The sequence below is a fragment of the Micromonospora sp. CPCC 205554 genome (genome assembly GCF_036902745.1).
Lineage (GTDB): Bacteria > Actinomycetota > Actinomycetes > Mycobacteriales > Micromonosporaceae > Micromonospora > Micromonospora tulbaghiae.
In genome coordinates, this window is record NZ_JBAKHP010000025.1 from 57672 (window position 1) to 99323 (window position 41652).

Genomic DNA, 41652 nt, shown 5'->3' on the forward strand with positions numbered 1-41652 from the left:
TTCATCGCGGTGAGCGTCCTGGCCGGGCTCAAGAGCGTGCCGACGGAGCTGCAGGAGGCGGCCCGGGTCGACGGCGCCGGGCCGTGGAAGGTGTTCTGGAAGGTCACGTTCCCGGTGCTGCGGCCGGTCTTCGGCATCCTCGTGGTGCTCTCCACGATCTGGGACTTCAAGGTCTTCACCCAGCAGTTCGTGCTGGCCGGCGGCACCCAGGACCGGTCGACGTTCATGCTGTCGATCTACTCGTACGCGGAGGCGTTCTCGCCGCCGCCCAAGTACGGCCTCGGCTCGGCCATCGCCGTCATCCTCACCGTGATCCTGCTCGTGGTGACCGCCCTGTACGTCCGCATGGTGCTGAAGCAGGAGGACGAATGACGAAGAAGATCGCCCTCAACGGCGCGGGCCTGCTGGTCGCGCTCTTCGCCGCCTTCCCGGTCTACTGGATGGTGGCGACCTCACTGAAGCCCAATCGGGAGATCTTCTCGTCCACCCCCCGGCCGGTGCCGGCGGAGCCGACGCTGGAGCACTACCGGGAGATCCTCACCGGCAACCTGATCCCGGGCGTGACCTTCGCCGACTTCTTCCTCAACAGCGCGCTCGTCGCACTGGCGACGGTGCTGCTGAGCGGGCTGGTCGCCCTGCTCGCCGCGACCGCTGTGGCCCGGTTCCGGTTCAAGCTGCGCACCACGTTCCTGATCATGCTGCTGGTGGTGCAGATGATCCCGCTGGAGGCGCTGGTCATCCCGCTGTTCCTGATGATCCAGCGGCTCGGCCTCTACAACACGCTGCCCAGCCTGATCCTCACGTACCTCGGCTTCTCGCTGCCGTTCGCGGTCTGGATGCTGCGCGGCTTCGTCGCCGCGGTGCCCAAGGAACTGGAGGAGGCCGCCGCCATCGACGGCGCCAGCCGGGCCCAGACGTTCCGCAAGGTGCTGTTCCCGCTCGTCGCGCCCGGCCTGGTCGCCACCAGCATCTTCTCGTTCATCACCGCGTGGAACGAGCTGATCTTCGCGCTGACCTTCATCAACGACCAGCAGAAGTACACGCTGCCGGTCGCGATGACGTTCTTCTTCGGCCGGGACGACACCGCCTGGGGCTCGGTCATGGCCGCGTCCACGCTGTTCACCCTGCCGGTGATCGTCTTCTTCCTGCTGGTGCAGCGCCGGATGGTCTCCGGCCTGGTGGCGGGAGCGGTGAAGGGCTGAGGGAGGCGGCCGGTCAGGCCGCGGCGAACACCTCGGCGCGCACCTCGGTGGTCGGATCGCCCTTCACCCGGGCCCAGGAGCCCTGCTCGGCGGTCCACTCCAGGTTGCCGAAGCGGACCTTCTTCACGCCGTGGTCGTCGGCGTGCGAGACCAGCCAGTGCGCGTACCGCCAGCCGTTGCGGTCGTCACCGGCCGGCACGGTGAGCGCGGTCAGGTCGGTCGCCGTGGCCAGCCGGGGCAGGCCCCAGTCCAGCGACAGGCTCTCCAGCACGGCGCTGGCGGCGGCCGGGCCGCGCATCGTCGGCGGCGAGGAGACGGTGCAGGCCACCGCGCCGGTCGCGTGGCCGAGCAACGCGCGGGTGAGGACCTCCGACTCGTCCGCCCACTTCTGGTACGCCTCGGGGAACGCCGACCGCTGCACCCGCTGGGCCGCGTCGGTGATCCGCATCCGCTCCCAGCCCTTGACCTTCTTCAGCGCGGCGTAGAACTTGTTCGCCGCGTACCGCGGATCCTGGATCTCCTCCGGGGTGCCCCAGCCCTGGCTCGGGCGCTGCTGGAACAGGCCGAGCGAGTCGCGGTCGCCGTGGGCGATGTTGCGCAGGTGCGACTCCTGGTACGCGGTCGCCAGCGCCACCACCACCGCCCGTTCGGGCATCCGGCGCTGCATCCCGATGGCCGCGATGGTTGCCGCGTTCGCCATCTGGTCGGCGCCGAGCACCACCTCGCCGTCCGCCTTCACGGTGCAGGTCCGGCTGGCCAGCGGCAGCCGCAGGTGCTCGCCGAACTGCTTGGTCACGACGTAGACCGCGAGCAGTGCCAGCACGCACACCGCCACCCCAGATGCCACGACCGCCGCTCGCGTCCGCACCCGCACCCCCTGTCCCGACAGTCCGACAAGCGTACGTCCCGCCCGCCACGGCGGCTCTCGGCCGACCGGCGGGCCCCACGTCGGCCGGAGTGGCCGACGCGGGGCCGCCGCGAACCTCAGTCTCCGGCGGGCACCCAGGCGGCGGGACGCTTCTCCCGGAACGCCGTCACGCCCTCGCGCCCCTCGTCGGAGAGGAAGTACCCGGTGGACAGCGCGGCCAACTCGGCGATCTCGGCCCGCAGGTCCGGCCCGGCGGGCCGGCGCAGCAGCTCCTTCGCCCCGGCCAGCGCCCCCGGGGCGCCCCTGACCAGCGAGGCGCAGTAGCGCTCGACGGCGGCGTCCAGCTCGCCGGCCGGCACCGCGGCGGTGACCAGGCCGATCTCGGCGGCGCGGCGGCCGTCGAACGTGTCGCCGGTCAGGTACAGCTCGGCGGCGGCCCGCTGGCCCAGCCGGGGCAGCACGGTCGCCGAGATCACCGCCGGGATCACCCCGATCCGCACCTCGGTGAACGCGAACGTCGCCTCCTGTGCGCAGACCGCCAGGTCGGCGGCGGCGATCAGGCCCAGCCCACCGGCCCGGGCCGGGCCGGCCACCTTCGCCACCACCGGCTTCGGGCACTCCCGCACCGCGACGAGCACGTCACCGAGCATCCCGGCGGGCACCGTCCCGCTGGCGTACGCGGCGGCCGTCTCCTTCAGGTCGGCGCCGGAGCAGAAGACCGGGCCGGTGTGGTCGAGCACGATCGCGCGTACCGCGTCGTCGGCGACCGCGCCGGCCAGCCCGGCCAGCAGCTCGGTCATCAGGGGCGTGGAGAGCGCGTTGCGATTGTGCGGGCTGTCCAGGGTGAGGGTGGTCACCCCACGGGCCGTGGCGACTCGCACAAGAGCGTCCGGAGAGGTCATGCCGGGCACACTAGTGGCCATGCCCGGCGTCCTTCCAGAAGGCGAACCCGTCCCGCGCGACGGATCGCTGCCCGCCACCGCCACTCGCGCCGTCGGCGCGCGCGGCTTCGGCGTGTACGTCCACGTGCCGTTCTGCGCCAGCCGGTGCGGCTACTGCGACTTCAACACGTACACCGCGTCGGAGCTGGGCGGCGGGGCGAGCCGGGAGACGTACGCCGACTCCGTGCTGGCCGAGCTGGAGCTGGCCGCCCGGGTGCTGGGCGACTCGCCGCCGCCCCGGGTCGACACCGTCTTCGTCGGCGGCGGCACGCCCACCCTGCTGCCCGCCGACGACCTGGCCCGGATCCTCGACGGCATCGACCGCGTCTGGGGGCTGGCCGCCGACGCCGAGGTGACCACCGAGGCCAACCCCGAGTCGGTGAGCCCGGAGTCGCTCAAGACGCTGCGGGCGGCCGGGTACACCCGGATCTCGCTGGGCATGCAGTCCGCCGCACCGAGGGTGCTCGCGGTGCTCGACCGGCGGCACAGCGCGGGCCGGGCCACCGCCGCCGCGCTGGAGGCGCGCGACGCCGGGTTCGAGCACGTGAACCTGGACCTGATCTACGGCACGCCGGGCGAGACGGCCGAGGACTTCGCCGCCTCGCTGGCCCAGGTGGTCGACGCGGGCGTGGACCACGTCAGCGCGTACGCCCTGATCGTGGAGGACGGCACCCGGCTGGCCGCGCGGATGCGCCGCGGCGAGCTGCCGTACCCCTCCGACGACGTGGCGGCGGACCGCTACCTGGCCGCGGAGGCCGCGCTCGGCGAGGCCGGATTCTCCTGGTACGAGGTGTCGAACTGGGCCCGCTCGGCGGCGGCCCGGTGCCGGCACAACCTGCTCTACTGGGCCGGCGCGGACTGGTGGGGCCTGGGCCCGGGGGCGCACAGCCACGTCGGCGGCGTGCGCTGGTGGAACGTCAAGCACCCGAGCGCGTACGCGGCGCGGCTGGCCGAGGGCGCCTCGCCCGCGCAGGCCCGGGAACAGCTCACGCCGGACGAGCAGCACATGGAGGACGTGATGCTGCGGGTGCGGCTCGCCTCCGGGCTGCCGCTGGACGTGCTGGACGCCGCCGGCCGGGCGGGCGCCGAGCGGGCCCGGGACGCCGGGCTGCTCGACGCCGGGGCGTACGCGCGAGGGCTGGTGGTGCTGACGCTGCGCGGCCGGCTGCTGGCCGACGCGGTGGTACGCGACCTGCTGCCGTGACCGGGCCCGGCCGGCCGCCCCCTCGGCCGGCCGGAGGCGTCACTTGGTGAAGCTGTAGCTCATCGGGTAGCGGTAGAGCACGCCGTCGTTGGCCTTGACCCCGCCGATGATCCCGAAGATCAGCGGCACCAGCCAGACCAGCATCGGGACGAAGAACAGGATCCCGCAGGTGATGATCGTGATCACCCAGGCGAGCACGCCGGCGATGGCCCAGGTGATCTGGAAGTTCAGCGCCGCGACGGAGTGGGCGCGGACGGTCGGTGACTGCTGGCCGCGAGTCATCAGCGCGATCAGCGGGGCGACCCAGCCGAGCAGGCCGCCGCCGACGATGACACCGGCGGCGCCACCGAAGTGCGCGACGAGCGCCCAGGTCTTCTCGTCGTTGTTGGCGTACGCGGCGGGCCCGTAGCCGCCACCGGCGGGGTAGCCGGCGCCGTAGCCCGGCGTGCCGCCCGGCGGGGGGTCACCACCGGGGGGCGGGTAGCCGCCCGGCGGAGGTTGACCGCCCGGAGGCGGGTAGCCACCCGGGGGCGGATAGTCACCGGGCGGGGGATAGCCGCCCGTGCCGGGCGCGCCGGACAGTGGAGCGGTGGGCGGTTCACCGGCCGGCGAGCCGTAGGGCGCCGACGGGTCGGGCTGGGGGCCGGAGTCCCCTGCCCCGGGAGGGCGAGGAGGTTCAGTCATGGTCGCCACGGTAGGTCCACCGGTCAACTCGCACCAGAGCGACACAGACCGACGATGACCGGCTGTTCGGCCCTGGTGGGCCGCGTTGTGTGGCGGGCCGCACCGCAGGTCCGTCAGGCGATCATCGCGTCGGCGGGGGTGCCGACGTAGACTGGCACTCGCTACAGTCGAGTGCCAGCCGCCCGGCGGATGCCGCGCGCCGGCCCGACCGAGGTGCGTCAGGAGGTGGGGAATGGGTCTCGACGACCGCAAACTCGCCGTGCTGCGCGCGATCGTCGAGGACTACGTCGCCACGCAGGAGCCGGTCGGCAGCAAGGCCCTGGTCGAGCGGCACCAGCTCGGCGTCTCGCCGGCCACCGTGCGCAACGACATGGCGGTGCTGGAGGAGGAGGGCTACATCCGGCAGCCGCACACCAGCGCCGGCCGGGTGCCCACCGACCGCGGCTACCGCCTCTTCGTGGACCGGCTCTCCCGGGTCAAGCCGCTCAGCCCGGCCGAGCGCCGGGCGATCGAGCGCTTCCTGGTCGGCGCCGTCGACCTGGACGACGTGGTGCACCGCACCGTCCGGCTGCTCGCCCAGCTCACCCGGCAGGTCGCCGTGGTGCAGTACCCGAGCCTGGCCCGCTCCAAGGTGCGCCACCTGGAGCTGGTGCCGATCTCCACCACCCGGCTGATGGTCGTCATGATCGCCGACACCGGCCGGGTCGAGCAGCGGCTGGTCGAGCTGCCCGCCCCGGTGCCCGCCGACGACGTGACCGACCTGCGCCGGCTGGTGAACGAGAAGCTCGTCGGCAGCCAGCTCGCCGAGACGCCGCCGCTGGTGCAGGCGCTCGTCGACGAGTCGGCGCCGCATCTGCGCCCGGCCATGACCACGCTCTCCACCGTGCTGTTGGAGACGCTCGTGGAACGGCACGAGGAGCGCCTCGCGCTGGCCGGCCAGGCCAACCTCACCCGGGGTGGCCTGCTCGACTTCCAGGGTTCGCTGCGGCCCATCCTGGAGGCGCTCGAAGAAGAGGTCGTGCTGCTCAAGCTGATCGGCGAGACCGAGCCGAGCACCACCCGGGTGCTCATCGGCGACGAGAACGAATTCGACAACCTGCGGGCCGCCTCGGTGGTCAGCACCGGCTACGGACCGGGCAGCACGATCGTCGGCGGACTCGGCGTGCTCGGGCCGACCCGGATGGACTACCCCGGCAATATCGCCATGGTGAGGGCCGTGGCACGCTACGTGGGCGAACTGCTGGCCCAGAACTGACCAGTCAGGGCCGACGGCCGGTTCCGGCCGACGACCGGAGCGACGCGAGACGAACATGAGGACACCTAACGCAGTGGCCAGGGACTACTACGGCATTCTCGGCGTGAGCCGGGACGCCTCCGACGACGAGATCAAGCGCGCCTACCGCAAGCTGGCGCGGCAGTTCCACCCGGACGTCAATCCGGACCCGGAGGCCCAGGAGAAGTTCAAGGACATCAACGCCGCGTACGAGGTCCTCTCGGACGACCGGAAGCGGCAGATCGTCGACCTGGGCGGCGACCCGCTCGCCCCGGGCGGCGGTGGCATGGGCGGCCCGGGCGGGCCCGGCGGCGCCGGTCCGTTCGTCGGCTTCCAGGACATCATGGACGCGTTCTTCGGCGGCGCCGCGGGCGGCAGCCGGGGACCGCGCCCGCGTACCCGCCCCGGTGCGGACGCGATCCTTCGCCTGGAACTGGACCTCAACGAGACCGCGTTCGGCGTCGAGGCGCCGATCACCGTCGACACCGCAGTGCTCTGCACCACCTGCTCCGGCGCCGGCACCGCCGCCGGCACGCACCTGGCCACCTGTGAGGCGTGCGGCGGCCGGGGCGAGGTGCAGTCGGTGCAGCGGACCTTCCTCGGCCAGGTGGTCTCCGCCCGGCCGTGCACCGTCTGCCAGGGCTACGGCACCACCATCCCGCACCCCTGCCCGACCTGCGCCGGTGACGGCCGGGTGCGCACCCGCCGCTCGCTGACGGTGAAGATCCCGGCCGGGGTCGAGGACGGCATGCGGATCCGCCTGGCCCAGCAGGGCGAGGTCGGTCCCGGCGGCGGCACCGCCGGTGACCTCTACGTCGAGATCCACGAGCGGCCGCACGACGTCTACTCCCGCAAGGGCGACGACCTGCACTGCCGGGTGACGGTGCCGATGACCGCCGCCGCGCTCGGCACCCGGCTGACCATCAAGACGCTCGACAGCGAGGAAACCGTCGACGTCAAGCCCGGCACCCAGCCCGGCAGCACGCTGCGGCTGCGCGCCCGGGGCGTACCGCACCTGCGCGGCACCGGCCGGGGTGACCTCTACGTGCACCTGGACGTGCGTACCCCGACCAAGCTCGACGCCGACCAGGAGCGGATGCTGCGCGACTTCGCCAAGACCCGTGGCGAGGAGGTCGCCGAGCTGACCAAGCAGGGCGGCTTCTTCTCCCGGATGCGCGACGCCTTCAACGGGCACGCCTGAGGTGTCGGCGCCGCTGTTCCTGGTCGAGGCGCTGCCCACCGGTGACATGCTGACGCTGGACGGCCCGGAGGGTCACCACGCGGCCACCGTGCAGCGGCTGCGCGTCGGCGAGGAGCTGGTGCTCGCCGACGGTCGGGGCGGCACCGCCGCCGCGGTGGTCACCGCCGTCGGCCGCGGCAGGCTCGACCTGCGGGTCACCAGCCGGGGGTACGCGGACGCGCCGGTGCCCCGGCTGGTCGTGGTGCAGGGCATCGCCAAGGGCGACCGGGGTGAACTCGCCGTGCAGGCGATGACCGAGGTCGGGGTGAACGAGATCGTGCCCTGGGCGGCGTCCCGCTCGGTGGCGCAGTGGCGCGGCGAGCGGGGCGAACGGGCCCGGCAGAAGTGGGTGGCCACCGCCCGGGAGGCGGCCAAGCAGGCGCGCCGCCCGTGGCTGCCGGTGATGGCCGGCTCCCCGGACGAGTCCACCACGACGGTGGCCCGCCGGATCGCCGGTGCGGCCGGCGCGTATGTGCTGCACGAGGGCGCACATGACCGGCTGACCACCGTCGACCTGCCGGCGGCGGGCGAGATCGTCCTGGTGGTCGGCCCGGAGGGCGGCATCGCCGACCACGAGCTGGCCGCGTTCGCCGACGCGGGAGCGCGTACGGTCCGCCTGGGCCCGTCCGTCCTGCGCACCTCCACAGCAGGCGTGGCAGCCCTCACGGTCCTGGCCACCCGCCTGACCCACTGGTAACCCCGCCCGCCCCGCCCCGCGCGCTGATCTTGCAGTTACGGCCCTCGCTATGTCCCTTCAGTGGGATTTGCCGGGGCCAGAACTGCAAGATCGCGAGGGCGGGGAGGGTCAGGTGCGGAGGTAGGAGGCGCCGTTGAGGTCGACGATGGTGCCGGACGCCCACTCGGCCTCGGGGCTGGCCAGCCAGTGCACCGCCGACGCGATCTCCTCCGGCCGGGCCACCCGGTGGAACGGGGACTGGGCGCGTACCGCCTCGCCCCGCTCGCTCTTCAGGTGCTCGTTGGTCATGTCGGTCTCGACGAAGCCGGGCGCCACGCAGGCGACCCCGATGCCGTACGGCGCCAGCGCCACCGCGAGCGACTGGGCCATCGCGTTCATCCCGGCCTTGCTGGCCCCGTACGCCGGGTTGGCCGGCTCGCCCCGGAACGCGCCCCGGGACGACACGTTCACGATCCGGCCCCCGCGTTCGCGCATGTGCTGCGCGGCGCACCAGGCCGCGTTGGCGGCGCCGACCAGGTTGGTGTCGAGCACCTCCCGCCACCGCGCCCGCCACTGCTCGTAACTGCTCTCGAAGACCGGGTGCGGGGGATCGGCCGGCCCGAACACGCCCGCGTTGTTCACCAGCACGTCGAGACCACCGAGCCGCTGGGCCGCCTCGTCCACCATGACGCGTACCGCGTCGGCGTCGGCCAGGTCGGCGCGGACCACCACATGCCCGTCGCCGGGCAGTTCGGCGCGCAGCCGCTCCGCCAGCCCGGCCGAGTCCCGGTGGTGGATCGCCACCCGGTCCCCACCGGCGGCGAACGCCCGCGCCACCGCCCGCCCGATGCCCCGCGAGGCCCCCGTCACCAGCACCGCCCGTCCCGACATGGCGGCCATCCTGCCGCATCGGGCCGGTCCGCCCGGCGGTGCCCCCGCCGCGCTGCGGGCGGCCGTCCTTACACTGCTGCGATGGACTGCCTCTTCTGCCGGATCGTCGCCGGGGAGATTCCGGCCACCATCGTCCGCGAGACCGCCACCACCCTGGCCTTCCGGGACATCGACCCGAAGGCGCCCACCCACGTGCTGGTGATCCCGAAGGAGCACTACGCGGACGTGGCCACGCTGGCCCAGGGCGCGCCCGAGCTGGCCGGCGAGGTGCTCCAGACCGCCGCCGTGGTGGCCGAGGAGGAGGGCCTGACCGTGGACGGGTTCCGGCTGATGTTCAACACCGGCCCGTACGGCGGCCAGGAGGTCTTCCACGTGCACGCCCACCTGCTCGGCGGCGCGCCGCTCGGCCCGATGCTCTGCCGATGACCGACGTCTCCGACCGGCTCGGCCGGATGGTGCGCCAGGCCCAGGCCACCGGGCGGATCCCGGCGGTGTCGGCCGCCCTGCACCGGGCCGACCGGCCGCTCTGGACCTGCACCGTTGGCGACACCGGCAACGACAACCCGCTGGGGCCGGAGACGGTGTTCCGGATCGGTTCGGTCACCAAGACCTTCACCGCGGCGCTCGTCATGCAGTGCCGCGACGACGGCCTGCTCGACCTCGACGACCCGATCGGGCGGCACCTCGACCTGCCCGCGCACGGCGACGCGACCGTACGCCGGCTGCTGTCGCACACCGCCGGCCTGCAACGCGAGCCGCACGGCGACGTGTGGGACAGCCTGCGCGCCCCGGCCGTCGACGAGATGCTGGCCGACCTGGCCCGGGTCGAGCGGGTGCTGCCCACGGGCCGGCGCTTCCACTATTCCAACCTCGGCCTGGCGCTGCTCGGCGAGGCGGTCGCCCGGCTGCGCGGCGGCACCTGGGCCGAGGTGCTGGCCGACCGGGTGCTCACCCCGCTCGGACTGACCTCCACCCACCCGCACCCGACCGAGCGCGCCGCGACCGGGTTCCTGGTCGACGCGTACTCCGACGAGGCCCACCCGGAACCGCCCGCCGACTTCGGCGCGGTGGCCCCCGCCGCGCAGCTCTGGAGCACCGCGACGGACATGGCGCGCTGGGCCGCGTTCCTGGCCGACCCGGCGGCGGTGGACCCGGACGGCGCGGTGCTCGCCGCGACGACGGTCGAGGAGATGCGCTGGCCGCTCACCCCCACCGACGAGTCGGTCTGGGCGGCCGGCTTCGGGCTGGGGCTGATCCTGGTTCCGCAGCCGGAGCGGGTGACCCACGTGGGCCACGACGGTGCGATGCCCGGTTTCCTCGCCGCCGTCTACGGGCGGCGCGGCGGTCAGGGCACCGCCGGGGCGATGGGCTGCGCGGTGCTCGGCTCGTCCGGCACCGGCGTGGAGGTGTTCGACCTGTCCCACCGGCTGCTCGCCGCCGCCGCCGAGCACGACCCGGCGGAGGTCGAGCCGTGGCGTCCCGGCCCGCCTGCCCCGGACCACCTGCGCGGCGTGCTGGGCCGCTGGTGGGGCGAGGGCTTCGAGTACGTCTTCTCCTGGCACGACGGGACGCTGCGGGCGCGTGGCGCGGACGACCCGGCCGGGAAGCCGCCCGCCGTGTTCGCGCCGCTGCCGGACCGGCCGGACGTGTTCCGCACCGTCTCCGGCCGCGAGGCGGGGGAGCTGCTGCGGCTGACCCGCGACGAGCGCGGCGTGGTGGTCCGGATGCACTGGGCGACCTACCGCTTCACCCGTACCCAGGAGACCTTCGACGGGTACGACTTCCGCGTCGGCGACTGACCGCCGGGCACCGGAAATGGGCGCGGTGCGTACGGTGCCGACCCGATACGATGGAGGTAACCGTACGCCGCGCCACCAGGGCCCGGCGCCCGAGAAGCGGAGAGCAGGTGGCGCAGGGCCCGACGGGCCCGACCTATGACCGGCACCCCACCTCCCGGCACGCCGCGTGTGCAGACCAGGATCACGGTCCCCGACCAGAAGATCATGGTGAACCTGCTCGGCGCGGGCGACGAGATCCTGCGGCTCGTCGAGCGCTCGATCGACAGCGACGTCCACGTCCGCGGCAACGAGATCACCATCACCGGCGCCCCCGCCGACAACGCCCTCGCCGAGCGCCTCTTCAGTGAGCTGCTCGAACTGATCGAGAAAGGCGAGACCCTGACCACAGACGCGGTACGGCGTACCGTCGGCATGCTCGAGCAGGGCGGCGCCGAGCGGCCCGCCGAGGTCCTGACGCTCAACATCCTCTCCCGGCGCGGCCGCACCATCCGTCCCAAGACGCTGGGGCAGAAGAAGTACGTCGACGCGATCGACGCCCACACCATCGTCTTCGGCATCGGCCCGGCCGGTACCGGCAAGACCTATCTGGCCATGGCGAAGGCCGTGCAGGCGCTCCAGGCCAAGCAGGTCAACCGGATCATCCTGACCCGGCCGGCGGTCGAGGCGGGGGAGCGGCTGGGCTTCCTGCCCGGCACCCTGAACGAGAAGATCGACCCCTACCTGCGCCCGCTCTACGACGCGCTGCACGACATGCTCGACCCGGAGACCATCCCGAAGCTGATGGCCGCCGGCACGATCGAGGTCGCGCCGCTGGCGTACATGCGCGGACGGGCCCAGCCGTACGACGCCCGGGTGCTGACTCCGGAGGGCTTCCGGCCGTTCGGCTCGCTCCAGGTCGGTGACCTGGTCATCGGCTCGAACGGGACGCCCACGCCGGTGATCGGCATCTATCCCCAGGGCCAGAAGCAGGTCTATCGGGTCACCACCCAGGACGGCGCGTCCACGCTCTGCTGCGGCGAGCACCTGTGGACCGTAGCCACGCCGGACGACAAGCGTCGCGGCCGGTGGCGCACGATCGAGACGCAGGAGATGATCGGCAAGGAGTGGCGAGGTCACACCCGTCGCTACGAACTCCCGCTCGTCGCGCCGGTGCAGATGGAGCCGCGGGCGGTTCCGCTCGACCCGTACGCCCTCGGGCTGCTGCTCGGCGACGGCGCGATCTCGTGCCGCACCACGCCGGCCTTCTGCACCGCCGACCCGGAGCTGGCGACCGCGCTGGAGGAGGCGCTCGTCGACATCCAGCTAATCCGCAAGGGTGACTACGACTACGTCCTCCGGCACGTCAACGGGCACCGCGGCGGCGTGATCGTGGCGAACCCGGTGACGGTGGCCGTCCGTGAACTGGGGCTGGCCGGGGCCACCTCGGGCACGAAGTTCGTCCCCGAGGTCTACAAGAACAACAGCGTCGGCGTCCGGCTGGCGGTCCTGCAAGGGCTGCTGGACACCGACGGTGGGCCGGTCACCCAGGCCGGGCGCACGTGCCGTGTGCAGTACTCGACCACTTCCCCCCGGTTGTGCGACGACGTGGTCCACCTGGTCGAGTCGCTCGGAGGGGTGGCCACGGCGCGGGTTCGTCAGGCCGAGGGACGCAAGCCCGGTCTGGCGAAGGGTCGGCCCGTTCCGTACCGGTCCGACACCTACGTCGTGGAGATCCGGCTACCCGCCGGTGTCGCGCCGTTCCGCCTGTCGCGTAAGCGCCGGCTCTACGACGAGCACGGCGGTGGCCGGCCGATGCGGTTCATCGACTCGATCATCCCGGCCGGGGTGCGGGAGACGATGTGCATCCAGGTCGCGGCGGAGGACTCGCTCTACGTCACCGACGACTTCCTGGTCACCCACAACACCCTCAACGACGCGTTCATCATCCTGGACGAGGCGCAGAACACCACGCCAGAGCAGATGAAGATGTTCCTCACCCGGCTCGGCTTCGGCTCCAAGATCGTCGTCACCGGTGACGTCACCCAGGTGGACCTTCCCGGCGGGACGACCAGCGGCCTGCGGGTGGTCCGGGAGATCCTGAACAACGTCGAGGACGTGCACTTCGCCCAGCTCTCCAGCTCCGACGTGGTGCGCCACAAGCTGGTGGGCGAGATCGTCGACGCGTACGCCCGCTGGGACGCCGAGCGGGAGAACCAGCAGGCGCAGAGCGTGCACGCCGTACCGGGGCGGACCGCCCAGGGCGGCCGGGCCGGCCGGCGCCGCTGACCTGCCGGCGGAAGCCGTCACATCATCAGAGGAAGACAGTTGTCCATCGAGATCGCCAACGAGTCGGGTGTCGACGTCGACACCGACGCCGTACTCGCCGTCGCGCGGCACGCGCTCGACGAGATGGGGGTCAACCCCCTCGCCGAGCTGTCCGTGCTGCTCGTCGACATCGAATACATGTCGGAGCTGAACCACCGCTGGATGGGCGGCGACGGTCCGACCGACGTGCTCGCCTTCCCCATGGACGAGGGCAGCGTCGACCACGGCCCCGGCGAGAGCACTCCGGCCGGCGGTGAGCCGGCCCTGCTCGGCGACATCGTGCTCTGCCCGGAGGTGGCGGCCAAGCAGGCCGCCGCGGCCGGGCACTCGGCTGCCGACGAGCTGCACCTGCTCACCGTGCACGGCGTGCTGCACCTGCTGGGCTACGACCACGCCGAGCCCGAGGAGGAGCGGGAGATGTTCGGCCTCCAGGCCCGGCTGCTGGCCAGCTGGCGGTCGACCCGGTCGCGGTGATGGACACCTTGGCGGCGGTCCGCGCCCCCGCCGGTCTGCCCGATCTCCAACTCCTGGTCTTCGCCGCCGGGCTGGTGGTGCTCGCCGGCCTGATCGCGATGACCGAGGCGGCGCTGGCGGCGGTCTCCCCGGCCCGCGCCGCCGAGCTGACCCGGGACGGCGCACGCGGCGGGCGTGCCCTCCAGGCGGTCGCCGGTGACGTGGTCCGCCATCTGAACCTGCTGCTCCTGCTGCGTCTGCTGGCCGAGCTGACCGCCACCACGCTCGTCGCGCTGGTGGCTGTCGACACGTTCGGCGCGGGCTGGCGGGCGGCGCTGGTGACCGCCGGCGCGATGACGGTGGTGAGCTTCGTCGTGGTCGGCGTCGGTCCGCGTACGCTCGGCCGCCAGCACGCGTACGCGGTCGGCCGCGCGGTCGCGCCGCTGGTGCGCTGGCTGGGCCGCGCGCTCAACCCGCTGGCGTCGCTGCTGATCCTGATCGGCAACGCGGTCACCCCCGGCAAGGGCTTCCGCGAGGGGCCGTTCGCGACCCAGGTGGAGCTGCGGGAGCTGGTCGACCTGGCCGAGCAGCGCGGCGTGGTGGAGCACGGCGAACGCCAGATGATCCACTCGGTTTTCGCGCTCGGCGACACCATCGCCCGCGAGGTGATGGTGCCGCGTACCGAGATGGTGTGGATCGAGGAACGCAAGACGCTCGCGCAGGCGCTGGCGTTGTTCCTGCGCTCCGGCTTCTCCCGCATCCCGGTGATCGGCGAGAACGTCGACGACGTGCTCGGAGTGCTCTACCTCAAGGATCTGATCCGGCGGGTCCAGGGCGACCAGGGCGCCCGGCAGATGCCGGTGGCCGAGCTGATGCGCCCGGCCACGTTCGTGCCGGAGTCCAAGCCGGTGGACGACCTGCTCTCCGAGATGCAGGCGGCCCGCAACCACCTGGTCATCGTGGTCGACGAGTACGGCGGCACCGGCGGGCTGGTCACCATCGAGGACATCCTGGAGGAGATCGTCGGGGAGATCACCGACGAGTACGATGTCGAGCGCCCGCCGGTCGAGCACCTGCCGGACGGTGCCGTGCGGGTGACCGCGCGGCTGCCGGTGGAGAATCTGGGCGAGCTGTTCGACACCGAGCTGCCCACCGACGAGGTGGAGACGGTCGGCGGCCTGCTCGCCCAGGCGCTCGGCCGGGTGCCCATCCCGGGCGCCGAGGCCGAGGTGGCCGGGCTGCGGCTGGTGGCCGAGGGCACCACCGGCCGGCGCAACCGGATCGACACGGTTCTGGTGAGCCGGGTCGACCGGGGTGACGCGCCGGAGGGCACCAACCGAAGCGAGCCGCCCGACTCGCGTGGCGACAACAACCGTTCCGAGGAGAGGCAACCCGCCGATGCCTGAGTCACCCGCCGTACCGGCTGCCCTGCCCACCCCCGCCGATCCGGCGGAGCTGAGCGCCGAGGACGCCAAGCTCGTCGTCCTGGCCCGGGGCGCGCGGAGCCGGGTGGCGGCCGTGGAGGGCGCCGCGGTCCGCGACCAGGACGGCCGGACGTACGCGGCGGCCAGCGTGGCGCTGCCGTCGCTGACCCTGACCGCGCTCCAGCTCGCGGTGGCCTCGGCGGTGGCGGCGGGCGCGAGCCGGCTGGAGGCCGCCGTGGTGGTGACCGAGGCGTCGACGCTGGACGGGGCCGGGCACGCCGCGGTGCGTGACCTGTCCGCCGACGCGCCGGTCCACGTGGCCGCGCCGGACGGCACCGTCCTCGGCACGGTGGTCGAGTGACCACCCCCGAGGCGCGTCCCTACCGGGCCGGTTTCGCCTGTTTCGTCGGACGGCCGAACGCCGGCAAGTCGACGCTCACCAACGCGATCGTCGGCACCAAGATCGCGATCACCTCGAACAAGCCGCAGACCACCCGGCACATCATCCGGGCGGTGCTGCACCGGCCGGACTCGCAGCTCGTCCTGGTCGACACCCCGGGCCTGCACCGTCCCCGTACGCTGCTCGGCGAGCGCCTCAACGACCTGGTCCGGGAGACCTGGAGCGAGGTCGACGTGATCGGCCTGTGCGTTCCGGCGAACGAGCCGATCGGCCGGGGCGACCGCTTCATCACCGGCGAGCTGGCCAGTCTCAAGGCCACAGTGCTGGCGGTGGTCACCAAGACCGACCTGGTCGACAAGAAGCGGCTGGCCGAGCAGTTGCTCGCGGTGAGCGAGCTGGGCGAGTTCGCCGACGTGGTACCGGTCAGCGCGGTCTCCGGCCACCAGGTCGACACGCTCGTCGACGTGATGACCGGCTACCTGCCGTCCTCGCCGCAGCTCTACCCGGACGACATGCTCACCGACGACCCGGAGCAGGTGCTCGTGGCGGAGCTGGTCCGCGAGGCGGCGCTGGAAGGCGTACGCGACGAGCTGCCGCACTCCATCGCGGTGGTCGTCGAGGAGATGATCCCGGAGGGCAACCTCACCAAGATCTACGCCGACGTGTACGTGGAGCGCCCGAGCCAGAAGGCCATCGTCATCGGCCACCGGGGCAGCCGCCTCAAGCACGTGGGCACCACCGCCCGGCGGCAGATCGAGGAGTTGCTCGGCACCCGGGTCTACCTCGACCTGCACGTACGGGTGGCGAAGGACTGGCAGCGCGACCCGAAGCAGTTGCGCAAGCTCGGCTTCTGACGCCAGGGCCGGGGCGGCCCGGCGGCGGGTGATCAGGATCAGTCAGACCTATGGGACATCTCACTTTCCATAGGTGTTCGTGCTGTTTCACAGCCTCCGGGAGCAGGGTAGGGACCATTGTCTCTGCCCCCGGACCCGCCGTGAGCTGATGCGAAACCGCTATCTGGACCTGCTCCGCTTCCTGGCCATCCTGCGCGTCGTCACCTACCACGTCACCGGCTACGCCACGCTCACGCTGGTGTTCCCGGCCATGTCGGTGATGTTCGCCCTGGCCGGGTCGCTGATGGCGGCTTCACTGGACCGCAGCGGTGTGCGCGCGGCCGGCCGCCGGCTGCGCCGCCTCCTGCCGTCGCTGTGGGTGGTCGCTGCGATCTTCGTACCGGCCATGCTGCTCACCGGGCTGCCGTTCAGCCCGAAGGTGCTGCTCTGGCTGTTCCCGATCAGCGACCCGCCGGCCAACTACTGGGGTGGGCTGGCGCTGAGCCCGATCTGGTACCTGCGGGACTACCTGTGGTTCGTGCTGGCCTCGCCGCTGGTGCTCTGGCTGTTCCGCCGGGCGCCGCTGCCCACCCTCGCCGCCCCGTACCTGCTGCTGGTCGCGATCGAGGCCGGCGTCCTGGCGAACCCGCCGACGGTGCTGCGCGAGTTCGGCCTCTACTTCGGCGCCTGGCTGCTCGGCTTCGCCCACCACGACGGGCTGCTGCGCCGGATGCGCAACCGGGTGCTGCTGCCGGTGGCCGCTGGGGTCGGCGCCGCCGGGCTGGCCTGGATCGTCACGCACCCGGGCCCGCGTGGGTACGACATCAACGACATCCCGCTCGGCAACGCGCTCTGGTCGGCCGCGTTCATCCTGGTGGCGATCGGCCGGGCGCCGGCCGGCGTGACCTGGGTCGACCGCGTGCCGGCGCTCGGCCGGGCGGTCACGGTGGTGAACCGGCGCGCGCTGACGATCTACCTCTGGCACATGCCGTTCGTGGTGCTCCTCACCCCGCTGGTCGGCCTGGTCGGCTGGTCGCCACGCGACCCGGTGGGCCTGTGGCTGCGGGTGGGGCTGGTCTTCGCGCTCGTCGGCGTGGTGACGCTCATGGTCGGCTGGGTCGAGGACGTGGCCGCCCGGCGTACCCCCGAACTGATCCCCGGCAAGCCGCGGCGGACAGTGGCCGACCGGGCGGCGGCCGCCCCGGCCAGCCCGGCCCCCGCCGGGGCGGAGGACGCGCTGGTCAGCGTCGGCGCCCGGGTGCCGGCCCCGCGCCGCCCGGCCGGGGCCCCCGTGCGCCCCGGCCCGGGCGGCAGCCCTCCGGCGTCCCGGCGGGACGCGTCCGGCTGAGCCACCACCGGGTACGGCCCCGGTCCCGCGACGTCCGCGACCGCCCGGCCGGACGCCGCTGGCTCAGCGGGTGCTGACCGTGACGTTGCCGCTGGTGGCGGACGCTTCGAGCTGCACCGAGGCGGTCGGGTCGTGGGTGACGCGCACGTCGGTGTCGCCGGACGTCGCGGTGGCGCGCACCCGGTAGCGGCCGGCCGGCACGGCCAGGTCGACGTCTCCGCTCGTGGCGTGCACCCGGGCCGGAGCCGGCTGGTCCAGCTCGACGACGATGTTGCCGGAGGTGGTCTCCGCGTCGATCGCGGAGGCGAGGCGGCGGGCCTCGATGTCGCCGGAGCGGGCCCGCAGTCGCACCGGGCCGGCCGCCTGGACGACCCGGATGTTGCCGGACGTGGTGGACGCGCGGACCTCGCCGGTGGCGCCCCGGACGGTCAGGTCGCCGGAGCTGAGCGTGAACTCCACCGCGCCGACGTCGCTGAGGTCGACGTTGCCCGAGCCGGTGCCGCCGCGCACCACCACGCCGGGCGGCGCGGTCACCTCCCAGGAGATGCTGCACCGGTGCCCGCAGTCGGTGGGCAGGACCAGTTCGTCGCCCTTGATCTCGTACCGGCTGGTCGGCTCGTCGCCCTGGTAGCGGACCACGCGCTTGACGCGTACCTGGTCCGCGGGGCCGTTTGCCCGGACCACGACGTCGCCGGCGCCGTCGTCGTCCACGGTGATCTTGGTGATCTTCGCCTGCTCGGTCTGGTCGAAGTCGAGGCGGCGGAACGAGAGGGTGTCACACCCGGCGAGGACGATGAGGGCGGCGGCCGCGGCGGCGGCCACCACGCCGCGTGCCTGAAAACCCGTGCGTGCCCGAAAACCCGTGCGTGCCCGAAAACCCGTGCGGAGCGAAGCCATGGCCAGCACAGTAGGTCCGGCCGGACGCCCGGCACATCGGGGATCGCCCGACCGTGCACCCCGAGCCGACCCTGAGATCGCACCCGGAGGGAGAATGGCCTGATGGCCGGGTACCGCCGACAGCTCTACCGCGACGACGCGGTGGTGCTGCGTGTGCAGAAGCTGGGCGAGTCCGACCGGATCATCACGCTGTTCACCCGCCGGCACGGCCGGTTGCGCGCGGTGGCCCGGGGCGTGCGGCGCACCATGAGCCGGTTCGGCGCGCGGCTGGAGCCGTTCGGGCACGTCGACCTCCAGCTCGCCGGTGACCCCAAGGGCAACCAGGGCAGCTCGTTGCACACCGTCAGCCAGGTCGAGGCGATCGAGCTGTACGGCAAGCGGTTCCTCGGCGACTACCCCCGCTACACCGCGGCCAGCGCGATCGCCGAGACCGCCGAGCGGCTCACCCCGGTCGAGCGCGAGCCGTCGCTTCGGCTGTTCCAGCTCACCCTCGGCGCGATGAAGTCGCTGGCCCGCGGCGAGCACGCCACCACGCTCGTGCTCGACGCGTACCTGCTGCGCGGCATGGCGTTCGCCGGCTGGGCGCCGGCGCTCGCGGCCTGCGCGGTCTGCGGCGAGCCGGGCCGGCACCGCGCGTTCTCCGTACCGGCCGGTGGCGCGGTCTGCCCGGACTGCCGGCCGCCCGGCGCCGCCCACCCCGCGCCGGCCACGCTGGAGCTGATGTCCGCGCTGACCTCCGGCGACTGGGTGTACGCCGACGCGGCCGAGACCGGCGTACGCCGGGAGTGCAGCGGGCTGGTCGCGGCGCACCTCCAGTGGCATCTGGAGCGCGCGCTACGCTCGCTGCCGCTGGTCGACCGGGGTGCCCCGGCGTCCGGCGCGGTCCCGCCGCCCGGCGGCTCGGGGCCGGATGTGGTCCCGCCGCGCTCCGGCGCCGGGCCCGTCGCCGGTGTGAACAGGGAGATGACCGAGTGATCCGATCGACGAGGGCGAGCCGCCGCGAGCCGGTGCCGCCGACCCCGCACCCCTCCGGCGCCCGACCGCCGGCGCTGCCGCCCGCCGCGGTGCCCCGGCACGTCGCCATCGTGATGGACGGCAACGGCCGCTGGGCCAAGGAACGCGGCCTGCCCCGCACCAAGGGCCACGAGCAGGGCGAGCACAGCCTGTTCGACGCCGTCGAGGGCGCGATCGAGATGGGCATCCCCTACCTGTCGGCGTACGCGTTCTCCACCGAGAACTGGCGGCGCTCACCCGACGAGGTCCGCTTCCTGATGGGCTTCAACCGCGACGTCATCCGCCGCCGCCGTGATCAGCTCGTCGACCTGGGCGTACGCGTGGTCTGGTCGGGCCGCGCCGGCCGGCTGTGGAAGAGCGTCATCTCCGAGCTGCAGACCGCCGAGGAGATGTCGCGCGGCAACTCGACGCTGACGCTGCAGTTCTGCGTCAACTACGGCGGCCAGGCCGAGATCGCCGACGCCGCCGCCGGGATCGCCCGCGACGTCGCGGCCGGCAGGCTCGACCCGGCCAAGGTGAACGAGAAGACGGTGGCGCGGTACCTCTACCACCCCGAGGTGCCCGAGGTCGACCTGTTCCTGCGTCCCTCCGGCGAGCAGCGCATCTCCAACTTCCTGCTCTGGCAGACCGCGTACGCCGAGCTGGTCTACCTGGACACGCTCTGGCCCGACTTCGACCGCCGTCACCTCTGGTACGCCTGCGAGCTGTACGCCCAGCGCGACCGCCGCTTCGGTGGCGCCCTGCCCAACCCGGTCGCCCCGGGCGCCTGACGTCAGGCTTACCGACGCGCCGAGCTGGGTACCGGTACCGGTAGACAGCAAACGCGGAGGTGAACCACATGATTCAGAAGCGGATCGCGCAGTGGGCGGTCATGGCGGTCGCCGTGCCGCTGGCGGCGGCCGGCGCGCGCCGGCTCAGCCACACCCTGGAGGCCCGTCGCGGCCCGTCCGGGGTGAGCCGTCTGCTGACCAAGGGCGCCGACCTGGTCCGGCCGCAGAAGGCCAAGCGTCGCCGGTTCTTCTGACCGCGACGTGCGGCCCCGGTGGCTGCGGCCGGTATCCGGCCCGAGCGTGACGCCCCGCATCCGGCTTTCCCGCCGGGCGCGGGGCGTTCCGCTCTACGATCGGCGCAGGGCGCGCCTCGCGCCCACCACGGGGGTGGAGGATGCGCGATCTCCGGTACGAGATGACTGCTGCCCTGGCCGCCGCCGACCTGGTGGAGCCGGCCCGCCGGGACGCGGTCGCCGCACTCTGCGCCGACGTGGCGCAGCGGTGGTGCGCCGATCTCGGGCACACCCCGGCCGTCCGCTCGGGTGAGATCGGCGAACTGGCGGCGGGCGAGCCGGCCGCCGGATGGGCGCCCGACCCGGACGGTCAGCGGGCCTGGTGAGCGCGGGGCTCACGCCTCCACTTCGGAGCGGTCGCCCGCCCAGAGCGTGTGGAACGAGCCGTCCCGGTCCACCCGGTGGTACGTGTGCGCGCCGAAGTTGTCCCGCAGACCCTGAATCAGCGCGGCCGGCAGCCGCTGCGCACGCAGCGCGTCGAAGTAGGCCAGCGACGACCCGAAGGCCGGTGCCGGCACGCCCGCCCGGGCCGCGTCGGCCACCACCCGTCGCCAGGCCGGTACGCCGTCGCTGACCCGCTCGGCGAACCAGGGCGCGACGAGCAGCGTCGACAGGTCCGGCTCCGCGTCGTACGCCTCCCGGATCCGGTCCAGGAAACCGGCCCGGATGATGCAGCCACCCCGCCAGATGGTGGCCGTACCGCCCAGGTCGATGTCCCAGTCGTACTCGCGGCTGCCGGCCCGGATGTGGTCGAAGCCCTGCGCGTACGCGACGATCTTGCTGGCCAGCAGCGCGCGGCGCACGTCCTCGACGAACGTCTCCCGGTCGTCCACCTGCCACTTCTCGCCCGCGTCGCCGAACACGCGGCGGGCGGCCTCGCGCTGGTCGGCGTGGCCGGACAGCGACCGGGCGAACGTGGCCTCGGCGATGCCGGTGATCGGGATGCCCAGGTCCAGCGCGCTCTGCACGGTCCAGCGCCCGGTGCCCTTCTGCTCGGCCTGGTCGAGCACCACGTCCACGAACGCCTGGCCGGTGGCCGCGTCGGTGTGAGCGAGCACGTCGGCGGTGATCTCGATGAGGAACGACCCCAGCTCGCCGCCGTTCCACTCCCGGAAGATCTCCGCGATCTCCGCCGGGCTCGCCGACAGACCGGCCCGCAACAGGTCGTACGCCTCGGCGATGAGCTGCATGTCGGCGTACTCGATGCCGTTGTGGACCATCTTCACGAAGTGGCCCGCGCCGTCCGGCCCGATGTGCCGGCAGCAGGGCTCACCCTCCACCTGCGCGGCGATCCTCTCGAAGATCGGCCCCAGCTTGCGGTACGACTCGACCGACCCGCCCGGCATGATGCTCGGACCGAGCAGCGCGCCCTCCTCGCCGCCGGACACGCCGGTGCCGACGAAGTGCAGCCCGTGCGCGCGCAGTGCCTCCTCCCGGCGGCGGGTGTCGGCGAAGTGCGCGTTGCCGCAGTCGACGACGATGTCCCCCTCCTCCAGCAGCGGGACCAGCTCGTCGATCACCGCGTCGGTGGGCGCGCCGGCCTTCACCATCACGATCACCGCGCGGGGCCGCTCCAGCGAGCCGACGAACTCCGCGAGCGACTCCGACGGCACGAACGTGCCCTCGTCGCCGTGCTCCGCGACGAGGCTGCGGGTACGTTCCGGCGACCGGTTGTGCACCGCCACGGCGAAGCCGTTGCGGGCCAGGTTCCGGGCCAGGTTGCGGCCCATCACCGCCAGACCGGTGACCCCGATCTGCGCCGTCGCCTGCTCTGCCATGCGTACCGCCACCTCTCGTCCGTGCTGCCGTGCTGCGACCGTATCGCGGTCGTCGGGGGAGCGGGCGGGGACGTCGACAGGGCGTGACCGGCGGGTGGCCGTGCGTCCTTCGCGTTAATTCGGATGCGGGGCGCCCCAGTGGCGGGATAGCGTTGCCGCATGCGTAAGTGACGCCCCACCTCCGAGCCCGGTCCACCGCCGTCAGTGCCGTGGACCCGTCCTGCTCCGGGCGTCCGCATCCCTTCCCCGCCACCGTCGGTCGGTCGCGGTGTCTGTCGTGATCGGAACGCACCGGAGCCCCCGCTCGGCGCGTCCCGGTTGGCGCGCCCGCACGACAGGAGGCCCGCGAATGCCCGCGAAGCGCAATCCGAAGAAGTCCCGCAAGCAGTCCTCGCCGCAGGTGACCCCGCCGAACCTCGGCGCGCTCACCGTGACGCCGCCCGCGGTGGTGCTCCCCACGGAGCCGCTGGCGCCCGCCGTGTCCCCGGATCCGGTGTCACCCGTCGTGGCTGCGCCGACGGTCTCGCCCGTCATCACCGCGGGGGTGCCTGCGGTGGATGCGGGATCGGTGTCGCTCCCGGAGTCCCCGGAGACTCCGGTCCTGCCCGGCGCGTCTGCGACGCCGCCGAGGTCCGGTCCGCCGTCAGGGCGGCAGGCGCGGCTCGGCGGGCGCAGCCAGCGCGCCGGCCAGACCCGGTTCTACGCCTTCCGCCGCAGCTGACCGACAGCCCCATGCCCGGCCAGCCGCCCCTGCGGGCAGGCCCTCTCATCCGGGGCCTGCCCGCGCACGGGAAGATTCCGGCCCCTATGAGGGCCGTTTCCTACCAAGATCTACTCCAGCCCTTGTCGATCATGAGGTTGGCGGCGACAAAACGGGCAACCGGTGCCGTCAACTTCATGATCAACGGGGCGGGGGCAGGGCGGGGCGAGGCGAGGGGGGTCAGCCGATCAAGGGGCGGAAGGTGCCCAGGGCGATGCTTGTGGCCAGGGCGGCTCCGGCCAGCAGCGCGGCACCCGCGATGAGCAGGGCGTCGGCGCGGGTGAAGCGCTGTGGGCGGGCCACTGTGCGCGGCGTACCCGCGTCGAAGCCGCGCGCGTCCATCGCCACCGCCAGCCGGGTACCCCGCCGGATCGCACCCACCAGCAGCGTGAACGCGGTGGACGCGAACAGCCGCAGCTTGGCCACCGGGTTGCGGCCGGCGTCCACGCCGCGCGCCCGCCGCGCCATGCTGATCATCCGCCACTCCTGTTCCAGCAGCGGCACCATCCGGAACGCCGCGAGCGCCCCGATGGCGAACCGGGCGGGCGCCTTCGCGTTCTGGATCAGCGCGTCGGCCAGATCCGTCGGGTCGGTGGTGGCGAACACGACGATGCCGGGCAGCGCCACGGCGAGCATCCGCAGCGCCAGGCCCAGCGCCGTGACCAGCACGCCCTCGGTGACCAGGACCGGGCCGGCTTCGACCAGTACCCGGCCGGAGCGGTCGGCCGCGAAGAGCACCAGCGTGACCAGGATGCCGACGGCACCGGCGAGCAGCGGCCAGGCCCGGCGGGCCAGCACCCGGTAGCGGACACCGAACAGCGGCAGCACCGCGAGTTCGACGGCGATGGCGACGGCCGGGGCCACCGGGTCGAGCGTCGCCACCAGGATGAGCGTGAAGACCACAGCGGCGGCCACCTTCGCCACCGGGTTGCGCCGGGCCAGCGGCGCGCCGGGCGCGGCGACCGGTTCGAGGCCGCCGATCACGGCGCACGCCCGGTAGCCGGACCGTCGTCGTCCGAGTGCTCGGCACCGGCCGAGGGCCGCGCGCCGGGGGAGTGCTCCGCGTCCGGCGGTGAACGGCGCAGGGTGAGCGTCCGGTCGGCCAGCGCGGCCACGAAGTCCTCGTCGTGGGTCACCGTGACCACGCCGTGCCCGGCGTCGCGCAGCTCGGCGAGCAGGTCGACCAGCTCCAGCCAGGTGCGCCGGTCCTGGCCGAACGTGGGCTCGTCGCAGATCAGCAGGCGGGGCGCGGTGGCCAGGGCCGTCGCCACGCTCAGCCGCCGCGCCTCCCCACCCGAGAGGGTGTACGGGTTGGCTCCGGCGAGCCGGTCCAGCCGCAACCGGTGCAGCAACCCGTCCACGGTGGCGGTCACCGCCGGTTCGGGCTGACCGGTGCGGCGCGGGCCGAGCGCCAGCTCGTCGCGCACGGTGGCGGTGACGAACTGGTGCTCCGGATCCTGGAACACCGAGCCGATCCGGCGCACCAGCGCGGGTGCCCGCCAGCGGTGCGGGGGAGTACGCGCGTCCCGCCCGGCCAGTTCCGCCGACGCGGTGACGGTGCCGGTTCCGGGTTTCAGCAGGCCGCCCAGGAGCAGCGCCAGTGTGGACTTGCCGGCCCCGTTGGGGCCGAGGACGGCGAGCGCCTCGCCGGCGCGTACCCGAAGATCGGTGGGGTCGAGCCGGGGTGGGAGGCCGAGCCGGTCGGCGGTGAGCAGCACGTCGCCGGGCGGCGCGCTGGCGTGCCGGTGCGGGACGGTGCGGCCCGGCACCCAGACCCCGGCGGCGGCCAGCGCGTCGCCGTGCGCGTCGAAGACCGTCTCGGGCGGCCCGTCGGCGCGCACCCCGCCGCCGGGTTCCAGCACCACGACGCGGTCGACCAGCGGCAGCGCCTCGGTGATCCGGTGCTCGACCAGGACCATCGTGGTGTCCGGGTCGAGCGCGTTCGCGACGGCGCGGCGGATCAGGGCGGCGCCGGCCGGGTCGAGGTTGGCGGTGGGCTCGTCGAGCAGCAGCAGCCCCGGCCGCAGCGCGAGCGTGCCGGCCAGCGCCAGCCGTTGCTGCTCGCCGCCGCTGAGCGCGGCGGTCGGGCGGTCCCGGTCGTACGGGAAGCCGACCCGGTTCAGCGCCTCGTCGACGCGGGGCCAGATCTCCCCGGCGGGTACGCCACGGTTCTCCAGCCCGAACGCCACGTCGTCGCCGGAGCGGGCCATCACGAGCTGGGTCTCCGGGTCCTGGAAGACGATGCCGACGCGCTCACGCGCCTTGCGCGGGTCCAGCCCGTCGATCTCGACGGTGCCCTCCTGCTCGCCGGAGTCCTCCGGCAGCAGCCCGGCCAGCGCGGCCAGCAACGTGCTCTTGCCGGCCCCGGAGGGTCCGAGCAGCAGCACCCGCTCGCCGCTCTCCACCCGCAGATCCACCCCGCGCAGAGCCCAGCGCCGGCGCCCCCCGTGCCGCCACCCGAACCCCCGCAGCACCACCCCGCTCACCGCCCACCACCCCCTCTCCCGGCCCAGCCTGCGTGATCAAGGAGTTCGCGTCCGGAGAACCGTGCCCGGCGGACGCAAACTCCTTGATCACCGGGCGGGGGTGGGGGTGGAGGGTGGTCAGACCAGGGCTCGGTCGCGGCCGGCGGGGAAGCGGTCCAGCACGCCGGTGTTCGCCAGCGCGCGGGTGAGGGCCACCGCACCCAGGCCAGCCACCACCAGGCAGCTGAGTACACCGAACGCGATGTAGGGCAGCCGGAAGGTCGTCCAGCTCGTGCCCGGGTACCAGTAGAGGACGTCGAACACGGTGGCGAAGAGGCCGCCCGCCGCCCCGGCCAGCGCCGCCGTGACCGGCCGGTAGCTGCGGTACCGAGTGGCCGCGAAGACGCTCTCCACTCCCAGGCCCTGCACCGCGCCCTGAAGGATCGCCATCGCCCCGTACGGGGAGCCGAGCAGCACCGAGACCGTCGAGGCGACCGTCTCGGTGAGCAGTGCCGCTCCCGGCTTGCGGACGATCAGCGCGCTCAGCACGGCCGGGATGAGCCAGACGCCGTACATGACCGACTGGAGCGGGGCGAAGAAGGCGAACGGCCCGTCGCTGCCTTTCCAGAGGATGTTCCAGAGCTGGAACACGACGCCGAAGGCTACGGCGATGACCGAGGCGACGACGATGTCGACGGTACGCCAGCGGTTGCTGTCGGTACGGTTCACGGTTGGCTCCCAGTTCGTCGAGGTGAACCAGGAGAAGACGCACGCCGCGCCCGGTGGTCACCGGACGGCGACGCGGCTGGAGGTCGACCGAACTCCCTGCGCTGGCATTACCCAGATCAGGTTCGAGGGTCTGCGGGCACCGGCCCGCACTCTCAGCGCTGTGCGCTCCCCTGTCGGATGTGAAGTTGTCTCGTCGCAGACGCTAGCACCGACCACGGGCCCCGGCCCAGCAGGGCGAGTGTCGGTATGGTGGCGATCATGCTGGTGGATGCGCGGGGACTGACGTTCGAGGTACGCGCCGGCGGCCCCGAGGGCGGTGATCCCGTCCTGCTGCTGCACGGCTTCCCGCAGCACTCGGGCGAGTGGGACGCGGTGACGCCCGCGCTGCACGCCGCCGGGCTGCGCACGTACGCGCTCGACCAGCGCGGCTACTCGCCCGGCGCGCGTCCGGCGGACGTCGGGGCGTACCGGATTCCGGAGCTGGTGGCCGACGCGGCGGCGGTGCTGGACGCGCTCGGTGTCGCCCGCGCGCACGTGGTGGGCCACGACTGGGGCGCGATCGTGGCGTGGGGCCTGGCGGCGGCGCACCCGGAGCGGGTGCGGACGCTGACCGCGGTGTCGGTGCCGCACCCGGCCGCGATGGGGCACGCGCTCGCCACCGACCCGCGGCAGAAGGTCAAGTCCGCCTACATCGCGTTGTTCCGCAAGCCCGGTACGGCGGAGAAGGTGCTGCTGGCGTGGAACGGCGCCACGCTGCGCAAGCTGCTCAGCGGTGTGGGCGACGCCGAAGCGGTGGCCCGGTACGCCGAGCCGATGCGTGAGCCGGGGGCGTTGACGGCGGCGCTGAACTGGTACCGCGCGATGACCGGGACGGACATGAAGGCGGTCGCCCCGGTCGGGGTGCCCACCACGTTCGTCTGGAGCGACAAGGACGTGGCGATCGGCCGGACGGCCGCGCAGGCGTGCGCCGCGCACGTCACCGGTGACTACCGGTTCGTGGTGCTGCCCGGGATCAGCCACTGGATCCCGGACGAGGCGCCCGGCCCGCTGGCCGAGGCGATCCTCGCCCGGTGCGCAGGAACGGAGGAGGCATGTCGGTGAGCGCCGAGGCGTACCTGGCGGTGGTGACCGAGACGATCGGCCGGGTCGCCGCCGAGCAGCGGCAGAACGTTGCCGACGCGGCCGACCTGATCGCGGCGGCGCTGCAAGCCGACGGGGTGGTGCACGCGTTCGGCACCGGGCACTCCGAGGCGCTGGCCATGGAGATCGCCGGGCGGGCCGGCGGGCTGGTGCCCACCAACCGGATCGCGCTGCGTGACCTGGTGCTGGTCGGCGGCGACCCGGCCGACGTGCTCGGCCCGAAGCTGGAACGCGACCCGGCGGTGGCGCACCGCCTCTACGAGCTGGCGCCGATCCGGCCGCAGGACGTGTTCGTGCTCGCCTCGAACTCCGGGGTGAACGGGGCGATGGTCGAGTTCGCGTCCGTCGTGAAGGAACGCGGGCACGGCCTGGTGGCGATCACCTCGGCGCAGCATTCGGCCCGGATGACGTCGCGGCACCCGTCCGGCCGCAAGCTCGCCGACTTCGCCGACGTGGTGCTGGACAACGGCGCCCCGTACGGCGACGCCACGCTGCCGCTGCCGGGCGGCGGCGCGGTGGGCGCGGTCTCGTCGATCACCGCGGCGCTGCTCGCCCAGCAGATCGTCGCCGAGGTGGTGGCCCGGCTGGTCGCGGCGGGGCAGCGCCCGCCGGTCTACCTATCCGCGAACATTACCGGCGGCGACGAGCACAACGCCGAGTTGGAGGCACGGTACGCGGGCCGCATCCGCCGGGGATCCTGAACCGGTTTCGTGATCACCCGTACGGGGCACAGGCGGTCCTGCCGGTGGGCGTTTCCCCGCCGGCCGTGCCGTCTCCCGGGGAGGTCCGCGAGTGTCCAAGGAATCCGAGAAGCAGCGCTGGCAGCGCAACTTCGCCGATCTGTTGCAGGAGCTGCGGGTCGCGCAGACCGGCGTGCAGATCCTGTTCGCCTTCCTGCTGACGCTGCCGTTCAGCGCCGGGTTCGACCGGACCACCGAGTTCCAGCGCGACGTCTACATCCTGGCGCTGCTGACCGCCGCCGCGTCCGCCGCGATGATCATTTCCCCGGTGGCGTTCCACCGGGCGCTGTTCCGCCAGGGGCGCAAGCCGGAACTGGTCCGGTTCGCCCACCGGATGGCCACCGGCGGTCTGTTCTTCATGCTGATCGCGATGGTCAGCTCGGTCCTGCTGGTCTCCGACTTCGTGCTGGACCGGCCGATCGCGTTCCTGCTCAGCGCGCTCACCGGGTTCTGGTTCCTGATCTTCTGGGCGATCCTGCCGTTCAGCCGGCGCAACTGGGGTGAGGACGACATCGACGACGAGGACGACAGCCCTCAGTCGCTGACCGACTGACGGTCCGCCAAATCGGGCGTGCACGCGGCGCTACCCCTGGGTAACACCCGGGGGTAGCGTCGTTTTCGTCGCACGCGTCGACGCAGCCGGACCGACGAGGAGGCAGCCGTGACCACGACACAGAACAGCCGGCCCGAGTCACCCGACGGCGCGGGGCCGCTGCCCACCGAGGCGGGCCAGGTCTCCGAGAAGGAGGCCCGCCAGGTCGCGGAGGCGGCCCGCGAGTCGGCCTGGGACCGGCCCAGCTTCGGCAAGGAACTGTTCCTCGGCCGGTTCCGGCTCGACCTGATCGACCCGTGGCCCCGCCCCGACCCGGCCGAGGTGGCCCGCGCCGACGAGTTCCTCGGCGCGCTGCGCACGTACCTGACGTCCGAGGTGGACGGCGAGGCGATTGAGCGGGACGCGCGCATCCCCGACGAGGTGTTCCACGGCCTGGCCGGGCTCGGCGCGTTCGGCATGAAGATCGACCGGAAGCACGGCGGGCTGGGGCTGAGCAACCTGCACTACTGCCGGGCGCTGATGCTCGTCGGCTCGGTGAACCCGGCGGTCAGCGCGCTGCTCTCCGCGCACCAGTCGATCGGTGTGCCGCAGCCGCTGAAGATGTTCGGCACGCCCGAGCAGAAGGAACGGTTCCTGCCGCGGCTCGCCGCCGGTGAGGTCTCCGCGTTCCTGCTCACCGAGCCGGACGTCGGCTCCGACCCGGCCCGGCTCGCCACCACGGCCGAGCCGACGGCGGACGGCACCGGCTACCGGCTCAACGGGGTGAAGCTCTGGGCCACCAACGGCACGCTCGCCACGCTGCTCGTGGTGATGGCCCGGGTGCCGGCCGGCGAGGGGCGGCGCGGCGGCATCACCGCGTTCGTGGTGGAGGGCGACAGCGACGGCATCACCGTGGAGCGGCGCAACTCCTTCGTCGGGCTGCGCGGCCTGGAGAACAGCCTCACCCGGTTCCACGACGTGTTCGTGCCGAAGGAGAACGTGATCGGTGGGGAGGGCAAGGGCCTCAAGATCGCGCTGACCACGTTGAACACCGGCCGGCTCTCGCTGCCGGCGATGTGCGTCGGCGCCGGCAAGTGGGCGCTGAACGTGGCCCGCGAGTGGGCGGCGGACCGGGTCCAGTGGGGCCGCCCGGTGGGCGAGCACGAGGCGGTGGCGAAGAAGCTCTCCTTCATCGCCGCCACCACGTACGGCATGGAGTCGATGCTCGACCTGTCCTGCATGCTCGCCGACGACGACCGCAACGACATCCGGATCGAGGCGGCGCTGGTGAAGCTCTACGCCAGCGAGATGGCCTGGCGGATCGCCGACGAGCTGATCCAGATCCGCGGTGGCCGCGGCTACGAGACAGCCGACTCGCTGGCCGCCCGGGGGGAACGGGCGGCCGCCGTCGAGCAGCTCCTGCGCGACCTGCGGATCAACCGGATCTTCGAGGGCTCCACCGAGATCATGCACCTGCTGATCGCCCGCGAGGCGGTCGACGCGCACCTGTCCGTCGCGGGCGACATCATCGACCCCGACGCGGGGCTGGGCCGCAAGGCGAAGGCGGGCGCGCGGGCCGGTGCCTTCTACGCGAGGTGGCTGCCCACGCTCGCCGTCGGCAAGGGGCAGACGCCCGGGGCGTACCAGGAGTTCGGGCCCCTGGCCGGGCACCTGCGCCACGTCGAGCGGACCTCCCGCAAGCTGGCCCGGTCGACGTTCTACGCCATGTCCCGCTGGCAGGGGAAGATGGAGCGCAAGCAGGCGTTCCTCGGCCGGGTGGTGGACATCGGCGCGGAGCTGTTCGCGATGAGCGCGGTCTGCGTCCGGGCCTACGCCGAGCGGGACGACCACCCGGAGAACGTCGAGCTGGCCGACCTGTTCTGCCGCCAGGCGCGGCTGCGTGTCGACGAGCTGTTCACCGGCCTGTGGTCGAACACCGACTCGGTCGACGTGGCCGCCGCCAAGCGCATCGTCGCGGGCCGGTACGCCTCCCTGGAGGACGGTGTCGTCACCCCGCCCGCCGACCTGCCGTGGGTGGCCCGCTGGGAACCGGGGCCGTCCACCGAGCAGGACGTCCGCCGTCGCATCCCGCCCGCCCGCTGACCGGACCGCCCCGGCGGCCGTCCCGCCCGGACGGCCGCCGCGGCGGTCAGCGCGCGATCGCCCAGGCCAGGACGCCGGCCAGGATCAGGCCGTTGAGCCCGGCCAGCACCAGGTACGCCGACGGCGGGATCTTGCGGCCCTTGCGGACGAAACTCACCAGCACGCCCGCGTACGCCAGCAGCAGCACGGCGACGACGATCAGGAAGTACAGCACCGGCACACCTTACCGGCCGCCGCGCAGCCCCAGTTCGCGCAGCTCCAGCGCGGCGAGCGCGTCGACTGTCGCGTCGTCGCCGCGCCGCCACGCCTCGGCGACGTCGGGCGCGATCCGGGTCAGCTTCGACAGCGGCTGACCGGCCAGCGCGCGCAGCGCCAGCAGGTCCCGCCCGGCGGGCGCGCCGGCCAGGGCCTTCGCCGCGCCGGCCCGGCGCATCCAGCGCAGGCGCAGCGGCAGCCAGCCGAACAGCACCAGACCGAGCGGGAACACCAGCACCGCGACGGTCAGCCCGAGCGCGAGCTGCCCGACCAGCTCCTGCTGGTCGCGGCCCGCCTCGGCGACCGAGCGGGCGGCGTCGGCGGCGCGGGTGAACGGCGCGGTCAGCTCGTCGCCGACGATCGGCACCCGGCCGACCTTGCCGCCGGCGTCGGCCAGGTTGTCGGCGAGTCCACCGCCGGCCCCTTCCAGCTTCTGCCCGGGTACGGCGAGCTTCTCGACCAGGTCGTGCAGCCACATCGCGAAGCGGATCGCGGCGTACACCCAGACGACCACGAGAAGGTCGGTGAGGAACTGGCGGACGGCGGTGGGAAAACGGTCGGCGTAGATCTTCACGCCGGACAGCGTCCCACGGCACGGGCGCGTCGGCACCTGGCCGATTTCCCGCTCAGTGCGACCCTTCGCCGGCGTGACTGACCGCGTCCGCCACGATGTGCGCGACGTGGTCGTCGACCAGGGCGTACGCGATCTCCCGGCCCCGCCGCGACCCGCGTACCACGCCGGCGCCCCGCAGCACCCGCAGGTGCTGGGAGACCAGCGGCTGAGGGGCGCCGAGCTTCTCGACCAGCTCGTGCACGCAGCGTTCACCCTCGGCCAGCTCGCTCACGATCGCGAGCCGGATCGGGGCCGAGAGCGCGCGCAGCAGGTCACCCGCGCCCTCGAAGGCGTCGTACCCGTTCGTGCCGGTCACCCTGTAACGGTAACCAATCCCAGCTGTGCCGGCGGGTAGGGCCTCATCGCAGCAGCACCTCGTGCTCGACCGGCTCGGGCGGCGGCGTGGCCCGGTCGGCCCGCGCCCGCCGCCGCAGCGCCCGCACACCGGCCGCCACGAGCGCGACCAGCAGGAACGAGCCGATCGCCACGAGCACCACCGACGCGCCGGGCGCGGTGTCGGCGGTCGCGGCCACCCACACCCCGGCGCCGGCGGCGAACAGGCCCAGCGCCATGGCCGCCGTCATGGTCGACCGGAAGCCCCGGGTCACCTGCTGCGCGGCGGCCACCGGCACCACCATCAGTGCGCTGATCAGCAGCACCCCGACCGCCCGCATGGCGATGGTCACGGTGACCGCGGTGCCGACCGCGATGAGCAGGTTCAGCGCCCGCACCGGCAGGCCGGACACCCGGGCGTACTCCTCGTCGTGGCACACCGCGAACAGCGCCGGGCGCAGCACCAGCATGGTCACCAGCAGCACCGCGCCGAGCACGCCGATGGTGATCAGGTCGGCCCGGGAGGTGGTGGTCAGCGATCCGAACAGGTATGCGTTGAGCGACCCGCTGCTGGCGTCGGAGAGCCCGACCAGCATCACGCCACCGGCGATGCCGCCGTAGAACAGCAACGCCAGCGCCAGGTCACCGGAGGTGCGCCCGTATGCGCGGACCAACTCGATCACCACCGCGCCGAGCGTCGCGGCGATCACCGCCACCAGCACGGGGGAGCGGTTGAGCAGCAGCCCCGCGCCGACACCGGTGAGCGCCACGTGGCCGAGCCCGTCGCCGATCAGCGCCAGCCGGCGCTGCACCAGGTAGATGCCGAGCGCCGGTGCGGCCAGCCCGATGATCAGCGCGCCGACCAGGGCGCGGAGCATGAAGTCGTACTGGAAGAGATCCATCTCAGATGCCTGTCCAGAGCCGGGCGGGCTCCTCGTCGCAGTGCGGGTGCACGTGCTCGTGGTCCGGGTCGGCGTGGTGGCCGGCCGGCTCGGGCACCGCGCCGTCGTGGGCGATACCGCCCTGGTGCACCACCACGGCCCGGCTGATCAGCGGGCGCAGCGGGCCCAGTTCGTGCGCGACGAGCAGCACGGTGCCGCCGCCGTCGCGGAACGTGCGCAGCGCCCCGGCGAACGCCTCCTGGCTGGCCGCGTCCACCCCGGCGGTCGGCTCGTCGAGCACCAGCAGCTCCGGCCCGCCGGCGAGCGCGCGGGCGATCAGGGTGCGCTGCTGCTGGCCGCCGGAGAGCGTGGCCACCGGGTCACCGGCCCGGTCGGCGAGCCCGACCGCGTCCAGCGCCGCCGCCACCGCCTCCCGGTCCGCCCGCCCGGCGGGCCGCAGTACGCCCCGGCGGGCCAGCCGCCCGGACGCCACCACCTCGCGCACTGTGGCCGGCACTCCGCTGCCCGCGCCGAGCCGCTGCGGCACGTACCCGATGCGGTGCCACTGCCGGAAGCGGCGCTGCGGCGTGCCGAACAGGGCGACCGACCCGGCGCCGACCGGCACCAGGCCGAGCGCGGCGCGCACGAGCGTCGACTTGCCGGAGCCGTTGGCGCCGAGCACGGCGACCACCTCCGAGGCGGTCACTGTCAACGAGACGTCACGCAGCACCGGGCGGCCGTCGTAGCCGACGGTGGCGTGCGCGATCTCGATCACGGGTGGGGTCATGAACAGTCCAGAGCGGTTCGCAGGGTCTGCAGGTTGGTGCGCATCGCGGAGAGGTAGTCGCCGTCGGCGGGCGGGCCCTCCAGCGGGTCCAGGACCGCCGTCTTCGCCCCGACCTCACGCGCGATGGTCTCGGCGACCTTCGGGCTGACCAGCGTCTCGAAGAAGATCGTGCCGGCCTTGTGCTCCCGGGCCTCCTCGGCGACCTCGGCGAGCCGCTTCGGGGACGGCTCGGACTCCGGGGTGAGCCCGCTGATGCCGATCTGCTCCAGCCGGTAGCGCTCGGTCAGGTAGCCGAACGCGGTGTGGCTGGTCACGATCTCCCGGCGCTGGCAGGTGCGCAGGCCGTCGGCGTACTCGGTGTCCAGCTTCGTCAGCTCGGTGCGCAGCGCGCCGGCGCGGGCGGTGTAGTCGGCGGCGTGGTCCGGGTCGGCCTTGCCGAGCCGCTCGGCGAGCTTGTCGCCCATGGTGGCCAGCCGGGTCGGGTCGAGCCAGACGTGCGGGTCCTTGCCGCCGCCCTCCTCGGCGTGCCCGGCCTCGCCCTCGCCCTCGTGGTCGTGGTCGTGGCCACCGGCGGCCGCGTCCAGCAGCGGCGTCGCGCCCGCCACGTCGAACGCGCGGTCGCCGCCGTTCTGCTCCACCGCCTCGTCCACCGCCGGCTGGAAGCCGCTGAGGTAGACGACCACGTCGGCGTCGACGACCTGACCGACCTGCCGCGGGTTGAGTTCCAGGTCGTGCGGCTCGGCGCCGGGCTTGGTCAGGTTGCTGACCTCCACGGTGCCGCCGCCGATCCGCTCGGCCAGGAACTGGAGCGGGTAGAACGCGGCCACCACGTCGACCTTGCCCGGCTCGCTCGCGCCGCCTGTGTCGTCCGCGCAGGCGGTCAGGCCGGCGGCGGCGAGCAGGGCGGTGGCTGCGGCGGTCAGGATGCGGCGGGGTGCACGAACGGTCATGGGCTCAACTGTCCGCGACAACGAAAACTATTGTCAAAAACGCATGATTGCATGTCAGCGCAGGTCAGTTCTGTTTCGGATGTCAGCCGACCATGAGCTTCGCCAGCGCCACGGCGATCAACAAGGTGAGCATCACCAGCCGGAGCATCCGGGTCGCCGGGGCCTGCACCGGCCAGGTGACCGACATCAGCCAGACCAGCCCGCCGGCCAGCACGAGCAGCAGGACGCCGCCCGCCGGGCCGGGCGCGAAGAGGCCGACAAGCACCAGGGCCAGCGTGGCCAGGAACACCGCCGTCGGGTTGAGCCGTGCCAACCGGGACAGCACGGGACTCTGCGTACGCTGCATGCCACAAACTCTACGAGGAGGAACGCCGTGCTGGTCACCAACCGGTTCGTGGTGGAAGCCGAAACGGTGGACGAGTTCACCCGTGCGGCGCACGCCGCGCTGACCGCGCTCGCCGCCCGCCCCGGCTACCTGCGCGGTGAACTGCTGCGGGCGCTCGACGACCCGGACCACTGGCTCCTGGTCACGGAGTGGGAGTCGGTCGGTGCGTACCGGCGGGCGCTCGGCGGGTTCGACGTCAAGGTCACCGCCGTGCCGCTGCTCGCCCGATCGGTGGACGAGCCGTCGGCGTACGAGACGCTCGCCGGTGCCGCCCCCGAGGGGGAGATCGTCGTCGTCGCCAGCGATCGTGCCGCAGGTCCGTATCGCTGAGTGCCGGGGCACTACCCTGGCGCGTATGACCGCTCCCGGACCGGCCGCGCCACCCCCGCCATCCGTTCCGCCCGCGCCGCCGGCGGACCCCGGGGTGCCCGCGCCGCCGCAGGGGCCCGGCGCCGCGCCGCCGTTCGCCGCCCCGCCCACCGAGGGCGGGCGGACCCGGCTCTGGCTCGGCCTCGGCGCGGGCGCGCTCGCCGTGCTGATCTGCTGCGGCGGCGGCGGCGCGGCGGTGGTCGGCCTGGCGGTGAGCAACGCCCAGGCGATCGACGAGCAGGGCCGGGCGGTCACCAACGACTACTACCAGGCGCTCGTGGCACGGGAGTGGTCCAAGGCGTACGACACGCTCTGCGACGACATCCGCCGACGCGAGCCCCGGCGGGAGTTCGAGCGGCGGGTGGCCACCGAGCCGCAGATCTCCGGCTACCGGGTCGGCGAGGTCGACCTCGCCACGCTCACCGTGCCGGTGGACGTCACGCTCGCCGGCGGCCGGCGGGAGGCGCAGACCGTGACGCTGGCGGCGGACCAGCAGACGGGCGGCGTGGAGGTCTGCGGGGTGAGCTGACCGGCCCCCGGTATTCTGCTGGGCTCGGGACGGACACGGTCGTACCGTTGTCCCGAACAGCCCGGTTCCATCCATCTCGACCGCGCCGACCGCCAGCCGGCGTAGGAGGAAACATGCCAGCCGACCGTATCGACGCCGTCACCAGCCTCGCCAAGCGCCGGGGCTTCGTCTTTCCCTCCAGCGAGATCTACGGGGGCACCCGGTCGGCGTGGGACTACGGTCCGCTCGGCGTCGAGCTGAAGGAGAACGTCCGCCGGCAGTGGTGGCGGACCATGGTGCAGCAGCGCGACGACGTCGTCGGCCTCGACTCGGCGGTCATCCTGGCCCGCAAGGTCTGGGAGGCCAGCGGTCACATCGCCGAGTTCGTCGACCCGCTCACCGAGTGCCAGTCCTGCCACAAGCGGTTCCGGGCCGACCACCTGGAAGAGGCGTACGAGGCCAAGCACGGCAAGCCGCTGACCTCGCTGACGGAGCTGAACTGCCCCAACTGCGGCAACAAGGGCACCTTCACCGAGCCGAAGATGTTCAACGGCCTGATGAAGACCTACCTGGGCCCGGTGGAGAGCGACGAGGGCATGCACTACCTGCGCCCGGAGACCGCCCAGGGCATCTTCGTCAACTACAAGAACGTGGAGACGGTCGCCCGGAAGAAGCCGCCGTTCGGCATCGCGCAGACCGGCAAGTCGTTCCGCAACGAGATCACCCCGGGCAACTTCATCTTCCGGACCCGCGAGTTCGAGCAGATGGAGATGGAGTTCTTCGTCGAGCCCGGCACCGACGAGCAGTGGCACGAGTACTGGCTCTCCGAGCGCTGGAACTGGTACCTCGACCTGGGCCTGTCCGAGGAGAACCTGCGCTTCTACGAGCACCCCAAGGAGAAGCTCTCCCACTACTCGAAGCGCACCGTCGACATCGAGTACCGGTTCCAGTTCGGCGGCACCGACTTCGCCGAGCTGGAGGGCATCGCCAACCGCACCGACTTCGACCTGTCCACGCACAGCAAGCACTCCGGCGTCGACCTGTCGTACTTCGACCAGGGCAAGGGCGAGCGCTGGATCCCGTACGTGATCGAGCCGGCCGCCGGCCTCACCCGCGCGGTGCTGGCGTTCCTCCTGGAGGCGTACGACGAGGACGAGGCGCCGAACACCAAGGGCGGTGTGGACAAGCGCACGGTCATGCGCTTCGACCCGCGGCTGGCCCCGGTCAAGGTCGCCGTGCTGCCGCTGTCGCGCAACGAGGCACTGTCGCCGAAGGCCAAGCAGCTCGCCGCCGACCTGCGCAAGCGCTGGGTAGTCGAGTTCGACGACTCGCAGGCGATCGGCCGCCGCTACCGCCGGCAGGACGAGATCGGCACGCCGTTCTGCGTCACTGTCGACTTCGACACGCTCGACGACAACGCGGTCACGGTCCGGAACCGGGACACCATGGCCCAGGAGCGTGTCTCGCTGGACCAGGTCGAGCGCTACCTGATCGAGCGCCTGCCCGGCTGCTGACGTCGCACGGAGAAGGGCGCCGTCGGCGACGGCGCCCTTCTTCATGTCTCCCGCGCGAGGTCGACGTGTCTGAATCCCGCGAGCCCGGTGGCGTTAGCCGGTGGGAGCGCCGGGTAGCAGATCCCTCACCGGCAGCGGAGGGGGCGAGATGCGGCAGGCGAGCACCGGACCGTCCGTCACTCCGGCGCCCGCGGTGGTGGCGCATCGGTGGCCCACCGCGCTGGTCCTGGCCAGCGCCATGTTCCTGGTGCTGTTCGACAGCCTGGCGGTGGCCACCGCGCTGCCGCGCATCGGTGACGAGTTCCGCCTCGATCCGGGCCGCCTCCAGTGGGTCGTGACGCTGTACTCGCTGAGCATCGGCGGCCTGCTGCTGCTCGGGGGCCGGCTCTGCGACCTGTGGGGGCGACGCCGGCTGATCGTCGTCAGCCTCGCGCTGGCCACTGTCGGCTCGGCCCTGGCCGGGTTGGCGACCGCGCTGCTCCCGCTGCTGCTCGGCCGGGTGTTGCAGGGCGCCGGCGCGGCCCTCGCGATCCCGGCGACCCTGGCCTCGGCGGCCACGTTCTTCCCGGACGAGCCGTGGCGCAGCCGGGTGTTCGCGGTGGTCGCCGCCGCCGCGAACACGGCCGGCCTGGCCGGGGCGATCGTCGGCGGCCTGATCACCTCGCACCTGGGCTGGCGCTGGGTCTTCCTGGCCACCGTGCCGGTCGGACTGGTGGCGATGGTGGCGGCCCGGCTGCTGCTGCCGGCGAGCCGGCCCGAACCGGGCGGCCGGCAGCGGCTGGACCTCGCCGGGGCGGTCCTCGCCACCGGCATGCTGCTCGCGCTGATCTTCGGCGCCAACCGGATCGCCGAGTCGGGGCCGGACCCGGTCGCGCTCGGCGCGGTCGCCGCCTCCGTGGTGCTGCTGTTCCTGCTGGTACGCGTCGAGCGGCGGGTGGCCGACCCGCTGGTCCGGCCGGCCCTGCTCCGGTCGCGCCCGCTGGTCGCCGGTTGCCTCGCCTTCGCCGCCCACTCGGCCGCGTACGCGGTGGTGGTGGTCGTGGGCAGTCTCTACCTCCAGGAGGTCCACGGCCTGTCCCCGGCGGGTGCCGGGCTGGTGCTGGCCCCGGTGCTGCTCGGCGCGCTGGTCAGCGCCGCTCCGGCGGGCGCGCTGATCCGCCGGTTCGGCGCGCGGCGGGTCGTCGCGGTGGCGCTGGCCCTGTGCGCGGTCACGCTCGCGCTGGTGGCGGTCAGCGCGGGCGGCCCGCTGATCCTCGTGGCGACGATCCTGGTCGTCTGGGGGTTCAGCGCCGGCCCGATCTACGTCGGGCTGACCCGGGTGTGTGTCGGCGACGCGCCGCCGGGCGACCAGGGAACGGCCTCGGCGGTGTTCGAGTCGACCACCCACGTGGCCGGGGCGATCTCCGTCGCGGTGTTCCTCACGCTGCTCGCCGCCGGGGTCGGCTACGGCGTCGTACAGTTCGTCGGCGCCGTGGCGGGTGGGCTGGGCGTCCTCGCGCTGCTGCTGATCATGCCGGCGGGGGAGCCCGGGACCGCGCCGTCGCCCGCGCCGCAGCGGGTGGCGGCCCGGTAGGCGTCGATACCCGAGAACCGCTCCCTACACTGGTCAGGTGACTGCCCCGACCCTGCCCGCGTTGACCATCGGCCCGCACCGGGTGTGGCCGCCGGTGGTGCTCGCGCCGATGGCCGGGATCACCAACGTCGGCTTCCGCCGGCTCTGCCGTGAGCAGGGCGGCGGCATCTACGTCTGCGAGATGATCACCACCCGGGCGCTCGTCGAGCGGAACCCGAAGACGTTGCGCATGATCGCCTTCGGCGCCGAGGAGCAGCCCCGCAGCCTCCAGCTCTACGGCACCGACCCGGAGATCACCGCCGCCGCCGTCCGGATCGTGGTCGAGCGCGACCTGGCCGACCACATCGACCTCAACTTCGGCTGCCCGGTGCCCAAGGTGACCCGTAAGGGCGGCGGCTCGGCCCTGCCGTGGCGCCGCCGGCTGTTCGCCCGGCTGGTCAAGGCCGCCGTCGACGCCGCGTCACCCGCCGGGGTGCCGGTCACCGTCAAGATGCGCAAGGGCATCGACGACGACCACCTGACGTACGTCGAGGCGGGGCTGGCGGCTCAGGACGCGGGCGTCGCGGCGGTCGCCCTGCACGGGCGTACGGCCGCGCAGCGCTACTCCGGCACCGCCGACTGGGACGCGATCGCCACGCTCAAGTCGGCGCTCGACGTGCCTGTGCTCGGCAACGGCGACATCTGGGAGGCCGACGACGCGCTGCGGATGGTCGCGCACACCGGCGTGGACGGCGTGGTGATCGGGCGCGGTTGCCTGGGCCGGCCGTGGCTGTTCGCCGACCTGGAGGCCGCGTTCAACGGCAGCGCCGAGCGGCGGCTGCCCAGCCTCGGCGAGGTGGCGGTGACCATGCGCCGGCACGCCGAGTTGCTGGTGGAGCAGTTCGTGGCGGGCGCCCGCAACCCGGCCCGGGGTGAGCGGGACGGCTGCACCGACTTCCGCAAGCACGTCGCCTGGTACCTGAAGGGCTTCCCGATCGGCAGCGAGCTGCGCCGCTCGCTCGCCATGATCGAGAGCTTGGCGCAGCTCGACGACCTGCTCGGCAAGCTCGACCCGGCCGTACCGTTCCCGGTGGAGAACCTCGGCCAGCCGCGCGGCCGCACCAACTCCCCGGGCAAGGTCTTCCTGCCCGACGGCTGGCTGGCCAGCCGCGACGACGACACCCCGCCCGACGGCGCCGAGCTGGACGACTCCGGCGGCTGACCCCGGACATGCCGAAGGGCCCGACCCCCGTCGTGGGGGTCGGGCCCTTCGCTGTGCCGATGTGTCAGGAGCTGTAGCCGCGGCTGGCGATCCAGTGCGCCAGGGCGTCCACGTCCATCCGGTACGAGGCCTGGTCCGGGTTGGCCGAGTCGGCGATCGTCACGACCTTGCCGCCGTCGCGGTAGCCGACCACGCTGATGTAGTGGCCACCCTCGAACGAGTGGGTGTTGCCGTCGGTGTCGGTCGCGGTACCGGCGATGTTCGCCACCACGGCCCGGCCGTCGTCCACCGTGCGCACCACGTCGGCACGCAGCTTCTCCACCTTGTCACCGGCCTTGTCCACCGGGATCTCGGTCGACTTGTAGACGTCCTTGCCGGTCTCCTTGTTCAGCACCGGGGTGATGTCGTTGATGGAGTTGGTGCCAGCCTCGGTGGTGCCCATCTCCTCGGCCATGGCGTGCACGTCGATGTTCTTGCCCTGCACGCTCAGCGCGTTACGGGCCGCGGCCGGGCCACAGAAGTAGAAGTTCGGCTGCGCCTCGTAGCGCACGCCCAGCTCCCGCTCGCCGTGCTTGCGGTCGTTGGTGACGACCTGGGCGGCGGCGCGCTCGGCCGGGGTGGCCTGGGCGGCGATGGCGGGGCCGGCGATGCCACCAGCGGTGGCGGCGATACCGGCGACGGTCAGAGCGGTCTTGCGCAGCAGAGTGGTAGCCATGATCAGTTGCCTCTCTGTCGGGGGTACGCGGCGATGGGGGATGCCGCGAAGAAAGATCAGGTGGCCCGGTACGTGTGCCGGGCCGGTGGCTCGCTCGGGCGGCCAGGGGGACGGCCTGCTCCGGCGGCTCGGGGATGTAACGACCGGGGGTCCGGGGTCATTCCCGGGGCGCTGCCCGGCGGTGGGGCCGGCTCGACAGGCGCTGTCGGCCTGCTCGGCGGGTCCGGGGATGTAACGACCGGCGTCCCGGCCTGATTCCCGGCCCGCTGGGCGGGCGGTCGGCGGGTGCGGCGCGGTCTGCCATGTACAACGCCCCGCACCCGCCCCCGATTCCACCCCACCGGTGACCCCGACCACCCCGATTCCGGACACCGACCCCACCCGGGCCCGCCCCGACACCAGACCCGGCCGCTCCGGGTCCGCCCGGCCCTCGGGCCCGACCCCACCACTTCGTTGATCAAGGAGTTTGTGTCCGTCTGAGGCCTCCCGCCCGACACAAACTCCTTGATCACCGCTGCGATGAGAGGAGGAGTGAGGTCCCCGGATCCCACTCGGCGCCCGAGTTGCGAGGGCTGGCCCGGGTCGGCTTCGAGATCTTGGTACGTCCGCGCCCCTCCGAGGGCCGTTTCGTACCAAGATCTCGCGAATCGGGCGTGCGGCACGCGGCGGCATGCGCCGTCCGCGAACCCGCCCGGGATCGGTGCGTCGATCATGAGGTTGGCGGCAGTTCGTGTCCGGTTTGTCGCCGTCAACTTCATGATCGACCCAGCGAGGGCTGGGGGCGGGGCGGGGTCAGGGGGTGGTGGG

The 41652-nt window shown here is 73.2% G+C and carries 44 protein-coding genes, 3 pseudogenes and 1 riboswitch (1 of these 48 cut by a window edge); of the genes and pseudogenes, 30 read left to right on the top strand and 17 right to left on the bottom strand.

What is annotated here, in order from left to right; translation table 11 throughout:
- Together V6U82_RS24730 and V6U82_RS24735 are read left to right on the top strand one after the other, a co-directional pair.
- Positions 1–372: the 3' end of a carbohydrate ABC transporter permease gene (locus V6U82_RS24730; RefSeq protein ID WP_334464951.1), read on the top strand. The gene continues 615 nt to the left of window position 1, outside the view; 372 of the gene's 987 nt are visible here — the last part of the coding sequence; the start codon falls outside the window, past its left edge; it ends in the stop codon at positions 370–372.
- Positions 369–1202: a carbohydrate ABC transporter permease gene (locus V6U82_RS24735; RefSeq protein ID WP_128136489.1), complete on the top strand. Its 834-nt coding sequence runs from the start codon at positions 369–371 to the stop codon at positions 1200–1202. The genes V6U82_RS24730 and V6U82_RS24735 overlap by 4 nt, the downstream gene beginning before the upstream one ends.
- Positions 1203–1215: 13 nt before the next feature.
- Here V6U82_RS24735 and V6U82_RS24740 read toward each other — a convergent pair whose 3' ends face one another.
- Together V6U82_RS24740 and V6U82_RS24745 are read right to left on the bottom strand one after the other, a co-directional pair.
- The gene (locus V6U82_RS24740) at positions 1216–2076 is read right to left on the bottom strand and encodes a hypothetical protein (protein WP_334464954.1); all 861 of its coding nucleotides are present in this window, start codon (positions 2074–2076) and stop codon (positions 1216–1218) included.
- 110 nt (positions 2077–2186) lie between these two features.
- Positions 2187–2972, bottom strand: coding sequence for an enoyl-CoA hydratase-related protein (locus tag V6U82_RS24745; RefSeq protein WP_334464956.1), 786 nt, complete (start codon positions 2970–2972; stop codon positions 2187–2189).
- A 19-nt stretch (positions 2973–2991) separates the two neighbouring features.
- On the opposite strand from V6U82_RS24745, the gene hemW reads away from it, so the two are divergent.
- Positions 2992–4215: a radical SAM family heme chaperone HemW gene (gene hemW / locus V6U82_RS24750; protein WP_334464958.1), complete on the top strand. Its 1224-nt coding sequence runs from the start codon at positions 2992–2994 to the stop codon at positions 4213–4215.
- Between the two features lie 39 nt (positions 4216–4254).
- On the opposite strand, the gene V6U82_RS24755 is transcribed toward hemW, so the two are convergent.
- Positions 4255–4899 (bottom strand): DUF4870 domain-containing protein, encoded by a 645-nt coding sequence (locus V6U82_RS24755; RefSeq protein WP_334464960.1) that lies wholly within the window; start codon positions 4897–4899, stop codon positions 4255–4257.
- A 232-nt stretch (positions 4900–5131) separates the two neighbouring features.
- Here V6U82_RS24755 and hrcA point away from each other — a divergent pair, with 232 nt between their 5' ends.
- From hrcA to V6U82_RS24770, 3 genes are all read left to right on the top strand, one after another.
- The gene (gene hrcA, locus V6U82_RS24760) at positions 5132–6154 is read left to right on the top strand and encodes a heat-inducible transcriptional repressor HrcA (RefSeq protein WP_135241584.1); all 1023 of its coding nucleotides are present in this window, start codon (positions 5132–5134) and stop codon (positions 6152–6154) included.
- Between the two features lie 73 nt (positions 6155–6227).
- Positions 6228–7373 (top strand): molecular chaperone DnaJ, encoded by a 1146-nt coding sequence (dnaJ, locus tag V6U82_RS24765; RefSeq protein WP_175438744.1) that lies wholly within the window; start codon positions 6228–6230, stop codon positions 7371–7373.
- 1 nt (position 7374) lies between these two features.
- Complete coding sequence (locus V6U82_RS24770) at positions 7375–8109, top strand: 16S rRNA (uracil(1498)-N(3))-methyltransferase (protein ID WP_334464963.1); 735 nt, start codon at positions 7375–7377, stop codon at positions 8107–8109.
- A gap of 108 nt (positions 8110–8217) precedes the next feature.
- Here the strand turns inward: V6U82_RS24770 and V6U82_RS24775 are convergent, their stop codons facing one another.
- The gene (locus tag V6U82_RS24775; RefSeq protein ID WP_334464965.1) at positions 8218–8979 is read right to left on the bottom strand and encodes an SDR family NAD(P)-dependent oxidoreductase; all 762 of its coding nucleotides are present in this window, start codon (positions 8977–8979) and stop codon (positions 8218–8220) included.
- A gap of 81 nt (positions 8980–9060) precedes the next feature.
- Here V6U82_RS24775 and V6U82_RS24780 point away from each other — a divergent pair, with 81 nt between their 5' ends.
- From V6U82_RS24780 to V6U82_RS24825, 10 genes and pseudogenes are all read left to right on the top strand, one after another.
- Positions 9061–9405, top strand: a complete 345-nt coding sequence (locus V6U82_RS24780) for a histidine triad nucleotide-binding protein (RefSeq protein WP_013475524.1) — start codon at positions 9061–9063, stop codon at positions 9403–9405.
- On the top strand, positions 9402–10778 hold the full coding sequence (locus V6U82_RS24785) for a serine hydrolase domain-containing protein (protein WP_334464967.1): 1377 nt from the start codon (positions 9402–9404) through the stop codon (positions 10776–10778). Before V6U82_RS24780 ends, V6U82_RS24785 begins: the two co-directional genes overlap by 4 nt.
- A 135-nt stretch (positions 10779–10913) precedes the next feature.
- A pseudogene (locus V6U82_RS24790) lies at positions 10914–11609 on the top strand (PhoH family protein); the annotation flags it as partial.
- A gap of 324 nt (positions 11610–11933) precedes the next feature.
- Positions 11934–12371 (top strand): annotated as a pseudogene (locus tag V6U82_RS24795) (LAGLIDADG family homing endonuclease); the annotation flags it as partial.
- 309 nt (positions 12372–12680) lie between these two features.
- Positions 12681–13043: pseudogene (locus V6U82_RS24800) on the top strand (PhoH family protein); the annotation flags it as partial.
- A gap of 39 nt (positions 13044–13082) precedes the next feature.
- Positions 13083–13556 (top strand): rRNA maturation RNase YbeY, encoded by a 474-nt coding sequence (gene ybeY, locus V6U82_RS24805; protein WP_128136493.1) that lies wholly within the window; start codon positions 13083–13085, stop codon positions 13554–13556.
- The gene (locus tag V6U82_RS24810; RefSeq protein ID WP_181726510.1) at positions 13532–14941 is read left to right on the top strand and encodes a hemolysin family protein; all 1410 of its coding nucleotides are present in this window, start codon (positions 13532–13534) and stop codon (positions 14939–14941) included. Before ybeY ends, V6U82_RS24810 begins: the two co-directional genes overlap by 25 nt.
- A complete protein-coding gene (locus V6U82_RS24815; protein WP_120568509.1) occupies positions 14934–15320 on the top strand; it encodes a cytidine deaminase in 387 nt (128 codons plus the stop codon). The genes V6U82_RS24810 and V6U82_RS24815 overlap by 8 nt, the downstream gene beginning before the upstream one ends.
- On the top strand, positions 15317–16213 hold the full coding sequence (gene era, locus V6U82_RS24820) for a GTPase Era (protein ID WP_128136495.1): 897 nt from the start codon (positions 15317–15319) through the stop codon (positions 16211–16213). Before V6U82_RS24815 ends, era begins: the two co-directional genes overlap by 4 nt.
- A gap of 148 nt (positions 16214–16361) precedes the next feature.
- A complete protein-coding gene (locus V6U82_RS24825; protein ID WP_334464971.1) occupies positions 16362–17540 on the top strand; it encodes an acyltransferase family protein in 1179 nt (392 codons plus the stop codon).
- Positions 17541–17603: 63 nt separating this feature from the next.
- Here the strand turns inward: V6U82_RS24825 and V6U82_RS24830 are convergent, their stop codons facing one another.
- A complete protein-coding gene (locus tag V6U82_RS24830) occupies positions 17604–18365 on the bottom strand; it encodes a DUF4097 family beta strand repeat-containing protein (RefSeq protein WP_128139238.1) in 762 nt (253 codons plus the stop codon).
- Positions 18366–18539: 174 nt separating this feature from the next.
- Between V6U82_RS24830 and recO the strand changes: the two genes are divergently transcribed.
- The 4 genes from recO to V6U82_RS24850 all read left to right on the top strand — a co-directional run bounded on the left by recO (position 18540) and on the right by V6U82_RS24850 (position 20840).
- Positions 18540–19412 carry a DNA repair protein RecO gene (gene recO / locus V6U82_RS24835; protein WP_334464975.1) on the top strand — a complete coding sequence of 291 codons (873 nt, stop codon included), beginning with the start codon at positions 18540–18542 and terminating at the stop codon, positions 19410–19412.
- Positions 19413–19444: 32 nt separating this feature from the next.
- Positions 19445–20221, top strand: a complete 777-nt coding sequence (locus V6U82_RS24840) for an isoprenyl transferase (protein WP_030274649.1) — start codon at positions 19445–19447, stop codon at positions 20219–20221.
- Positions 20222–20289: 68 nt separating this feature from the next.
- Complete coding sequence (locus tag V6U82_RS24845) at positions 20290–20475, top strand: hypothetical protein (RefSeq protein ID WP_073831832.1); 186 nt, start codon at positions 20290–20292, stop codon at positions 20473–20475.
- A 140-nt stretch (positions 20476–20615) separates the two neighbouring features.
- Positions 20616–20840 carry a thioredoxin reductase gene (locus V6U82_RS24850; RefSeq protein WP_128138750.1) on the top strand — a complete coding sequence of 75 codons (225 nt, stop codon included), beginning with the start codon at positions 20616–20618 and terminating at the stop codon, positions 20838–20840.
- A 9-nt stretch (positions 20841–20849) separates the two neighbouring features.
- On the opposite strand, the gene gndA is transcribed toward V6U82_RS24850, so the two are convergent.
- Positions 20850–22292 carry an NADP-dependent phosphogluconate dehydrogenase gene (gene gndA / locus V6U82_RS24855; RefSeq protein WP_334464980.1) on the bottom strand — a complete coding sequence of 481 codons (1443 nt, stop codon included), beginning with the start codon at positions 22290–22292 and terminating at the stop codon, positions 20850–20852.
- A gap of 349 nt (positions 22293–22641) precedes the next feature.
- Here gndA and V6U82_RS24860 point away from each other — a divergent pair, with 349 nt between their 5' ends.
- Positions 22642–23013: a hypothetical protein gene (locus V6U82_RS24860; protein ID WP_128138748.1), complete on the top strand. Its 372-nt coding sequence runs from the start codon at positions 22642–22644 to the stop codon at positions 23011–23013.
- Positions 23014–23232: 219 nt separating this feature from the next.
- Here the strand turns inward: V6U82_RS24860 and V6U82_RS24865 are convergent, their stop codons facing one another.
- The 3 genes from V6U82_RS24865 to V6U82_RS24875 form a co-directional block, all read right to left on the bottom strand.
- Positions 23233–24033 (bottom strand): energy-coupling factor transporter transmembrane component T family protein, encoded by an 801-nt coding sequence (locus tag V6U82_RS24865; RefSeq protein ID WP_334465016.1) that lies wholly within the window; start codon positions 24031–24033, stop codon positions 23233–23235.
- On the bottom strand, positions 24033–25538 hold the full coding sequence (locus V6U82_RS24870) for an ABC transporter ATP-binding protein (RefSeq protein WP_334464982.1): 1506 nt from the start codon (positions 25536–25538) through the stop codon (positions 24033–24035). The genes V6U82_RS24865 and V6U82_RS24870 overlap by 1 nt, the downstream gene beginning before the upstream one ends.
- A gap of 117 nt (positions 25539–25655) precedes the next feature.
- Positions 25656–26246: an ECF transporter S component gene (locus tag V6U82_RS24875; protein ID WP_128138181.1), complete on the bottom strand. Its 591-nt coding sequence runs from the start codon at positions 26244–26246 to the stop codon at positions 25656–25658.
- A gap of 75 nt (positions 26247–26321) precedes the next feature.
- A riboswitch (TPP riboswitch) is annotated at positions 26322–26428 on the bottom strand.
- Positions 26429–26504: 76 nt separating this feature from the next.
- Here V6U82_RS24875 and V6U82_RS24880 point away from each other — a divergent pair.
- The 4 genes from V6U82_RS24880 (at position 26505) to V6U82_RS24895 (ending at position 30761) form a co-directional block, all read left to right on the top strand.
- On the top strand, positions 26505–27347 hold the full coding sequence (locus V6U82_RS24880) for an alpha/beta fold hydrolase (RefSeq protein WP_334464985.1): 843 nt from the start codon (positions 26505–26507) through the stop codon (positions 27345–27347).
- Positions 27338–28087, top strand: a complete 750-nt coding sequence (locus tag V6U82_RS24885) for an SIS domain-containing protein (protein WP_334464987.1) — start codon at positions 27338–27340, stop codon at positions 28085–28087. The genes V6U82_RS24880 and V6U82_RS24885 overlap by 10 nt, the downstream gene beginning before the upstream one ends.
- A gap of 91 nt (positions 28088–28178) precedes the next feature.
- The gene (locus V6U82_RS24890) at positions 28179–28679 is read left to right on the top strand and encodes a DUF6328 family protein (protein WP_128138184.1); all 501 of its coding nucleotides are present in this window, start codon (positions 28179–28181) and stop codon (positions 28677–28679) included.
- 108 nt (positions 28680–28787) lie between these two features.
- Positions 28788–30761: an acyl-CoA dehydrogenase family protein gene (locus tag V6U82_RS24895; protein WP_334464989.1), complete on the top strand. Its 1974-nt coding sequence runs from the start codon at positions 28788–28790 to the stop codon at positions 30759–30761.
- Between the two features lie 46 nt (positions 30762–30807).
- On the opposite strand, the gene V6U82_RS24900 is transcribed toward V6U82_RS24895, so the two are convergent.
- The 7 genes from V6U82_RS24900 to V6U82_RS24930 all read right to left on the bottom strand — a co-directional run bounded on the left by V6U82_RS24900 (position 30808) and on the right by V6U82_RS24930 (position 34926).
- The gene (locus V6U82_RS24900; RefSeq protein WP_334464991.1) at positions 30808–30975 is read right to left on the bottom strand and encodes a hypothetical protein; all 168 of its coding nucleotides are present in this window, start codon (positions 30973–30975) and stop codon (positions 30808–30810) included.
- A 9-nt stretch (positions 30976–30984) separates the two neighbouring features.
- Positions 30985–31590, bottom strand: coding sequence for a hypothetical protein (locus V6U82_RS24905; protein ID WP_334464993.1), 606 nt, complete (start codon positions 31588–31590; stop codon positions 30985–30987).
- Between the two features lie 52 nt (positions 31591–31642).
- Positions 31643–31945, bottom strand: coding sequence for an ArsR/SmtB family transcription factor (locus V6U82_RS24910; RefSeq protein WP_013287947.1), 303 nt, complete (start codon positions 31943–31945; stop codon positions 31643–31645).
- Between the two features lie 43 nt (positions 31946–31988).
- On the bottom strand, positions 31989–32864 hold the full coding sequence (locus tag V6U82_RS24915; protein ID WP_334464996.1) for a metal ABC transporter permease: 876 nt from the start codon (positions 32862–32864) through the stop codon (positions 31989–31991).
- A gap of 1 nt (position 32865) precedes the next feature.
- Positions 32866–33630, bottom strand: coding sequence for a metal ABC transporter ATP-binding protein (locus V6U82_RS24920; RefSeq protein ID WP_334464998.1), 765 nt, complete (start codon positions 33628–33630; stop codon positions 32866–32868).
- On the bottom strand, positions 33627–34580 hold the full coding sequence (locus V6U82_RS24925) for a metal ABC transporter substrate-binding protein (RefSeq protein ID WP_334465000.1): 954 nt from the start codon (positions 34578–34580) through the stop codon (positions 33627–33629). The genes V6U82_RS24920 and V6U82_RS24925 overlap by 4 nt, the downstream gene beginning before the upstream one ends.
- Positions 34581–34662: 82 nt before the next feature.
- The gene (locus V6U82_RS24930; RefSeq protein ID WP_128139137.1) at positions 34663–34926 is read right to left on the bottom strand and encodes a DUF6703 family protein; all 264 of its coding nucleotides are present in this window, start codon (positions 34924–34926) and stop codon (positions 34663–34665) included.
- A 27-nt stretch (positions 34927–34953) separates the two neighbouring features.
- On the opposite strand from V6U82_RS24930, the gene V6U82_RS24935 reads away from it, so the two are divergent.
- The 5 genes from V6U82_RS24935 to dusB all read left to right on the top strand — a co-directional run bounded on the left by V6U82_RS24935 (position 34954) and on the right by dusB (position 40130).
- On the top strand, positions 34954–35295 hold the full coding sequence (locus V6U82_RS24935; RefSeq protein WP_128139136.1) for an antibiotic biosynthesis monooxygenase family protein: 342 nt from the start codon (positions 34954–34956) through the stop codon (positions 35293–35295).
- Between the two features lie 94 nt (positions 35296–35389).
- Entirely contained in the window at positions 35390–35863 is a 474-nt protein-coding gene (locus V6U82_RS24940) for an Rv0361 family membrane protein (RefSeq protein WP_334465018.1), read from the top strand.
- A gap of 113 nt (positions 35864–35976) precedes the next feature.
- Entirely contained in the window at positions 35977–37356 is a 1380-nt protein-coding gene (locus V6U82_RS24945; protein ID WP_120568531.1) for a glycine--tRNA ligase, read from the top strand.
- 148 nt (positions 37357–37504) lie between these two features.
- The gene (locus V6U82_RS24950; RefSeq protein WP_334465007.1) at positions 37505–38929 is read left to right on the top strand and encodes an MFS transporter; all 1425 of its coding nucleotides are present in this window, start codon (positions 37505–37507) and stop codon (positions 38927–38929) included.
- Positions 38930–38966: 37 nt separating this feature from the next.
- Positions 38967–40130 (top strand): tRNA dihydrouridine synthase DusB, encoded by a 1164-nt coding sequence (gene dusB / locus V6U82_RS24955; RefSeq protein WP_128138319.1) that lies wholly within the window; start codon positions 38967–38969, stop codon positions 40128–40130.
- A gap of 64 nt (positions 40131–40194) precedes the next feature.
- On the opposite strand, the gene V6U82_RS24960 is transcribed toward dusB, so the two are convergent.
- Positions 40195–40845 (bottom strand): C39 family peptidase, encoded by a 651-nt coding sequence (locus tag V6U82_RS24960; protein ID WP_128138318.1) that lies wholly within the window; start codon positions 40843–40845, stop codon positions 40195–40197.
- Between the last annotated feature and the right edge of the window lie 807 nt (positions 40846–41652).

What these genes read in the sequence shown, in the direction of transcription:
- V6U82_RS24945 (WP_120568531.1), top strand. Translation starts at nt 35,977, where the DNA reads ATGCCAGCCGACCGTATCGACGCCGTCACCAGCCTCGCCAAGCGCCGG.
- V6U82_RS24755 (WP_334464960.1), bottom strand. Translation starts at nt 4,899, where the DNA reads ATGACTGAACCTCCTCGCCCTCCCGGGGCAGGGGACTCCGGCCCCCAG.
- V6U82_RS24920 (WP_334464998.1), bottom strand. Translation starts at nt 33,630, where the DNA reads ATGACCCCACCCGTGATCGAGATCGCGCACGCCACCGTCGGCTACGAC.
- V6U82_RS24785 (WP_334464967.1), top strand. Translation starts at nt 9,402, where the DNA reads ATGACCGACGTCTCCGACCGGCTCGGCCGGATGGTGCGCCAGGCCCAG.
- hrcA (WP_135241584.1), top strand. Translation starts at nt 5,132, where the DNA reads ATGGGTCTCGACGACCGCAAACTCGCCGTGCTGCGCGCGATCGTCGAG.
- V6U82_RS24885 (WP_334464987.1), top strand. Translation starts at nt 27,338, where the DNA reads ATGTCGGTGAGCGCCGAGGCGTACCTGGCGGTGGTGACCGAGACGATC.
- V6U82_RS24850 (WP_128138750.1), top strand. Translation starts at nt 20,616, where the DNA reads ATGCGCGATCTCCGGTACGAGATGACTGCTGCCCTGGCCGCCGCCGAC.
- V6U82_RS24780 (WP_013475524.1), top strand. Translation starts at nt 9,061, where the DNA reads ATGGACTGCCTCTTCTGCCGGATCGTCGCCGGGGAGATTCCGGCCACC.
- V6U82_RS24845 (WP_073831832.1), top strand. Translation starts at nt 20,290, where the DNA reads ATGATTCAGAAGCGGATCGCGCAGTGGGCGGTCATGGCGGTCGCCGTG.
- V6U82_RS24775 (WP_334464965.1), bottom strand. Translation starts at nt 8,979, where the DNA reads ATGTCGGGACGGGCGGTGCTGGTGACGGGGGCCTCGCGGGGCATCGGG.
- V6U82_RS24915 (WP_334464996.1), bottom strand. Translation starts at nt 32,864, where the DNA reads ATGGATCTCTTCCAGTACGACTTCATGCTCCGCGCCCTGGTCGGCGCG.
- V6U82_RS24925 (WP_334465000.1), bottom strand. Translation starts at nt 34,580, where the DNA reads ATGACCGTTCGTGCACCCCGCCGCATCCTGACCGCCGCAGCCACCGCC.
- gndA (WP_334464980.1), bottom strand. Translation starts at nt 22,292, where the DNA reads ATGGCAGAGCAGGCGACGGCGCAGATCGGGGTCACCGGTCTGGCGGTG.
- V6U82_RS24735 (WP_128136489.1), top strand. Translation starts at nt 369, where the DNA reads ATGACGAAGAAGATCGCCCTCAACGGCGCGGGCCTGCTGGTCGCGCTC.
- V6U82_RS24880 (WP_334464985.1), top strand. Translation starts at nt 26,505, where the DNA reads ATGCTGGTGGATGCGCGGGGACTGACGTTCGAGGTACGCGCCGGCGGC.
- V6U82_RS24745 (WP_334464956.1), bottom strand. Translation starts at nt 2,972, where the DNA reads ATGACCTCTCCGGACGCTCTTGTGCGAGTCGCCACGGCCCGTGGGGTG.
- V6U82_RS24860 (WP_128138748.1), top strand. Translation starts at nt 22,642, where the DNA reads ATGCCCGCGAAGCGCAATCCGAAGAAGTCCCGCAAGCAGTCCTCGCCG.
- V6U82_RS24815 (WP_120568509.1), top strand. Translation starts at nt 14,934, where the DNA reads ATGCCTGAGTCACCCGCCGTACCGGCTGCCCTGCCCACCCCCGCCGAT.
- V6U82_RS24825 (WP_334464971.1), top strand. Translation starts at nt 16,362, where the DNA reads ATGCGAAACCGCTATCTGGACCTGCTCCGCTTCCTGGCCATCCTGCGC.
- recO (WP_334464975.1), top strand. Translation starts at nt 18,540, where the DNA reads ATGGCCGGGTACCGCCGACAGCTCTACCGCGACGACGCGGTGGTGCTG.
- V6U82_RS24960 (WP_128138318.1), bottom strand. Translation starts at nt 40,845, where the DNA reads ATGGCTACCACTCTGCTGCGCAAGACCGCTCTGACCGTCGCCGGTATC.
- V6U82_RS24950 (WP_334465007.1), top strand. Translation starts at nt 37,505, where the DNA reads ATGCGGCAGGCGAGCACCGGACCGTCCGTCACTCCGGCGCCCGCGGTG.
- hemW (WP_334464958.1), top strand. Translation starts at nt 2,992, where the DNA reads ATGCCCGGCGTCCTTCCAGAAGGCGAACCCGTCCCGCGCGACGGATCG.
- V6U82_RS24930 (WP_128139137.1), bottom strand. Translation starts at nt 34,926, where the DNA reads ATGCAGCGTACGCAGAGTCCCGTGCTGTCCCGGTTGGCACGGCTCAAC.